Source organism: Streptomyces phaeofaciens, from assembly GCF_014648915.1.
GTDB classification, from domain to species: domain Bacteria; phylum Actinomycetota; class Actinomycetes; order Streptomycetales; family Streptomycetaceae; genus Streptomyces; species Streptomyces phaeofaciens.
In genome coordinates, this window is the sequence record NZ_BMSA01000044.1 from 1 (window position 1) to 45118 (window position 45118).

General features: G+C 71.3%; 43 protein-coding genes. 19 read left to right on the plus strand and 24 right to left on the minus strand.

The window, feature by feature from the left end:
* Positions 1–161 precede the first annotated feature (161 nt).
* From IE275_RS41815 to IE275_RS41825, 3 genes are all read right to left on the minus strand, one after another.
* On the minus strand, positions 162–2069 hold the full coding sequence (locus tag IE275_RS41815) for an SMI1/KNR4 family protein (protein WP_189717932.1): 1908 nt from the start codon (positions 2067–2069) through the stop codon (positions 162–164).
* Positions 2070–2217: 148 nt separating this feature from the next.
* Positions 2218–3102, minus strand: a complete 885-nt coding sequence (locus IE275_RS41820; RefSeq protein WP_189717933.1) for an oxygenase MpaB family protein — start codon at positions 3100–3102, stop codon at positions 2218–2220.
* A 133-nt stretch (positions 3103–3235) separates the two neighbouring features.
* The gene (locus tag IE275_RS41825) at positions 3236–6325 is read right to left on the minus strand and encodes an AfsR/SARP family transcriptional regulator (protein WP_189717934.1); all 3090 of its coding nucleotides are present in this window, start codon (positions 6323–6325) and stop codon (positions 3236–3238) included.
* A 335-nt stretch (positions 6326–6660) separates the two neighbouring features.
* Here IE275_RS41825 and IE275_RS41830 point away from each other — a divergent pair, with 335 nt between their 5' ends.
* From IE275_RS41830 to IE275_RS41845, 4 genes are all read left to right on the plus strand, one after another.
* Entirely contained in the window at positions 6661–7119 is a 459-nt protein-coding gene (locus IE275_RS41830; protein ID WP_189717935.1) for a hypothetical protein, read from the plus strand.
* 431 nt (positions 7120–7550) lie between these two features.
* Positions 7551–8012 carry an RNA polymerase sigma factor gene (locus IE275_RS41835; protein WP_229871202.1) on the plus strand — a complete coding sequence of 154 codons (462 nt, stop codon included), beginning with the start codon at positions 7551–7553 and terminating at the stop codon, positions 8010–8012.
* Positions 8013–8089: 77 nt separating this feature from the next.
* On the plus strand, positions 8090–8701 hold the full coding sequence (locus IE275_RS41840; RefSeq protein WP_189717937.1) for a hypothetical protein: 612 nt from the start codon (positions 8090–8092) through the stop codon (positions 8699–8701).
* Between the two features lie 98 nt (positions 8702–8799).
* A complete protein-coding gene (locus tag IE275_RS41845) occupies positions 8800–10353 on the plus strand; it encodes an ABC1 kinase family protein (protein ID WP_189717938.1) in 1554 nt (517 codons plus the stop codon).
* Between the two features lie 50 nt (positions 10354–10403).
* Here IE275_RS41845 and IE275_RS41850 read toward each other — a convergent pair whose 3' ends face one another.
* From IE275_RS41850 to IE275_RS41905, 12 genes are all read right to left on the minus strand, one after another.
* Complete coding sequence (locus IE275_RS41850) at positions 10404–10886, minus strand: SRPBCC family protein (protein ID WP_189717939.1); 483 nt, start codon at positions 10884–10886, stop codon at positions 10404–10406.
* A complete protein-coding gene (locus IE275_RS41855) occupies positions 10883–11896 on the minus strand; it encodes a hypothetical protein (protein WP_189717940.1) in 1014 nt (337 codons plus the stop codon). Before IE275_RS41855 ends, IE275_RS41850 begins: the two co-directional genes overlap by 4 nt.
* A gap of 83 nt (positions 11897–11979) precedes the next feature.
* Entirely contained in the window at positions 11980–13386 is a 1407-nt protein-coding gene (locus IE275_RS41860) for a cytochrome P450 (protein ID WP_189717941.1), read from the minus strand.
* 10 nt (positions 13387–13396) lie between these two features.
* Positions 13397–14077: a class I SAM-dependent methyltransferase gene (locus IE275_RS41865; RefSeq protein WP_189717942.1), complete on the minus strand. Its 681-nt coding sequence runs from the start codon at positions 14075–14077 to the stop codon at positions 13397–13399.
* Positions 14078–14245: 168 nt separating this feature from the next.
* Entirely contained in the window at positions 14246–15622 is a 1377-nt protein-coding gene (locus tag IE275_RS41870; RefSeq protein ID WP_189717943.1) for an NAD(P)/FAD-dependent oxidoreductase, read from the minus strand.
* Positions 15619–16191 (minus strand): flavin reductase family protein, encoded by a 573-nt coding sequence (locus IE275_RS41875; protein WP_189717944.1) that lies wholly within the window; start codon positions 16189–16191, stop codon positions 15619–15621. Before IE275_RS41875 ends, IE275_RS41870 begins: the two co-directional genes overlap by 4 nt.
* Positions 16184–16651 (minus strand): SRPBCC family protein, encoded by a 468-nt coding sequence (locus tag IE275_RS41880; protein WP_189717945.1) that lies wholly within the window; start codon positions 16649–16651, stop codon positions 16184–16186. The genes IE275_RS41875 and IE275_RS41880 overlap by 8 nt, the downstream gene beginning before the upstream one ends.
* Before the next feature lie 59 nt (positions 16652–16710).
* A complete protein-coding gene (locus IE275_RS41885) occupies positions 16711–17982 on the minus strand; it encodes an aspartate aminotransferase family protein (RefSeq protein ID WP_189717946.1) in 1272 nt (423 codons plus the stop codon).
* Complete coding sequence (locus IE275_RS41890; RefSeq protein ID WP_189717947.1) at positions 17979–19082, minus strand: SDR family oxidoreductase; 1104 nt, start codon at positions 19080–19082, stop codon at positions 17979–17981. The genes IE275_RS41885 and IE275_RS41890 overlap by 4 nt, the downstream gene beginning before the upstream one ends.
* A 134-nt stretch (positions 19083–19216) precedes the next feature.
* Entirely contained in the window at positions 19217–20347 is a 1131-nt protein-coding gene (locus IE275_RS41895) for an acyl-CoA dehydrogenase family protein (RefSeq protein ID WP_189717948.1), read from the minus strand.
* Positions 20348–20394: 47 nt separating this feature from the next.
* Positions 20395–21387, minus strand: coding sequence for a bifunctional lysylphosphatidylglycerol flippase/synthetase MprF (locus tag IE275_RS41900; RefSeq protein WP_189717949.1), 993 nt, complete (start codon positions 21385–21387; stop codon positions 20395–20397).
* Positions 21350–21844: a hypothetical protein gene (locus IE275_RS41905; RefSeq protein WP_189717950.1), complete on the minus strand. Its 495-nt coding sequence runs from the start codon at positions 21842–21844 to the stop codon at positions 21350–21352. Before IE275_RS41905 ends, IE275_RS41900 begins: the two co-directional genes overlap by 38 nt.
* 158 nt (positions 21845–22002) lie before the next feature.
* On the opposite strand from IE275_RS41905, the gene IE275_RS41910 reads away from it, so the two are divergent.
* Together IE275_RS41910 and IE275_RS41915 are read left to right on the plus strand one after the other, a co-directional pair.
* Positions 22003–22773 carry an SDR family NAD(P)-dependent oxidoreductase gene (locus IE275_RS41910; protein ID WP_189717951.1) on the plus strand — a complete coding sequence of 257 codons (771 nt, stop codon included), beginning with the start codon at positions 22003–22005 and terminating at the stop codon, positions 22771–22773.
* A gap of 29 nt (positions 22774–22802) precedes the next feature.
* Complete coding sequence (locus IE275_RS41915; RefSeq protein ID WP_189717952.1) at positions 22803–23180, plus strand: MerR family transcriptional regulator; 378 nt, start codon at positions 22803–22805, stop codon at positions 23178–23180.
* Between the two features lie 228 nt (positions 23181–23408).
* Here IE275_RS41915 and IE275_RS41920 read toward each other — a convergent pair whose 3' ends face one another.
* The gene (locus IE275_RS41920; protein WP_189717953.1) at positions 23409–24323 is read right to left on the minus strand and encodes a LysR family transcriptional regulator; all 915 of its coding nucleotides are present in this window, start codon (positions 24321–24323) and stop codon (positions 23409–23411) included.
* A 109-nt stretch (positions 24324–24432) separates the two neighbouring features.
* Here IE275_RS41920 and IE275_RS41925 point away from each other — a divergent pair, with 109 nt between their 5' ends.
* Positions 24433–25278, plus strand: a complete 846-nt coding sequence (locus IE275_RS41925; RefSeq protein WP_189717954.1) for an SDR family NAD(P)-dependent oxidoreductase — start codon at positions 24433–24435, stop codon at positions 25276–25278.
* A gap of 97 nt (positions 25279–25375) precedes the next feature.
* On the opposite strand, the gene IE275_RS41930 is transcribed toward IE275_RS41925, so the two are convergent.
* On the minus strand, positions 25376–26146 hold the full coding sequence (locus tag IE275_RS41930) for a crotonase/enoyl-CoA hydratase family protein (RefSeq protein ID WP_189717955.1): 771 nt from the start codon (positions 26144–26146) through the stop codon (positions 25376–25378).
* 147 nt (positions 26147–26293) lie between these two features.
* On the opposite strand from IE275_RS41930, the gene IE275_RS41935 reads away from it, so the two are divergent.
* A complete protein-coding gene (locus IE275_RS41935) occupies positions 26294–26887 on the plus strand; it encodes a TetR/AcrR family transcriptional regulator (RefSeq protein WP_189717956.1) in 594 nt (197 codons plus the stop codon).
* Between the two features lie 52 nt (positions 26888–26939).
* Here the strand turns inward: IE275_RS41935 and IE275_RS41940 are convergent, their stop codons facing one another.
* Positions 26940–27827, minus strand: coding sequence for a septum formation family protein (locus IE275_RS41940; protein WP_189717957.1), 888 nt, complete (start codon positions 27825–27827; stop codon positions 26940–26942).
* 376 nt (positions 27828–28203) lie between these two features.
* On the opposite strand from IE275_RS41940, the gene IE275_RS41945 reads away from it, so the two are divergent.
* Both IE275_RS41945 and IE275_RS41950 read left to right on the plus strand, forming a co-directional pair.
* Positions 28204–28500, plus strand: a complete 297-nt coding sequence (locus tag IE275_RS41945; protein WP_189717958.1) for a DUF485 domain-containing protein — start codon at positions 28204–28206, stop codon at positions 28498–28500.
* On the plus strand, positions 28497–30092 hold the full coding sequence (locus tag IE275_RS41950) for a sodium/solute symporter (RefSeq protein WP_229871204.1): 1596 nt from the start codon (positions 28497–28499) through the stop codon (positions 30090–30092). The genes IE275_RS41945 and IE275_RS41950 overlap by 4 nt, the downstream gene beginning before the upstream one ends.
* Before the next feature lie 85 nt (positions 30093–30177).
* Here the strand turns inward: IE275_RS41950 and IE275_RS41955 are convergent, their stop codons facing one another.
* The gene (locus tag IE275_RS41955; protein WP_189717959.1) at positions 30178–30849 is read right to left on the minus strand and encodes a DUF2278 family protein; all 672 of its coding nucleotides are present in this window, start codon (positions 30847–30849) and stop codon (positions 30178–30180) included.
* A 169-nt stretch (positions 30850–31018) separates the two neighbouring features.
* Between IE275_RS41955 and katG the strand changes: the two genes are divergently transcribed.
* From katG to IE275_RS41975, 4 genes are all read left to right on the plus strand, one after another.
* Complete coding sequence (katG, locus tag IE275_RS41960) at positions 31019–33235, plus strand: catalase/peroxidase HPI (protein WP_229871206.1); 2217 nt, start codon at positions 31019–31021, stop codon at positions 33233–33235.
* A gap of 524 nt (positions 33236–33759) precedes the next feature.
* Positions 33760–34815 (plus strand): LLM class flavin-dependent oxidoreductase, encoded by a 1056-nt coding sequence (locus IE275_RS41965; RefSeq protein WP_189717960.1) that lies wholly within the window; start codon positions 33760–33762, stop codon positions 34813–34815.
* Between the two features lie 120 nt (positions 34816–34935).
* On the plus strand, positions 34936–35604 hold the full coding sequence (locus IE275_RS41970; RefSeq protein ID WP_189717961.1) for a TetR/AcrR family transcriptional regulator: 669 nt from the start codon (positions 34936–34938) through the stop codon (positions 35602–35604).
* 324 nt (positions 35605–35928) lie between these two features.
* Positions 35929–36135 carry a peptidoglycan-binding domain-containing protein gene (locus IE275_RS41975; protein WP_189717962.1) on the plus strand — a complete coding sequence of 69 codons (207 nt, stop codon included), beginning with the start codon at positions 35929–35931 and terminating at the stop codon, positions 36133–36135.
* Between the two features lie 85 nt (positions 36136–36220).
* Here IE275_RS41975 and IE275_RS41980 read toward each other — a convergent pair whose 3' ends face one another.
* Entirely contained in the window at positions 36221–36835 is a 615-nt protein-coding gene (locus tag IE275_RS41980; RefSeq protein WP_189717963.1) for a GNAT family N-acetyltransferase, read from the minus strand.
* A 310-nt stretch (positions 36836–37145) separates the two neighbouring features.
* The gene (locus tag IE275_RS41985; protein WP_189717972.1) at positions 37146–37604 is read right to left on the minus strand and encodes a MarR family winged helix-turn-helix transcriptional regulator; all 459 of its coding nucleotides are present in this window, start codon (positions 37602–37604) and stop codon (positions 37146–37148) included.
* Positions 37605–37876: 272 nt separating this feature from the next.
* On the opposite strand from IE275_RS41985, the gene IE275_RS41990 reads away from it, so the two are divergent.
* The 3 genes from IE275_RS41990 to IE275_RS42000 all read left to right on the plus strand — a co-directional run bounded on the left by IE275_RS41990 (position 37877) and on the right by IE275_RS42000 (position 41432).
* Positions 37877–38950: an alkene reductase gene (locus tag IE275_RS41990; protein WP_189717964.1), complete on the plus strand. Its 1074-nt coding sequence runs from the start codon at positions 37877–37879 to the stop codon at positions 38948–38950.
* A gap of 288 nt (positions 38951–39238) precedes the next feature.
* Complete coding sequence (locus IE275_RS41995; protein WP_189717965.1) at positions 39239–40483, plus strand: SUKH-4 family immunity protein; 1245 nt, start codon at positions 39239–39241, stop codon at positions 40481–40483.
* A gap of 304 nt (positions 40484–40787) precedes the next feature.
* On the plus strand, positions 40788–41432 hold the full coding sequence (locus tag IE275_RS42000) for a GAP family protein (RefSeq protein ID WP_189717973.1): 645 nt from the start codon (positions 40788–40790) through the stop codon (positions 41430–41432).
* Positions 41433–41463: 31 nt separating this feature from the next.
* Here the strand turns inward: IE275_RS42000 and IE275_RS42005 are convergent, their stop codons facing one another.
* Entirely contained in the window at positions 41464–42240 is a 777-nt protein-coding gene (locus IE275_RS42005; RefSeq protein ID WP_189717966.1) for an SDR family oxidoreductase, read from the minus strand.
* A gap of 179 nt (positions 42241–42419) precedes the next feature.
* On the opposite strand from IE275_RS42005, the gene IE275_RS42010 reads away from it, so the two are divergent.
* The gene (locus IE275_RS42010; RefSeq protein WP_189717967.1) at positions 42420–43292 is read left to right on the plus strand and encodes a helix-turn-helix transcriptional regulator; all 873 of its coding nucleotides are present in this window, start codon (positions 42420–42422) and stop codon (positions 43290–43292) included.
* A gap of 88 nt (positions 43293–43380) precedes the next feature.
* On the opposite strand, the gene IE275_RS42015 is transcribed toward IE275_RS42010, so the two are convergent.
* On the minus strand, positions 43381–43551 hold the full coding sequence (locus IE275_RS42015) for a hypothetical protein (protein ID WP_189717974.1): 171 nt from the start codon (positions 43549–43551) through the stop codon (positions 43381–43383).
* Positions 43552–43569: 18 nt separating this feature from the next.
* Positions 43570–43926, minus strand: coding sequence for a PRC-barrel domain-containing protein (locus IE275_RS42020; RefSeq protein WP_189717968.1), 357 nt, complete (start codon positions 43924–43926; stop codon positions 43570–43572).
* Between the two features lie 247 nt (positions 43927–44173).
* On the opposite strand from IE275_RS42020, the gene IE275_RS42025 reads away from it, so the two are divergent.
* Positions 44174–44728, plus strand: coding sequence for a hypothetical protein (locus IE275_RS42025; RefSeq protein WP_189717969.1), 555 nt, complete (start codon positions 44174–44176; stop codon positions 44726–44728).
* The last annotated feature ends 390 nt before the right edge of the window (positions 44729–45118 follow it).

Consider the following 45118-nt stretch of genomic DNA (forward strand, 5'->3'; position numbering starts at 1 on the left):
GCCCCGTCGCCGCCTGGAACTTCTGGCAGGCCAACGGCTGGTACTGAGCCACCCACGCCGCACCACGCATGACAACGGCGGCCCCACACACCGGGCCCGCCGTTTCGGCGTATCCCCACCGGCGAACCCGCACAGGCCCTCGCCGACGCGCATACCCGTGTTCAGCGGCGATGCTGCCCGAAGCTGATGTAGGCGTAGGCGAAAGGCTCGTCCGCCTGGGGCGCCCGGGTCCAGGACCGGGTCGTGAAGGTATGGAGCCTGCCCTGGGTCAGCGCGAAGCGGGGCAGTGAAAGCCCGAGTTCGGTGTGCAGTGCCTCCAACACACCCAGCTCGCAGTCCAGTTCGGTGTCACCCGGACCGAACAGCCGTGCAGGGTCGAGGGCCTCGGGTATCTCGCCGGAGCGCCGAACCTCCGTGCCCCGCACGGTGAACGCGTAAAGTTCCTCGCCTTCTTCGGCCACCGACAGGTGGAACGCGGCCGGGTGGCTCCCTGGGGACGACGAGCTCCTCGGGTCGCGCCACACCACCACCGCGCGGCCGGACGAGGAGGCGGCCGGAGCAGGCGACCGGGACAGCTTGCTCAGGTGGCGGGGGTGGCCGTCGAAGGCGAAGGCCCATGCTTCGGCGGCGCGGCCGACGGCGACCACGGCCCGGTCCTCCCAGAGTTCCACGCCCTCCCGCTCGTGGGGCTGGGGTGCCCGCCAGGACGCCGTGCGCCAATCCGTGGGCGCGCTCAGCTCGGCACCTTCTTCTCCGATCAGTGCAGGTAGTCGGGCTGGGTCGAGCCCCTCGACCCAGACACAGCGGTATCCGTCGAGCGATCGACGGGTCGCCGCGGACTCCGTCAGCCAGACCAAGCCCGGCGGGTCGAGATCGGGCACCGGCTCGGGAGTGGGTCCCTTCTGGCCGGACCGTGGTGTCGCGAGGATTTCCCGTCCACGCTCCGGGGTGATCAGCGGCCCCAGGACCGGATCCGCGAGCAGGCCGATCGGGGCGATCAGCAAGGGCCCGGGCGCCTCCCACAGCGGGAGCGCCTCCCGCAGCACCCGCCACGCGGCGTCGGTCGCTCCCCAGCGGGCCGACTCCCGAGCCTCGGCGACCGCCCGGCCCCATGGACCGGAAGGGGCGTAGCAGTGGGTGCCGTCCCGCATCGTGCTCAGGACGGACTCGACGGTCCCGCGGGCGGCCCCGCGCGCGGTCATCATCCCGAGCCAGTGGTCGTCCCCGCCCAGCCGCCATTCGCCGCGTGCCGGCGTCATGGCCTCCACGGGGAGAATCTCGGGCAGGTAGCGCGGGTCGGCCACCAGGTCGCCGTACCCCTGGGAACCGTGCGGAGCCAGCAGATGCCGGATCTGGTTCAGCAGGACGGCGCTGTGCGGCCGCCCGAAGGACAGTGCCTCCTCGAGCAGGGGCAGTGCCTCCTCGTACTGTCCGCACAGGGCCAGCCGGCGGGCCTCCTCCGCCTGGGCGTCCTGGGCGCGGGTGGTCGCGTTCGCGAAGTCGGGCCGCTCCGCCCGGTCGGAGTGGAAGCCGCGGTACGTGGCCTCCATGTAGGCGCGGAACGACGGGTGGCGGTCGGGCAGTTCACCGCTCCAGCCCCGGTAGACGTAGAGCGCCCATTCGCCGTCCTGGTCGCTGTCACCCGGGTCGAGCAGGGCGTACGACATGTCGGAGTCGGTCTCCAGCTGTAGCGCCCGCTGCCACATCCCGGCCAGCAGCACGTCCTCCTCGCGCGGGTTGTCGTCCAGGTTCTGCTCGTACAGCGGGGTCATGTCGTACGGATCCCGGAACCAGTCGATGTCCGCGACGCCGCCGAGTTGACAGACCCCGGCGGTCTCGTCCACGTGCCACCCGTCGCTCACGGCCAGGAACTCCCGGTACGAGGGCGGAAGCCGCCGCCCCAGCCGCTCCTCGGCCGCGGCGATCGCCGCCTCGTCCGCCCCGGGCCTGCCCAGCGGGAAGGCGGTCTGTCCACCTTCCGCTCCCTCGTGCTCCTCGTCCTCACGCGGAACCCACTCCTCCTGCCAACGTCGCAGGAACTGCCGCCAGTTGAAAGACTCGCCAGTCATGGCCAGATGGTGCCATCCGGCACCGACAACGGCGTCCGTCGTCCCTCAAGCACTGACAGGGCCGCGACATGCAACCACTGGTCGCGTGGCTGTGCGGGTGTCGTCACGTCCGAGGAAAGTGGACACCGCTGTCGTCCATCGCTGCTGCTCAAGCGCGGGCGGCGCGGCGGGCCGCGCGCGCCACGGGCAGGAAGCGCAGGCGCTCGGGCAGGAGCGGGACGACGGTGCGTACGACGGCACCCAGGCGCCGCATTCCGCGCTCGTCCCGTGCCGTCCAGGTCAGCTCCAGGCGGTCGCGGGCGACGGGCGGCAGCAGACCGGTCGTGACGAAGACGTGAAGGCGAAGCAGGGGCGGGTGGAGCCGCGGCCAGAGCCTGCGCACGAGGGCGCCCGAGCCTTCGGGCGGCGGAATCGGGCGCCGTGGGTCGAGCAGTTCCCGCAGGACCGGCGTGTTCTCCAGCTCCTCTCGGACCATCCGTTCGAAGTACGGCCAGTACTCCTCCGGTGTGGCCGGCATGTCCTTTCGCCTGATGCCGAGGATGTCGCCGAGCCGGAGCAGTTCGTCGTACAGGGCGTGTTCCTCCCTGTCGTCGAGGGGACGGGACAGGTAACGGGCGGCCGACAGGAAGACCGGGTAGGCGGTGGCGTGCACCCAGGCGTAGTTGGCCGGGTCGAGCGCGTGGTAGGAGCGGCCGTGTGCGTCGATGCCGCTGATGTTCCTGTGCACGGTGCGCAGCCTGCGGCCTTCCTCGATCGCCCGTTGACCGCCGTAGATCCACAGTTGGAGGGAGTGCAGGGAGCGGTGTGCCCGGCCCCAGGGGTCGGTGCGGAACACGGAGTGCTCGTCGACTCCCGCACCGACCGCCGGATGGGCGACCTGGAGCGCGAAGGCGGCCGGCAGGGAGAGGAACAGCCGTACGTCACCGGCCAGGTCCCAGAGCATGCTGTCCGGGCCGAAGGGAGCCGGTTCGGAGCGGGGGTCGTCTCGTGCGGGCCGGGCGGCCGTGGTGCGGTGTCGGGGGTACGCGTTCATGTCACCACGCTCCCCGGATGCACGACCGCCGGTGGGATGAGCACACCATTCAGCCTGCCTCGATCCCGAGCCCGAGGCGAACCGCACCCGCAGCAGCACAGTGCGTCGGCGAGGACCCCCTCCACTCGCCGTACTACCCGGCCGTCATGGAGAGGAGGGTCATACGCGCCTCCTCCGCGCGGGGAGAGCCCAGCGCGGTGTACAGGGACAGTGCCTGGTGAAGGTGATCGACGGCTTGCGTCCGCTCTCCCCTGCCTTGTCGGACGAGCGCCGTACCGATGTGGGCGCGGGCCTGTTCCTCCTGTTCTCCGATTCCACGGGCCACTTCCAGCGCCGAGACGTGAGCTTCCAGGGCCTCGGTGAGGCGTCCGGTGCCGTGCAGAGCCTCGCCGAGGCCGTTGAGCGCACCCGCCTCCCCGTAGGGTTCCCCGGTCCGGCGGAAGTGGACCAAGGCCTGGCGCTGATGCTCGGCCGCCTCCTGGTACCGGCCCTGACGGCACAGCGCGTCTCCCAGGTTGGACAGCGCGTGAGCTTCTCCGCCGGTGTGTCCGAGCAGCCGGAAGAGTGCGAGCGCCTGCGCGAAGCGCCCGGCCGCGGCCGCGTGGTCGTCCAGCCGCGCCAGTACGATCCCCAGGTTGCCGAGGGCGCTGGCCTCCCCGAACGTATGGCCTGTCCGCCGGTACAGTGCCAGCGCCTGCTCATAGCGCTCGATCGACGCCTGGTAGTCCTCCAGCAGCTCCTGGACGATGCCGAGGTTGTTCAGCACGTCGGCTTCGCCGTGGGCGTCGCCGGCCGCGCGGAACAGGTCGACCGCCCTCTCGTGGTGCTCGGCGGCCTCCCGGTAGCGGCCCTGCAACTCGTGCAGCACGCCCACATTGGTGAGATGACGTGCCTCTCCGGCCGGGTGTCCGACGCGACGGCACAGCGACAGCGCGTCCGCGTGGTGGCGGTGGGCGCTCTCGTAGTCGCCGAGCCGCCGGTGGACCGCGCCGAGGCAGGCGAGGACATCGACCTCACCGCGGGCGTCTCCCACGGCACGGGCCGCCCGCACGGCGTGCGTGTGCACGGTCAGCGCGTCGGCGAAGTGCCCCGAGCGCTCGTAGTGGCGGTGGAGCGTGGTGGCGATCCGCACGGTGTGCCGGGACGGCCCGGGCTCCTCGGTCCGGGAACAGAGGGCCACCAGTGTGGGCTGCGCGGCGCGCAGCCACGCGCGGCACTCCTCGGCCGTGCGCAGCGGCGGCAGGCCGGTGTCGGGCACCTCGACAGCGGGGCGCAGATGCCGTTCGGCGGGATAGAGCACGTCCATGGCCGCCGACGACGCCGCCAGACAGTGGTCCAGCAGACGACTCAGGGCGGCGTCACGCTCCACGGCCTCGTCGTGCCGGTCCGCGAGCTCGGCGGCGTAGGCGCGCAGCAGGTCGTGCGTGCCCTGGCGGCCGGGCCCGCTCCGGTGCACCAGGTGTGCACGGGACAGGGCGTCCAGGGACCGTCGCGTCCGCTCCACGGTCTCGCCCGCCAGGGCGGCGGCCGCGTGCACGTCCGTGTCGGGCCCCGGGTGCAGGCCCAGCAGTCTGAACAGTCGCGCCTCATGCTCGGGGAGACGGTCGTAGGACCAGGAGAAGACGGCCCGAACGGCGGCCCGGGGATCTCCGTCGCCGGAGTCCAGCAGATCCAGACGCCGCCGATGATCTCGCAGTTCCTCCACCAGGCGGGCCAGGGGATCCCGGGGACGTGACAGCGCCAGTTCGGCCGCCACCCGCAGGGCCAGGGGCAGCCGCCCGCACTGCTCGGCCAGGGTGGCGGCCGCCGTGTGGTCCGTGTCGACGCGCGGCCCGATCAGGGCACGCAGCAGGGCGAGCGCCTCGTGCGGCGAGAGGATGTCGAGGACCACTCGGTGCGCCCCGTGCAGCGACACGAGGGACGACAGCGAGTCCCGGCTCGTGATCAGCACCTTGCACGTCGGGCTTCCGGGCAGCAACGGTCGCACCTGCGCGGCGGAGGCGGCGTTGTCGAGGAGGACGAGCAGACGCCGTCCGTCGACCGCTGTGCGGTAGCGGGCGGCCCGGTCGTTCAGCCGCGGCGGTATCTCCTGGCCGGGCACGCCCAGGGCGGTGAGGAATCCGGCGAGGGCTTGTGCGGCGGAGACCGGCTCGTCCGGATCGTAGCCTCGGAGGTCGACGTAGAGCTGTCCGTCGGGGAAGGCCTCACGCACCTGGTGCGCCCAGCGCACGGCCAGCGCGGTCTTGCCGACGCCCGCGATTCCGGAGACGGCCGAGACGACCGCTGCCGCCCCGCCGTCCGCCGCGGCCAGGCACCTTGTGAGCTCGGCGAGTTGCTCCTCCCTGCCACTGAAGTTGCCTACGGCCATGGGCAGCTGGGCGGGGATCGGAACGGGGGTCGGGGCGGGCGCATTCACCGTTACCAGGTCGGATCCCGCTCCCCGCGGCTCCTCCCGTCCGGCGTCGCGCAGCATCTCCTCGTACACCGACCGCAGTTCACGGCCCGGAGCCACACCCAGCTCGGAGCGGAGGTGCCGGTGGATCCCGGTGTACAGGTCCGCCGCCTCGGCCGTTCTTCCCGCGGCCGCCAGACTCCGGAGCAGCGGCACGGCGAGCGGCTCGCACAGCGGGTGCTCCGCCAGCAAGGGCCGCAGGACGGCCGGCACTTCCTCGGGCCGTTCCTGCCGCAGCAGGGTGCGGGCCCAGGCGAGCGCCGCCTCCACGCGCTCCTGCGTCCAGGCGGCCCTCGTACGCTCGGCCCACGCCCCCGGCAGCCCCGTCAACGGCACGCCGCGCCACAGTCGCAGCGCCTCCTCCAGCACGTGGGCGCGGCGTGCGTCGGAAAGGTGCGGCTCACGCCCCTGCGCGACGAGCGAGCGGAATCGGAGCAGGTCGACGGCGTGTTCCTCGGCCTCCAGAAGGTAGCCGCCGGAGGTCCGGCGGATACGGAGCGGTGGACTGGGCGTGTCCGCCTCGCCCCCGCCTGCCGTGCGGGTCGCGCCGTCGAGGAGCCGCCGCAGACGGCTGATGTGCGCATAGAGGGCCGACCTGGCCCCGTCGGGTGCGGCGGTGTCCCAGACCCGGTCCACCAACGTACTCACGGGGACCGGCCGACCGGTGTCGGCCGCGAGCGCCGCGAGGACGGCTCGACGACGTGGCTCCCCGACGTCGACCGCGCGCCCCGCGGCACGCAGTTCCAACGGTCCGAGCAGGTGCAGGTTCATCGTGCCTCACGCGGAACGGGCGAGGGAACGGCCGTCCGGCGGTGGGGTCTTCGTCCGCCGAGCAGCAGCCGGGTTCCCAACGGCCCTCCGTCATCGGTCCGGGGCCGTCGTAGAACAGCCGTCACAAGGATTTCGCAAGGTTCACCGTAGATCCTCACGTCACATGCCGTCAGGCGGATCGTGGCACGCGGTGCGTGCCGCGGCGAGCGTCGACGCGGGCTCGTGGAGCCTCCCCGGGGGAGACGTCGTCGCCCGCCCTGCCGGCAGTCGCGTCAGGCGTGACCGAGCCGACGCAACAACAGAATGGAATTGTCATGCGCAAGATAATGTCCCGAGTGAACCGGGCAGCCGTCGCTGTCGCCGCCACCGCCTTCATGGCGTCCGGCGTGGTCGTCGCGGGGGCGACGACCGCTTCCGCGGACGGCTGTGTGGGTCCGCTGTGCGGTGCCGTGAAGAACAGGACCGGCCAGACGATGCACTACACGATGAGTCTCGGCGCGGGCCCGCACTACTGCGACGTGTGGAACTGGGGCGGCGGCACCGGCAGCGAGTTCAAGCACGCCAAGTGCAAGCAGGAGTCGTTCGGCAACGGAACACGGGGCGGCAACGGCACCGGCAACGACGTCGACGCCTTCACGTTCGCCTCACACGGCTACCACGAGCGGTTCTCGCGGGTCGGCACCTGGCACTGGCGGACGGCGGGGGTCTGGACGAAGGTCCGCAGCGGGGAGATCGCCGACTGCGGCATCGGCGACAACAACGAGGTCTGGTGCACGGTGCTCGTGCAGGCCTGAGACAGTCCCGGGAGGCGGCGAGCGCGCGTGTGCTCGCCGCCTTCCGGCGTGACGACGTTCCCCGGCCCGCAGCCACGCGTAGTGGTTGCGGGCCGGCCGTATGGGGAGGGACGCCTGCCGCTCGGCCCACCGCCGCGACAGACGGCCAGAAGACCGATCCCCGCCGGGCAAGCCCCCCGCCCGCGACAATCGGCGCGATTAATTTAAGCCATGTAAGTTCAAGCCGAATTTAGTATTACTATCCCGGGGCGGGTTTGTCCGTCTCCTCTCGCGGCAAGAAAATTTTTGGCAACGCGACACGGGATTAGCGGAAAAAGTGGGGGCGCTTGGCGTGCGGAAGAGCGTGCGCGAATACCCTGGCCAGGCGCATTTTCAGTCATTCGATCATTGGTAATGGCATGCAATCAACTGGCAATTCTTCCTGGTGTGAGGTGATCCAGCATCGTGAGCGCCTTATCCGCCTGGTGCGCCGCCGGCTGCCCGACCTCCATGACGCCGAGGACTGCGTCCAAGAGGCCCTGCTGCGAGCGGCGGCCCACCGCGATCTGGACCCCGATCGGCTCGGGGCGTTCCTGACCACGGTCGCCATGCGGCTGTGCATCGACCATTACCGGGAACGTGATCGCTGGACACGCCTGTTGCAGCGCACCGCTGCCGAGCAAGAGGCGGAGGTGCTGGAGGAGGCCGTCTGCGACCGGGAGTTCGGCCGCTGGCTGCTCCGGCAGGCCCATCAGCTCAGCGGCCGGGAGCGGCAGGTCATACTCGCGCGGGCCGACGGGATCTCCGTCGCCGAATTCGCCCGCATCAACCAGATCTCCGTAAAGGCCGCCGAAGGCGCGTTCACACGTGGTAGGGCAAGGCTCCGGCACATGTGCAGCAAAACCCTTGGCTAGCCGTGCGGATACCGGAAAAAATGGTTCGGCATCCTGGTCGATTCCATGGTGCCCATTCAGGAAGGACGTCCCTCGGAGTGCCTGACAAGCCGAGCACGCAGGACACCATCAAGAACTTCCTCAGCGACATTGCCGACAGCTCCAACAGGGCTTTCAACGAATTCCTCGACCCGCCGAACAAGTCCAAGAAATCCGACCTCCCCGAGTGGTTCCCCTCCGGCCATCCACTGGCGGCTCTGGCCGGGACACCGGTCGGCGCGCTCCAGGCGCTGGCGGCGCTCGGCGGCACCGTGAACCCCGTGGCCGTGCTCGCGGGTGCCAACCCGCTCGCCGCCCTGGCCGACACCTCACACCACACCTCCGCCTCGGTGAACCCCTTGGCAGCCCTCACCGGGGCGGCCAACCCGCTCGCCGCCCTGGCGGGCGCCGTCAATCCCGTCGCGGCCCTCGGCGGGGCGTCCGCATCGGCCAATCCGCTCGCGGCCGTCGGTCAACTCGCCGGTGCGGCAGCGGCTCTGCCCGCTTCCGCCGGCGCGCTGGGCGGCCTGGCCGAGTCCCTGGCGACGCTGCCCCAGCAGATCGCCAGGCTGTCCGAACTGCTCTCCACGCTTGTCGACGCCTTGGACACCGTCCAAAGCGTCGCGGCGACCGCCGGAGTCCGTCCGTCGGCGTCGGCCAAGAAGGTGTGACCGCAGCCGTCCCGTAGCTCCGCCGTTGCCCCGCCGATCGTCGGCCGTGCCCGGTACGCCGGGCCGGCCGGTGCTGAACTCGAGGAGGAGCCCGCGTCGTGAGGGCCTTGGTCGGCGATCGGCTCCGGCTGGTCGTGAAGGTGCTGGGCAGTCTGATCGCCGATGAGGTCGGTCATACGGCGCGGGAGCGCGGCAGATCCAGACGGGACGGCAGATCCCCGGCGGAGGCTGAAAAAGCCTCCGCCGGGGACGCGCAGCGGCGGGCCCGAGCCGTACGGCACGCGCTGGAGAGCCTGGGACCGTTCTATGTGAAGCTCGGTCAGATCCTCTCCACACGGCCGGACATGGTCCCGCAATCGATGATCGCCGAGTTCCAGAACCTGCACGACCAGGTCGACGTGCAGCCGTTCTCCACGTTCGAGCCCGTGCTGGAGCGTGATCTCGGCGCCGACTGGAAGCTCAGGTTCGACGACATCGACACCGAGCGCCCGCTGGGAGCGGCCTCGCTCGCCCAGGTCTACCGGGTGACCCTCCCCGGGGGGCGGCCGGCGGTCGTGAAGATCCAGCGGCCCGCGATCCGCGAGGCCGTGCAGGCGGACATGGCTCTGCTGCGCAGGGCGGCCCGGATCGTGGCACGGGTGGCACCACGGTTCAACGAGGTCATCGACGTCGAGGCCATGCTGGGCTCGATCTTCGACGCCATGGAGCCCGAACTGGACTTCACCGGTGAGGCGCACAACATGGAGGAGGCCCGGGAGACGGTGCGGGACTTCCGCACGCTGGCGGTCCCCGAAGTGCTGTCGGCCACTCCCCGGGTACTGGTCCAGTCGATGGCGCCCGGCATGTCCGTACGACACCTGGACCGGAGCTCCTTCAGCGACAGCGAGCGCACCGGCATCGGCAAGGACCTGCTGCGGTTCATGTACCGCGGCTACTTCGTCCATCGGACGTTCCACGCGGACCCGCACGCGGGCAATGTCTTCGCCCTGCCCGGGGGCCAGGCGACGCTGATCGACTGGGGCATGGTGGGGCGCCTGGACAAGCGGACCAGCCTGCAACTGCTTCCGCTGCTGATGGCGCTGGCACAGAACGACGGACACGGCCTGGCCCGCGCCTGGGCCGACATGGGGAAACTCACGGCCTGGGCGAACCTTCCGGCGTTCGCCGCCGACATGGCGGCTCTGGTCCCCAAGATCGCCAATGCCTCGCTGGACGAGCTCAACTTCGGCGTGTCGCTGACCACGGTGCTGGAGAAGGCGACCAAACGGGGCATCGGCTCCGCGCCCGCGATCTCGTTGCTGGGGAAATCCTTCGCCAATCTCGAGGGCTCGGTCCGCTGTCTGGCGCCCGAACTGTCGCTGGCGGAGATCTTCAAGGGCGAGGTCCGGGGCATCGTGCTGTCCCTGCTCGGCGAATTCATCTCGATGGAGCAGCTGGCTCGTACGGCGATGGACCTGATGGTCACCGCCAGCACCAGCCCCGAGCAACTGCGGGGACTGCTGGCCGATACGGCCAACCGGCGGTTCGCGCTCCAGATCCACCAGCCGAGGACGCCGCCTTCCATGGGCGGCGACCGCAGGCCTCCTTACGGGGGCCTGCTCGCTCTGGGTGCCATGGCGGTGCTGCTGGATCACCGCCGCAGATCCCGATGAGACGCCGGGTCCGCTTCCGGTGTGTCCGCGGCACCCGGCCCGCACACGCCTCAGACGCCGTCCTCCAGAGCTGTCCGGAGGGCGGCGAGTGTCGTCCTCATCGTCGCGCGGTTGCGTTCTCGGCGCCGGACCACACCCGTGACCGCCGGCGCGGCCGCCGTGATCAGCCGTCCGGAGACTCCCGACCGCAGATCCAGCCACTCCTCCGTCACTTCGCATCCCCCGGGTACCTCGGTGAACCGGTACGTCCACCGGGAGAGGGCCACGCCGAGAAGGCCGACCTTGAAGGAGAAGCGGACTCCCGGCTCCGCGGACACCACGGTGCACAGGGTGGTCCAGGGCAGCCACGAAGCGCGGTTGATCCCCACGAAGCGTGTGCCCACGCGGGCGGGCCCGCGACCGCCCAGCACCCAGGCGCCGCGTGACTCCGGACTCCACCGTCCCATCCGGGTGACGTCGCTGACAGCGGTGTAGGCCGTCAGCGGCGCCACCCGGACCATGACGCTCTCGGTGAGCGGAGCCGAGCCGGTCACGCGCGGATCGTGACGCCGTGCTCACGGTCGTCCGTGAGGATCTCCATCAGAGCGCGGCTGTCGGTCCGCAGTTCGGTCCGGCTGCCGGTCACCCGGTTGACGACCTGCACGGTGCAGGAACCGATCTTCGTGTTGAGGCAGTGTTTGATCCCGCCGGGCGGGTTGTAGTAGTTCAGGCCGACGAAGCACTCCGCAGGGGCGGTCATCCGCCCGCGGATGTCGACGGTCTCGTCGGAACTGGCGAAGTCCCAGTAGAAGTAGCCGAAGTCCGCCTTGGCGGAGAGCGCCTGCCGCAGCGACACCAGCGAGTACTCGCGGTCCTGGTGGCGCAGGACGAGGAAGGTGGCCTGCGGGATGCGCACGGGACCGATCTTGGCGCGCGCGGTGACGACCTCCAGAAAACTGTCGGGTTCCCCGTCGAAGCCGGCGACCTGCCCGAAGGCGTAGTGGTCGGTGTGCCGGCTGCCCCAGTTGTGGTTCTGGCTGCCGGTCCAGCCGTCGAGCGCCACGGTCTCGCCGTTGACGCGCAGGCTGCCGCTGTACTGGGCGAGCGGTGTGCCGACCAGGCTCTTGGCCTTGGGGAACCCGCCCGCGTACAGCTTCGGCGGCAGCAGGAGAAGCGGCGGCTGGTCGCCGGTGTACGTCAGGTCCCAGCCGATGCTGCCGTCCGGCCCGCTCGCCTCGCCCTTGAGGCGGCCGGGCTCCAGGAGCCGGTCGCCGACCCGGGCGCCGAACGAGTCGGTGCTGAAGTGGCAGTCGGCGATGGGGTGTTCCTCCTTGGCCACCACATGCTGTCCGGTCACTCCGTCGAACCAGACGGCCCAGAGCTCGCCGATGGCGGCCTCGGGCATCTTCGCCGGGCTGAAGACGGTGTACCTGATCCAGAAGGCGCGGGGCTCCGTAGGGTGATTGCCGCGCTGGTAGAAGCTCTCGTAGTGGCCGGCCTGCTGGCCCGGCCGATAGCGGGTCCAGTTGATGTGGGGGTCGGAGATCCCGGGGTCGGTCTTCATGGGGGGGTCCGTTCTTCCGGATGCGGTGGGCTGCGGCAGGTCGTGCACCGCGGTGGCCTGCCCCGCTCGTCCGCTCGGTCGGTCTAGCGGGCTTGCGCGGGGCGGGCGGCCGAGGTCGTCCGCTGATGCATCGTCATCAGCATCCCGTACCGCGGCCTCAGAGTGATGGTGGCGTGGTTGACCACCCGGTGCGAGGGGACATGCCGGAACTCCCAGCGGCGCACCAGGGCGGTCAGCAGCAGATGCGCCTCCATGAGGGCGAAGTGCTTCCCGATGCACAGATGCGGCCCCGCGCCGAAGGGCAGGTAGGCGAATCGGTGGCGCCCCTTCGTGACGTCCGGCAGGAAGCGGTCCGGGTCGAAGCGCTCGGGGTCCGGCCAGTGCCGCGGGTGGCGGTGGATGCCGTAGAGGTTGACCAGGATCCGTGACCCGGCCGGTACCCGGTAGCCCCCCAGTTCGGTGTCCCGCAGTACCAGCCGGGGGACGATCGGCGCCGACGGGTACAGCCGCAGGGCCTCCTCGAAGACCCGCAGGGCGTACGGCATCGCCGCCAGGTTCTCGGGGGTGGGCAGCTCGTCGCCCAGGACGTCGTCCACTTCCCGCTGGACTCTCCGCAGCACCTCGCGGTGTCGGGAGAGCAGGTAGAAGGCCCAGGTGAGGGTGATCGCGGTGGTCTCGTGCCCGGCGGCGAACGTGGTGATCACCTCGTCACGCAGCTCCCGGTCGGTCATCCCCTTGCCGGTATCGGCGTCGCGGGCCGCCAGCAGCATGTCCAGCAGATCCCCGTCGCCGGTGGGCCCCGGGGACTGCCGGCGCTCCGCGATGATCCGGTAGATGAGGTCGTCCAGTCCCCGCATGACCTGGTGGAAGCGCCGGTTGCGCGGGGTCGGCCAGTGCGTGGGCGGGCTGAACGGGTTCTGCAGCCGGTCGAAGGCGTAGTTGATGGCGACGTCCACGGCGTCCGGTCCGAGCCCGGCCAGGGTCCGGCTCACATCGGTGCTGAACATGCAGCGGCTGACGATGTCGAGGGTGACCCGCATCATCTCCTGGTGCAGGTCCAGGGCCGCGCCCGTCCGGTAGCGGGCGGACATGTGCGAGATCTGTTCGGCCGCCGAGACACCCATCGTGGCGAACATGCCGGCGAGGGACTGCTTGGTGTAGATCGGCTGCATCATCCGGCGGTTGCGCAGCCAGCTCTTGTGGTCGTCGCTGGTCAGCAGGCCCTCGCCGAGGACCAGCCGCAGCGGGTTGTCCGGCCCGAGTTTGCCGAACCGGTCGGTGTCGGTCAGTACGGCGGCGGCCAGCTCCGGGCTGGACACGCCGTGCACCGTCACCGGGCCGAGCCGGTAGCGCACCAGGTCGCCGTGGGCGGCGTGCCCACGGTGCATGGCCTTGAGGATGTCGCGGCGGAAGTCCAGGACGTTGCCCAGCACCGGGATGCCCGCCGCACCGGGGGCGGGCAGCGCCGCGTACGTGCGTTCCTCGGTCATCGGCCCGCCCTCACTTGTGGGCCAGCGCGCAGACCCAGCCCAGCGACCGGCGCGGCTGGGACACGAACCGGGCGTCCCGGAAGCCGGCCTTGGTGAGGCTGTCCACCAGGTCGTCGCCGGAGAGGATGTGCAGCCCCGCACGCTCCGAACGCTCTGTGAAGCGCCGGCCGAAGACCCGCTGCACCAGGGACGGGTCGTCACCGGCCTCCCGGCTCATCTCCAGCGTGATCGACACCTGGCCGCCCGGTTTGAGCACACGGTGCGCCTCGGCGAGGCCGCGCTGGGGATCCGGCCAGAAGTAGAAGGTCTCGATCGCGCAGACCTGGTCGAAGGAGGAGTCCTCGTACGGCAGGGCCGCACAGTCTCCGTGCCGGACCTCGACGCGGCTCCGCGCGATCCCCGCCCGGTTGCGCCGTACGGCCTGCTCGACCATCTCCATCGAGTAGTCCACCCCGGCGGTGAATCCCTGGCCGGTGCGCCGGGACAGCAGGTTCACCGCCATGCCTCCGCCGCAGCCGACGTCCAGTACCCGCTGGCGGCTGCGCACGTCCATGTGCTCGATCGCCCACAGGGTGAGGCTCCGGTGCTGTACGGCCATGAGGTTGCCGAAGAACCGGCCGGCCCGCCCGGCCGGCCGGCGGAGGTTGTCCTCCATGAGTTCCAGCGGCTTCGCCAGCAGCGTGCCGATCATCCGGTGCCCCTTTCTCGATCAGTCCTGCGTCTGTGCTGTTTCTCGGTCCTGCGTCCGTGGTGCTTCTCGGTCCTGCTTCTCTGTCCTGCGTCCGTGGTGCTTCTCGGTCCTGCTTCTCGGTCCTGCGTCCGTGCTGCTCGGGGAGTCGGCCGGATGGTCTGCGGCTCCCTACCTCCGCGGGCCGAGCTCGGGCCAGGTCGCACGGCGTGCGGTCCGGTCCGTCCAGGCCAGACAGGCCCGCAGCACTGGCCGGGTGACCCCGGACACCGGCAGTCGCGGCGCCCGGGAGCGGTGCCAGGGCAGCGGTTCCGGCGTGTCCGCGGCGCCCAGCAGGGCCGCGGAGAGGTAGGCGCCGTGCGCCACCGACATCGCGAGTCCGTGCCCGTTGCAGCCGCCCGCGTACCAGACGCCGGCCCGGCCCCGGACCGGCCCCACCACGGGAAGGCCGTCCGCCGTCACCCCGATCCGGCCCGCCCAGCGGTGCGTGATCTCCACGCCTGCCAGGGCCGGGTGCAGCGTCCGCAGCCACTGTTCCAGCCGGTTCCAGGCGAAGGTGCGCAGCACCGCGATGCGGCGGGGGGCGGCCCCGTCCGGAAGGAGTGCGGTGCCGCCCCCCACCACCAGTCGGCCGTCCTCGGTGAGGCTGAAGAAGGGGGCCAGCGGAACGGCGTCGATCACCGCCGGGCCGCCGCCCGCGCCGAGGAGCGCACGCGCCTCGGGGTCCAGCGGCCCGGTCGCCACCGCGTGCACCTCCACCCCGAGCACCGTGCCCACCGGCACCCCGAGTCCGGCCACCCCGGCGTTCACCGCCAGCACCGCCTGTGGTGCCCGTACCGTGCCGTGCGGGAACACCAGCTCGGGCATCCGTCCTTCCCCGGCTTCCCCGCCCTCCCCGCCGCGGACCTCCCGCAGCGGGCTGCCGCCGTACAGCCGTACGCCCTTGGCCGCGCACGCACGCGCCAGAGCCGCCGTCAGCGCGGCCGGGTCGAGGGTCGCGGTGTGCCGGTGGAGCAGACCCGCCTGGTACGGCACGTCCACCCGCTGCCGGATGTCCGCGGCGGAGAGCACCGGCACGTCCAGGTTCAGGGCGCGGTAGGCGGCGGCCTGCCGCGCCAGCGACGCGAGCCCGGTCCGGGAACGTGCGGCGACGATCTGCTCGCCGTCCGCGCAGGGCACGCCGAGCCGGGCGCACAGGTCCACGGCGTGCCGTACGGCCTCGACGCTGGCCTGGTGCATCCGGCGGGCGGCGGCCGGGCCGTGGCGGCGCGCCGCCTGGTCGACCGGCGGGCCCACCCGCGGGCCCAGCAGCCCGGTGCCGCGCCCGCTGGCACCCGCCGCCGGCCGCTCCGCGTCCACCACGGCGATGTCCAGCGAAGGCCGGCGCTCCGCCAGGTGGTACGCCGTGGACAGCCCCACCAGCCCGGCACCCACCACCACGACATCGGCGCCGAGCCTGCCGTGCACCAAAGACGGCACGTCCACGCCGCCCCGCGCCGCCGGACCGTCTGGCGCCCAGCAGGGCGTGCCCCCCGCGAACAGGCTCACCGGGGCGCTCCTTCCCCGGCCGTCTGCTCACCCGGCCCGGACAGGGCGCGGAACCCCCGGTCGTGCCAGAGCAGTGGCCGTCCCGACGCCACCTGCACCGCGGCCACCCGCCCCACCACCGCGCAGTGGTCGCCGTACCGGCGGATGTCCTCGACCAGGCAGACCGACCACCCCAGCGCATCACCGAACACCGGGGCCCCGAGGACGGAACGGAACGGGACCTCGCGGAACCGCTCGGCCGGCGAGAGCGCCGGATCCGCGAAGCGGGCCGCCCGCGGTCGCTGCTGCTGCCGCAGCAGGTTCACCGCGAACGCCCCCTGCGCCCGGACCGCCGACAGGGTGCGCGAACCCTCGCGCAGGCAGGCGAGCAGCAGTGGGGGTCTGGCCGACAGCGAGGTGACGGAGGAGACCGTCATGCCGGTGGGTGCGCCCGCGCCCTGTGCGGTGACCACGGTGACGCCGGAGGCGAGTTTCGCGTACAGACGCAGGCAGTGCGCGGTGTCCGGGCCCGGTTCGTCGTGCAGCTGCCTTCCCGGGAACAGCGGCTGCGCGAGGGCCAGGTCAGCCATGCGCGGCGTCCGCGGCTTCGGCCGGTGCCACCGTGCCGAGCAGGCCTTGGAGGATCTGGTGGATGTTGGTGCGCAGGGTCGACTCGGCCACCGGGTCGAGGATCTCCGCCAGTGTGGGGATCCCCAGGTCGAACGAGGCCCGGAAGGTCACGGCGGTGCCGTCCTGGTGGGCCTCGCAGCTCCAGCTGCCCTCGAAGGTCTCGAAGTCGCCGCTGAGCTGTTCGAAGGTGATGGACAGGGTGGGCGGCGAGAAGGCGTCACGTTCCGTCCAGCACATCAGCCCGTTGCGGAAGGAGACCGTCCAGTCGGACACCACGGAGCCGTCGGGTCGGGGAGGGTGCACGGTGACCTCGCGCACGGTTCTGGTGAGTTCGGGATACCGGCGGAAGTCGCTGATCCTGCGGTAGGCACTTTCGGGGTCGATGCCCTGAGCCGTCATCCGTACCGTCACTTGGCGCATGGGGTTCGTCCGTCCTCTCGGGTGGGTGATGTCGGTGTCGTGACAGGGCACGAAGACGGTCAGCCGAGGCGTGCCTGCACCGCCCGCAGGGATTCGGCCAGGGCGGCCAGGAAGTGCTGGGCCTCGTCGGCGCCGGCGATCGCCGGGGGCGTCAACCGGAGCACTCGCGTGGCGTTCAGCGAGTGGTTGACCAGGACGCCCCGAGCCACGAGCTCCAGCAGCATCTCGCCGACGGCCTGCGCCCGCGTGAACTCGATACCGATCAGCAGTCCGCGGCCGCGGACCTCGTGCACGAGACGACCCTGGTGGGGGCCGCAGGCCTCGGCGACGCCGGTGAGCAGACGCCGGCCGAGCAGGGCGGCCCGGCCCACGATGTCCTCGCGGCTCATCGTCTCCACCGCCGCCAGGGCCGCGGCGCAGGCGATCGGCGAGGCACCGAAGGTGGAGGTGTGGAGGTAGGGGTCGCGGGAGAAGGGACCGTAGGCGTTCTTCGTGGCCACCATCGCGGCCACCGGTACGACACCGCCGCTCAGCCCCTTGCCGACGAGCAGGACGTCCGGCACCACGCCCTCGGTGTCCACTCCCCACCAGGTGCCGAGTCGGCCCAGACCGGTCTGCACCTCGTCCACGATGAGGAAGGCCCCGTACGCGCGGCACAGCCGGGCCGCTTCCGCCAGGTAGCCGGGAGGCGGAATGCGCACTCCTCCCTCGCCCTGCACCGGCTCCAGGATCACGCACGCGCGGTCGCGGCGGTCGGCGAGCGCGGCCTCCAGCTCGGCCGGGTTCCCGTGGGCGACCCGGGTGGTGTCCGGGAGCAGCGGCGCGAAGGGCGCCTGGTACGTGGTGTTGGCGGTGGCGCTGAGTGCCCCCAGCGTCTTCCCGTGGTAGCCGGACACGGTGGTCACCAGGGCGTTGCGGCCGTGGGCGCGGGCCAGTTTCAGACCCGCCTCGGTGGCCTCGGCACCGGAGTTGACGAAGTGGACGTGGTCCAGCCCGGCGGGGGTGCGGGAGGCGAGCGCGGCGGCGGCCCGGGCGGCGACGGGTTCCAGGAACACCCGGGTGGCCAGTGGATGTGCGTCCAGCTGCCGGTGGACCGCCTCGACCACCGCGGGGTGGCGGTGGCCCAGGATGAAGACGCCGTAGCCCCCGAAGTCCAGGTAGCGGCGTCCGTCGTCGGTGTGCACCCAGGCGCCTTCGGAGGAGGTCTCGACCATGCCGCCGAGCACCGCGCCCATGACGGCCCGGCCGGCGCCCAGATGACGTCGGTAGAGCTCGGCGGTGTCCTGCGACGACCCCGCGACGACGTGCCCGGCCACCGGTACGGCGGTCATGACGCCAGTTCCGTCGGAGCCTGCGCCGACTGCAGACGGCGCAGTTGGCGCAGGCCTCCGCGGCCGGCCGCCCAGCACTCCACGTTGCGCACCAGCGCCGATCGGATCGCGGCGCGCGTGGGGGCCGTACCGCAGTGCGGCGCCCCCAGATGGGAGGCGAAGGGCAACTCCCGCTGGAAGACCAGCAGCAGCTCCGCGTAGTCCTGGAGCCGACGCCGTACCGACTCCGGGAAGGACGGTCCCTCGAGAAGCGGGAGCAGCAGCCGGTGCACCGCCTCCAGGGCGATCAGCCGCGGCGGGTGCGGGCGCTGACCGTGGCGTTCGGCGAACTCCAGGCAGATGTCGACGACTTCCCGTTGCAGGACGGCGGCGGATCCCGCGGTCAGCCAGTACACGCCCTCGGTGACGCCGGCCCTGACCAGGTCGCCGACCGCGCGGGCCACCACGTCCTGCGGCACCATGTCGATCCTCGTGCCGGTCGAGCCCGGGAGTACCGGGACCTGTCCCTTGACGATCCCTCCCAGTGCCCGGGTCAGGCCCTGTGACCGGGCGATCCGGCCGGTGGTGGAGTCGCCCATGACCACGGAGGGGCGCAGGACGATCCCGGGAGTCGGAGCCGACTGCACGGCTTCCTCGGCCGCCGTCTTGGACGCGAGGTAGGCCGCTGCCCCGGGGAACCGCTTCCGTTCCTCGGCCGCGAGCGGGTTCGCCACGAAGGCGGTGCTCAGGTAGTAGAGGGGAGCGTCGGCCTGGGCGGCCAGGTCGGCCATCGCCCGGGTGCCGTCCAGGTTGGTGCGCCAGATGTCGGCCGGGGCCGCCCGCCAGTTGGTGGCCGCGGCGGAGTGCACCACCACGTCCACCTCGGCGGCGAGGCTGGACCGCTCGGCGGCCGGGAGTCCCAGGCCGGGAGCGTTCAGGTCCGCCGTCACCTCCCGTACCCGGGGGTCGTCCAGCGGTGTCCGGTGGCGCAGGCAGACCACGTCGTAGTCGTCGCAGAGCTCTTCGACCAAGGCCTGGCCGAGTACCCCTGCGGCTCCGGTGAGCAGCAGGGTCGGGCGTTGATGGCGTGGACGGGACCGGGCGGAGGGGGCTGGCGGCATGGCTGAGGAACTCCCCTTGGGTGCGGTTGGATACGGTGCGGCGTCCGGGCGCGGTACCGGGACCGGGTCGGGCGATGCGCGGTACCGGACCGGGACCGGGACGGGCGATGCGCGGTACCGGGACCGGGACCGGGTCACGCGATGGTGAGCGGCCCGTCGGCCAGGTGGGCCGCCAGCGCGCTGGTCATTCGGGACCGTGAAGGCGGGTGCAGGGACAGCCCGTTGGTGCACGCCGCGAGATATCCCACCTCGTCCGAGCTCATGAAGTTGAGGCCGCCGAGCAGTTCCACGGCCCGCGGGACGATCCGTGCGAGGGTGTCCTGCACGCAGTACCGGACGCACAGCGAGTCGGCGAGGGTGGACTCGTCCGGGCATCCCTCGTCGATGCGGCGGGCGATGCCCTCCGCGGCGGACATCGCGCCCTCGGCCTCGATCAGGAGCCGGACCCGCTCGGACTCGGGCACCCGCTCATTGCACAGCACCCGCTCCACCAGCGTGCTGGCGGCGCCCAGATAGCTTCCCGTCATCAGCAGCTCGAACCAGACGAAGCCCGCGGTCTGCAGTTCGTCCAGCCGGCCGGCCGAGGAGGAAGTGCGCAGCAGCAGCTCCGGCGGTACCAGGACGTCCGTGAGAGTGACCTGGTCGCTCTCCGCCCCCGACAGGAACGAACTGGACCAGAATCCGCTGACGCTCAGGCCCTCGCTCTCGGCCGGCACCAGCGCCACGGCCAGTTCCTCGCCCGCCCCGTCCGCACGGGGCACCATGACGCTCGCGGTGAGCAGGTCCATCGACCGGGCCAGACTGCAGGGGCGCTTCACCCCGCTGATCCGTACGCCGTCGGGCCCCACCGTGGCGGTCATCGACGGGGAGAGGATGCCGGCGCCGGGGCGCCCCTCGGCGAAGCCGGAGGCCACCAGGCGGTTGGCGGAGGCCACGCCCTCGGCGAGCATCCACTCCAGGCCCTCGCCGCCGTCGATCAGGCCGACCAGAGTGGCCATGGAGAAGTGGTGCATGGTGGTGGCCACCGCCAGGGACGGCGATCTGCTGCCCAGGGCGCGTTGCACACGCAGGGCGTCCAGGGCGGTGGCGCCCTTGCCCCGGCAGGACAGCGGGACCACCAGCCCGGGGCCGCCGCTGTCGCGGAAGAGCCCGATGCCGGGGCTGCCCGGGCCCTCCAGCTCCATGAGGGGCACCGCCCGCAGGCTCTCGTCCAGACCCGGCAGCAGTTTCGTCAGAATGGCGCGTTCGCGCTCCAGGAACCTCATGTCCTCCCCTGCTCCAGAACAACCCAGTCGACGGCCCGTGGGCCGGCTCACAGCGCCCGGGTGGCGCGCAGCAGTTGCCACACCGCCTTCGGACCCGGCCGCCCGTGAAAGGCGATGTACTCGGGCAGCACCACGTGGGGCGCCCATTTCTGCTTGTAGTCGAGCTGCGCGGCGGCCGGGTAGACGCGTTCGCCGTGCTCCGCGAGCAGGCGCACGCAGCGCGCGAAGGCACGGCTCGCGGACGGCAGTTCATGCTCGTCGGACAGTCCGGTGAAGGGAGTGAAGCCGAAGTGCAGCCAACCCTCGCCGTCGGCCGACATCCGCTCCATCGCGGTGGCGTTGAGCGCCTCCATCACTCCCGGCGGAGCGTCCGGGGAGCGTCGGCTGAGGTCGTGCAGCCACCCCGGCCGGCCACCGAACACGGGCGAGTAGCTGATGTAGCCGACGGCCGCCCCGTCGATCCGTCCCACGAAGAGCCGCCGGTGCCGCTGAGCCGCTCCGGTCCGCTCACCCACCAGGAACCGCAGCTCCTTGGCACCGCGGCCCTTTCCGCGCAGCCAGGCCCGGTCGATCAGGTCCAGCTCCGCCTCGGTGTCGGGGTCGACGGGGCCGGTCTCGACCACCTCCAGTCCCGCGCGGCGGGCCCTGGACATCTTGTTGCGCAGCCGTACGAACCGTGAGCCGCGCAGAGTGAACCGGGCCAGTTCGACCGCGTACGACGCCCCCAGCTGGTTCACCGTGAAACCGCGCGCCGCGTACAGCTCGGCGTCCGACCGCTGCAACTGCACCGCGACCACCCGGCGTGGACGGGCCTTCGCCACGAAGGCGTCCAGCAGATCCGCGCGGTGCCCGGCCACCGCGAAGGGACCGGCGAACTGAAGGAGGTGGCGTCCGGACCGGCGGAAGACACAGACCCCGTCGAAACGCGGATCCTGAAAGTATTCATTGCCCTGGTTGAGGGCGAGAAAAGAGCTCGGATTGTCACTGTGACGGACGAGGGCATCAAAGACGGACGGCGTCTGCACCCGTTCGAGAGACATCGGATTTCCCTTCACGTGAAATGGAATACTTCCTCTCGAAATCCACATACGCCGGATGCGGGGCCGGTTCGAAACGTACGCCGAACGGTTTGAGTGAGTTGCCGAACAGAGCGCGGTCCCCCAGCAGGTGCACGGGAAGCGCGAGCAGCGCCCATTCCGGCTTCACCAGCACCGCCCACAGTCCGGCGACGACACCTGCGGTCACCAGGCTGTGCATGGTGTTGTACGCCACGAAGTACCAGTGCGAGATGCGCCCGTCGCGGCTCCTGCGGAATGCCACGGCCCCTGGGACGTAGCCGACGACGTCGATGACGGCGAACAGCCCGACAAAGACCGCCCAACGTATCTCCGAGAAATGCTGCACGGTGAGCACGGCACAGGCAACCAGACCGCCCAGCCATTCCATTCGCAGCATGAGGAAGGTGGTCCTGGTTTCGAACCTGTTCTTTGCATCCATGTGCCCCTCCGCCCTTCACCCTTGTTTACGGGGGAAGCGGGGGAAACCCTCGCGGGAAAACCAGGTGTCCGAAAGTACCCGGGCGGCGGGCCGACGTCCGCGGCCGCGCCCGGCCACGGCCCGGCCCTTGACCTTGCCGCAGGCGGCAGGGTCGGACGATGACCGGCATGAACAGCAGCACCGCACCTCAGCCCGGCAGGGTCGTCCTCGTCACGGGGGCCGGCACCGGGATCGGCCGTGCCACCGCCCGCGCGTTCGCCGCCGACGGCGCCCATGTCGTCGCCGTCGGCCGACGGTCCGAACCGCTCCACGAGACCGCCTGCGGCCACGCGCGGATCGTCCCGCTGGCCGCCGACATCGTCGCGGCCGGTGGGCCCGAGCGGATCATCGACACCGTCATGGAGAGCCATGGCCGGCTGGACGTACTGGTCAACAACGCCGGCGTCGTCCAGAGCGGTGCCCTCGGCATGCTCACCGCGGAGATGATCGAGCCTCAGTCGGCCACCAACCTGATCGCCCCCATCCTGCTCGCGCAGGCCGCGCTGCCCGCTCTGGAAGCCTCCGGCGGAACGATCGTCAACGTCAGCACCTCGGTGGGGCAACGGGGGTGGCCGGGCAACTCGGTCTACGCGGCGACCAAGGCCGCGCTGGATTCACTGACCCGCAGCTGGGCCGTCGAGCTGGCACCTCGCGGGGTCCGAGTGGTGGCGGTCGCGCCCGGTGCGATCGACACCCCGATCGGCGAGCATCAGGGGCTGACGCCGCAGCGGAGGGCCGCGGTGCGGAAGTGGCAGCTGGCACACACCCCGCTCGGCCGGATCGGCCGCCCGGAGGAAGTGGCCTCGGTGATCACGCAACTCGCCGCACCAGCCTCGTCGTTCGTCACCGGAGTCGTGCTCCCGGTCGACGGCGGGGCGGTCGTGGCGTGAGGAATGCGGCCCCTGGAAGAGTGAACCGCATGCGAATCGGTGAGCTGGCCAGGACGACCGGAACGACACCCCGCGCGCTGCGGCACTACGAGCAGGCGGGACTGATCTCGTCCGAGCGGGCCGCCAACGGCTACCGCGTCTACGACGGTCGGGCCGCCGTGCGGGTCCGCAACATCCGCTCGCTGCTGGCGGCCGGGCTCACCCTGGACGACGTGCGGACCTTCCTGCCGTGCCTGGACGGAGACGTGACGGCGGTGCCGCCGTCCGACAAGGGCCTGCGGGTCGCGTCGCGGCGACTGGCCGTCCTCGACGAACGCATCGCCGCCCAGACCGCGATCCGGGACCGCCTGGATCGCGCGCTGCGCCGAGCGTCCGGGGCCGTCGAAGAAGCGCCGTCGTCCGGATGAGGGGAAGCCCGCCTCGATCGTCGTGCGACGACGGGTCCAGGCACCGGCGTGAGGCCGGTCGCGCAGGCGGGCGCGCCGCGGATGCGCCCCGCCGTCGGTGCTGAGGTCGACCCGGGCGACGGCGCCCGACCACAACCGTCCGCGCAGTACGTGCCTGCGGCCACGATCTCTCGGCCACGCCGCGCGATTCAGGTGCCGGCATCCGGGCGCCAACAGCCGGCCGGGGGGTCAGGAGGTACCGGCTCCCGCCTTCGCCGCCGCGGCCAGGTACGCCAGCACCAGGGGCCGCTCGTCGTTCCGCCTGGCGGCCACGGCCAGGCGAGACGGGGAGACACCGCGGACCGGCACGGCGATCACCTCGTCCCGGACGACCAGCGGGGCGTTGCCCACGGCCAGGAGTGCCACCCCCTGGCCGTTGGCGACCGCCTCGTGGGTCTCCTCGGCACTGGCCACCACCCCACCTATCCGTGGCGCGCGATCGCCCCGTGCGTCCAGGGCCAGCCAGTACTCCCGGAGGGGACCCGCCTGCGGGGGAAGGGCGAGGAACGGCTCGTCCAGGAGATCGACGAAGTCCACAGCCCCCTCCGGATCGGCTGCGGCCCGTGCCGCCAGGGGATGCCCCCGCGGCAACGCGACGAGGCGCGGTTCCTGTGCCACGACGGCGTACTGATAGCGGTCGCCGTCCGGGAGGGGCAGCCAGACGAAGGCGACATCGCTGGATCCGTCGGCCAACCCGGCACTGGGATCGGCCCAGTTGACCTGCCGCAGGACGGGAGTCGCGTCCGGGTGGCGGGACACCAGCCGGGTGCGCAGGGCGGGCAGCAGCCCGCGGCCCGGGCTGGTGGACATGCCGATGACCAGGGTGTGCCGCGCGGCGGCACTCGCCTTCTCCACCGCCGCCTCGGCGGCCTCCCAGGCGGCCAGTGTCCCGCGGGCGTGCGGCAGCAGGGCCTCCCCCACCTCGGTCAGCCGCACCGCGCGCCGGTCCCGGTGGAACAGACACGCACCCAACTGCTTCTCCAGCATCCGTATCTGCTTGCTGAGGGTGGGCTGGGAGACGAACAGCCGTTCGGCGGCGCGCGTGAAGTTCAACTCCTCGGCGACTACGGCGAAGTAGCGCAGATCGCGCCCGTGGACGTCCATAGCCCATGGCTATCACAACAGGTCTTGGACATGGCTCCGGATACGGGCGAAGGATGGGAGCCGCCGGCGGGGAGATCCCGAACGGCAGCCGACGAGGGAGACGAAGAGAATGACCGAGAACGGCAAGGTCTGGCTGGTCACCGGTGCGAGCAGCGGTTTCGGGCGGGCCATCGCCGAGGCCGCGGTCGCCGCAGGCGACACGGTGATCGGAACGGCCCGACGGACCGGGGCCCTGGACGACCTGATCGCCGCGTACCCCGACCGGGTGGAAGCGATCGGCCTGGACGTCACCGACGGCGGACGGATCGACGCGGTGGCCGCCGACGTCCTGAGCCGCTACGGGCGGGTGGACGTGCTGGTGAACAACGCCGGGCGCACGCAGGTCGGCGCGTTCGAGGAAACCACCGACCGGGAGCTGCGCGACCTGTTCGAGCTGCATGTGTTCGGCCCCGCGCGGCTGACCCGTGCGCTGCTGCCGCAGATGCGGGAGCGGGGCGGCGGATCGATCGTGAACATCAGCAGCTTCGGCGGACAACTGTCCTTCGCCGGGTTCTCCGCGTACAGCGCGACCAAGGCGGCGCTGGAACAGCTGTCGGAGGGCCTGGCCGACGAAGTGGCGCCGTTCGGCATCAAGGTGCTGATCGTGGAACCCGGCGCGTTCCGCACCGGCCTCTTCGCCAAGGGCGCGGCCTACTTCTCCGAGGAACACCCCGCGTACGCGGAGAAGGTCGGCGCCACCCGCAGGCTGGTGGAGAACGGCGAGGGCACCCAGCCCGGAGACCCGGCGAAGGCCGCGGCGGCGATCCGGCTGGCCCTGGCCGCCGAGAACACCCCGCTCAGGCTCGCCCTCGGCGGCGACGCGGTGGACTTCCTCACCGGGCACCTGGACTCCGTACGAGCCGAACTCGCCGCGTGGGAACACGTCTCCAGGGGAACGGACTTCGACACGCCGTGACAGTCCACGGCGCACGGGGTCGAGTCATCCGGCGGCATCGTCCCGTGCCGCGGCCGGCCCGCATCGGCGTCACGCGAGGGCGTCTGCCCGTCCTGGTTCACGGCGGGTCGAACGAGCCGTGCCGCCCCGCGCCCGCGGTGAAGCGGGCCGCGCCGTCGCCCGCCTCGGCGCGCAGGGCCGCGACCCCGTGCTCCCATTCGACGGCCAGGGCGTCCGGCAGGGGCAGGCCGAACTGTTCGTGGGCGGACGCCAGGTCGGCGCGGAGGCAGGTCTGAGGGAAGCCGGCCAGTTGGTGGGCCAGTTCGAGGGCCTCGGCCAGCGCCCGGCCGGGGCCGCTGACGCGGTTGGCGAGGTGGATCCGCAGGGCCTCGTCCGCACCGACCGGGCGTCCGGTGAGGATCATGTCCAGTGCCGCGCTCAGCCCGACGAGGCGGGGCAGGCGGACCGTGCCGCCGTCGATCAGCGGCACCCCCCAGCGCCGGCAGAACACCCCGAAGACGGCCTCCGGGTCCACGACGCGCAGATCGCACCACAGCGCGAGTTCCAGACCGCCGGCAACCGCGTAGCCCTCGACGGCGGCGATCACCGGCTTGCTGAGCCGCAGGCGCGTCGGCCCCATCCCGGGCGGACCTTCACCGGGTGCCTCGGCGCGCATCCGGCCCGCGGCGACGGCTTTGAGATCGGCGCCGGCGCAGAAGTGTCCGCCGGCACCCCACAGGACCGCGACGGCCGCTCGAGGGTCGGCGTCGAACGCCTCGAACGCGTTCAGCAGTGCCTGCGCGTGGTCGGTGTCGACGGCGTTGCGCACCTCGGGCCGGTCCAGGACGACCGTCCAGACTCGGTCCGCCTTCTCGATCCGGACGCTCATGACGGGGTGTCCCTTCCCTCATGCGGTCCCGGTGGCGGCCGCCGACGGGACCGGACCGGGCTGCACGCAACGAAACGGTACGACCGTACTGTTTCACTCGACGGGGAGACGCTACTGACGGTGAGGTGATCGTGCAAGATGGCTGCCGTGACCGTGAGCGAAGCCCGCCGAAGAAGCGACGAGGACCGCAGCCACCGCACCAGGGAACGCATCCTGCACGCCGCGGTGGAGGTGCTGACCGAGCGGGGGTACGCCGCGACGAGCATCGCCGCCGTGCAGGCGCGAGCCGGTGTGTCCCGGGGGGCGCTGCTGCATCAGTACGCCGGCAAGGCACACCTGCTGGTCGACGCCGTCCGCCACCTCGCCGAGCGGCAGGGCGAGCAACTCGCCGCGGAGGCCCCGGCAGCCCCGGCCCGCTCGCCGGCCACCGACTGGCTGACGCCGCTCTGGGACAGTTTCTCCAGCCCGTTGTTCGGCGCTGTCCTCGAACTGTGGATCGCGGCCCGTACGGACGACGAGCTGCGCCGCGTTCTCCTGGACTACGAACGCCGTCTGCGCGTCGACCTCCACCGCATCGCCGCCGCCCGCATCCCCGGAGGGCCGCCGCCGGCCTTCGACATGGCGTTCGACATGACGCTCACCTACTACCGCGGCCTCGCCCTGACCGCGATCATCAGCGACCGGCACCAGGAAAAGCTGCTGTCGGACTGGCGGACGACGGTGAGCGCCCTCCTGCGATGACGAACGGGGCCATGCCCTGGAGCGGACACGGCCCCGTTGATCCGACGGAGCGTCAGCTCGCCCAGACCTCGGCCTCGTCGGCCGGGACGGTGGTGGCCAGGCCCAGCTCCTTGCGGGCGGCGACCGACTTGCTCGGGTCGATGCCGGTGAACGCCGGGTCGTAGGCGATGTAGAACGCGTCTGCGTCGGCGGCGTTCGCGGCCTTCTTCCAGTTGCCGGCCGCCTTCGTCAGCGTCGCGCGGAGCTTGCCGACCTCGGCGCCCTTGACGCCGTCCAGACCCTTGACGTGTGCGTCGAGGGCGGCGGCGACAGCCTTGGCCTGCGCCTTGTAGCCGGCCAGGTCGTCCTCGACGGCGTCCTTCTCGGGCTGGTTCCCCCACAGGGCGTCGTAGACCGCGTTCGAACCCTTGAGGTACGTGATCTGCTCGGGCTTGAGGGCCTTCGCGGTGTCCAGCGAGCCGGTGAAGGTGCCCTTCTCCACGGTGTAGGTGCAGCTGACCGCGCGGTCACCCGTCGCCCAGCTCTCCTTGGTCGGCGTGTAGTAGAAGAGGGCGACGCCCTTGGGGAGCGCCCAGGTGTCCGGGGCGTACTTCTGCGCCTCGACCGGGCAGCGGCCGTCCGCGATCACCGAGACCTCGTCGTCGCCGGGGTACGCCTTGCCCTCGTCGATGGCGAACTCGCCGACGACCTGACCCTCGTGCGCCTCGTCGCAGGGCACGATCTCGACGAAGTACACGGTCCCCTCGGCCTTGCTGTTCGGGTTGTAGCACTCGCCGATGTCCAGCGAGGACACCGAGCGCTGGCGGGCCGCGCTCTTCGCGCCGTCCTTGGCGCTGTCGACGGCGTCGGAGACGTCCGAGCATCCCACCGCGCCGATCGCGAGCAGGGCGACAACGGCGGATATGCCGCGAAGGGAACGATACGGGGCGCGGATTGCCATGACGTGCACTTCCTCTTACATGATCTTTACGGTGTTCGGGCGCATCGTATGCCATTCCTATGGCACAGCTGTACGAAGGACCTCACCTCATCACGGCGTCTCCGACTCGCGACGGGCCCCGAAGGTTGTACGGCGAACGACGCGCTGAACAGCAGTACTCCGACATCCGCCTCCGTGCCGCGGCGCGCCGTCTCGGCCAACCGGGCCTACGCCGAAGCGACTTCACTGCCCCGCGCTCCGCCGTTGTGCGCCCGCACAGATCGTCGCGCCGAACTCTGTTCCGACGGCACGCGCGCCCCCGTTGTCCGGTCCGCCGCACCCTCCGTGACCACAGAATCGCCACCGGTCCCCGTACGACGTGACGAGAGAGTCGAGCATGGTCTGGAGAGCGGCGCGCGCAAGTCGGTACACCGATACGGAGGAGGGACGCGAAGCGTTACGGCGGGACGCCTGTCGTGGGCCCCGTCGAGCGGCGGCCCTCGTCACCGGGGGGATCTTCGCCGTCTTCCTCCTGCTGTCGGCCTTCGCCCCCGGCGCGATGACCGCGCCCCTCCCCGGAGGCGGGGTGCCCGCGGGCGTCATGGCCGGCCTGCTGCACCCGCCGTTCACCGTGGCCGTCCTGTGGTGGTACGAACGCACGGCGGGCCGCCGCGAGCGGGAGGTGGCGCGGTGAACGCCGGCGACTCAGCCCAGGGCTTCGCGCTCGTGGCGTTCACCGCGATCGTCACCGTCACGCTCATGCTGTGCGTGGTCTCGGGCCCGGACAGCGAGAACCTCGAGGAGTTCTACACCGGTTACGCAAGGTTCTCCCCGCTGCGCAACGGCCTGGCGATCGCCGGTGACTACATCTCGGCGGCCACCGTCCTCGGCACCGGCGGAGTCGTCGCGCTGGCCGGCTACGACGGCATCGTCCTGGCCGTGGCGACCTCGCTCTCGCTGGCCCTGCTGATGGCCGTCCTGGCGGAGCCCCTGCGCGGCAGCGGGCGCTTCACCCTGGGGGACGTCCTCGCGCGCGGGACGCCGGAACGGTCCGTGCGTCTGGCCACGGCCGCCGTCACCCTCGTCGCGCTACTGCCCCTGATGCTGGTTCAACTGGCCTCCTGCGGAGACCTGGTGGCCTTCGTCCTCGGCTTCGACGACTCCGTGGCCAGGACCGTCTGCATCGTCGCGCTCGGTCTGCTGATGATGGGCTACGCGGCCATGGGAGGCATGCAGGGCACCGCGTCCGTGCAGATCCTCAAAATGATCGTGCTGATCGTCTCCGGTCTCGCCGTGAGCGCCCTGGTGCTGCGCCGCTTCGACTACGACGTCGGCACCCTGCTGCGCGCCGCGGCGGACCGTTCGCTCGCACCCGGCCTGTATCTGCGGCCCGGCCTTCAGTTCGGCACCGGCTCTTACCCGCGGCTGGACATGATCGGCACCACCGTCACACTCGTACTCGGTGCCGCCTGTCTGCCCCACATCACCATGCGGCTGTACGGGGCCCGCAGCGCGCCGCAGGTCCGCCGGGCCATGGCGTGGGCGGTGTCCCTGGTCGCGGTGTCCGTGCTGATCGTCGTCGTGTGCGCGGTCGGCGCCGCGGCGCTCCTGGGCGGCCGGGCGATCCGGGCGGTCGATCCACAGGGCGACAGCGCCTTTCTGCTGGCCGCCCGCGCGGCGGTGGAACCCGGCCCCGGCCTCGCCGGGAACCTGCTGCTGACCGGAGTGACGACCGCGCTGTTCCTGACCCTGCTCGCCTCGGTCGCCGGGATGATCCTGGCCTGCGCGGGCACGCTGGCGCACGACGTCTTCGCCCCGCGCACTTCCGCCGCTCCCCCGCCGCGGCAGGAGATACGGATCGCCCGCGCCGCCGCGCTGGGCGTGGGATGCGCGGCGGTCGCCCTGGCCGTCCCCGTCCAGCACCGCAATCTGCACGCGCTGAGCATGCTGTCCATGTCGGTGGGCGCGTCCGTCATCGCCCCGGCGCTGCTCTACTCGCTCCTGTGGCGGCGCTTCGACCGGACGGGGCTGCTGTGGACCCTGGTCGGCGGCACGGCGAGCGTCCTGATCTGTTTCCCCGCCACCAGTCTCGTCTCGGGCACGCCGCAGGCCGCGCTGCCCGGTGTCGACGTCAACTGGCTCCCCCTGGCCACCACCGGGGCGATCACCGTCCCTCTCGGGTTCGCTCTCGGCTGGCTCGGGAGTGTGCTCCCGCGACGTCACGACCGGGTGCCGGAGCCGGCGGGCAGGGCGCCGGCGGTGGCCGGGGCGCGTATCGAGTCGTGATGCCTCCCGCGCGACTCGCCCTCGCTGCGGGTCCGGATCGGTGGGCGGCGGCCGGTCGCCGGTGGCCGGCGGTCGGCGGCGGCGGTCACCCCACGGGGTGCCCCGAGTTGTCCGTGTGGGCCGCCTGGCTGGAGAACTTGTTGAGGAAGACGTCGTAGCGCCCGTCGGGCCGCTCGGTGAGCGTGGCGCCGTCCTGCCAGATCCCGTTCTCCTCCCACCACTGCGAACCGCGCGGATCGCCCTGGTTCTGGTGGACGTTGTGCATGCCCTGACGGCCCGCGTGATCGTCGGTGAACGGCTCGCCGAAGACGAGGATGCGCCGGCCTTCGAGCAGGATCGGTTCCAGGGCGGCGGTGGCCTCCGCGTAGGAACCGACCTGCCAGGGGCGCGAACCCAGCAGGTCGAGGAGGTCCTGGAGCCAGGACGGCGGGCGGCGCTCGAAGAGCACCCCCGAGTGGTCGACGAGGGAGGGCCGACGCAGGTAGTCCATGGCCCCGGAGTCCGGCGTGGCCGCCAGGTCGTGGTAGCCGGGGTCCAGCGCCGCCGCCGGTCCGACGTCCAGGGGGCTCAGGGTGAACACCTTCCACTGCACGCCCACGTTGGACTTGTGGCTGTCGACGTCCACGGCGCAGTGGAAACGCCCGGAGGGCGCGTCCACCTCCAGGTTGACGTGGAACCAGCGGCCCTGATGGTCGGGGTCGTCGCGGAAGTGGTGGTGGAGCTGTCCCGCGAGCACGCCGTAGCGAGGGAAAGGCATACGGCCAGTGAAGCACTCCCGGCCACACCAAGCGATGAAGAGGTGACTTTCCGTAGGCGTGTGGTGGGCTGCCCGCACCGACATGTGCGGGCGCCCTGCGTGTTCTCTCCGTCGCGCGCGGGCCGGTGCGCGACGATACGGACACTGATGAGGAAACGCTGACAAACCAATGCATAAGCAGGGAGAAGAGGCGGACGTGTCCGGCAGCGAGAGCGAGAACCCAGTAATCCCCTCCCCGACCCCCACGTCGACCCGGCCCCGGTCGAACCGCGACTGGTGGCCGCAGCAACTGGATCTCCAGGTCCTCCACCAGCACTCGCCCCGGGCCGATCCGATGGGCGGGGACTTCGACTACGCGAAGGAGTTCGCGACCCTCGACGTCGACGCCCTGAAGCGGGACGTCTTCGAGGTGATGACGGCGTCCCAGGACTGGTGGCCCGCCGACTACGGCCACTACGGGCCGCTGTTCATCCGGATGAGCTGGCACGCCGCCGGGACGTACCGCGTCGCCGACGGCCGGGGCGGCGGCGGTTCCGGCGCGCAGCGCTTCGCCCCCCTCAACAGCTGGCCGGACAACGCGAGTCTCGACAAGGCCCGCCGTCTGCTCTGGCCGGTCAAACAGAAGTACGGCCGGAAGATCTCCTGGGCCGACCTCCTGGTGTTCGCCGGCAACTGCGCCATGGAGTCGATGGGCTTCGAGACGTTCGGGTTCGGTTTCGGACGCGAGGACATCTGGGAGCCCGAGGAGGTCTTCTGGGGGCCCGAGGACACCTGGCTCGGGGACGAGCGCTACAGCGGCGACAGGGATCTCGGCGGCCCTCTGGGCGCCGTACAGATGGGCCTGATCTACGTCAACCCGGAGGGACCCAACGGCAATCCGGATCCGCTGGCGGCCGCCAGGGACATCCGTGAGACGTTCGGGCGTATGGCGATGAACGACGAGGAGACGGTGGCGCTCATCGTCGGCGGCCACACGTTCGGCAAGTGTCACGGCGCGGTCGATCCCTCGTACCTGGGCCCGGAGCCCGAGGCCGCGCCGCTGGAGCAGCAGGGCCTCGGCTGGCGCAACACCCACGGCAGCGGGGCGGGCTCCGACACGCTCACCAGCGGGCTGGAGGGCGCGTGGACCACGGAGCCCACGCGCTGGGACAACGGATACCTGGACAACCTGTTCCGGTACGACTGGGAACTGACGACCAGTCCCGCCGGCGCACAGCAGTGGACTCCCACGGACGCCTCGGCCCAGGGCACCGTGCCCGACGCGCACGATCCGTCGAAGCGGCACGCCCCGATGATGCTGACCACGGACCTCGCGCTGAAGGCGGACCCGGTCTACGGACCGATCGCCAGACGGTTCCACGAGAATCCGGACGACATGGCCGTGGCGTTCGCCAAGGCCTGGTACAAGCTGCTGCACCGCGACATGGGACCCCTGTCCCGCTACCTCGGCCCATGGGTCCCCGAGCCTCAGCTGTGGCAGGACCCGGTCCCCGCCGTCGACCACGAGCTGGTCGCCGACGCGGACGTCGCCGCCCTGAAGGGCGTGATCCTCGCCTCGGGCCTGTCCCTGCCCCAGCTGGTCACCACCGCCTGGGCGGCGGCCGCGAGCTTCCGCGGCACCGACAAGCGGGGCGGGGCCAACGGGGCCCGGATCCGGCTCGCACCGGAGAAGGACTGGGAGGTCAACGACCTGCCCGAGGTGACCGAGGTGCTGCGGACCCTGGAGCGGATCCAGCAGGACTTCAACGGCTCGCAGACCGGCGGCAAGAAGATCTCGCTCGCCGACCTGATCGTCCTGGGCGGGTGCGCCGCGGTCGAGCGGGCCGCGAAGAACGCCGGGCACACCGTCACGGTCCCGTTCGCACCGGGCCGCACGGACGCCTCGCAGGAGCAGACCGACACGGAGACGTTCGCCGTGCTCGAACCCCGGGCGGACGGGTTCCGCAACTACGTCCGGGCGGGAGAGAAGCTGTCCCCGGAGACCCTCCTGCTGGACCGCGCCAATCTGCTGACGCTGACCGCTCCCGAGATGACCGTTCTGGTCGGCGGCATGCGGGTCCTGAACACCGGCTTCGGCGGGGCCCCGCACGGCGTCCTCACCGGACGGCCGGAGTCGCTGACCAACGACTTCTTCGTCCATCTCCTCGGCATGGACACGGAGTGGAAGGCCTCGACCTCGGCCGAGAACGTGTTCGAGGGCCGGGACCGCGCCACCGGCGAGGTCCGGTGGACCGCCACCGCCGTGGACATCGTCTTCGGCGCACATTCCCAACTGCGCGCCCTGGCCGAGGTCTACGCGTCCGCGGACGCGGGCGAGAAGTTCGTACGGGACTTCGTGGCGGCGTGGGACAAGGTGATGAACCTCGACCGGTTCGACCTGCGCTGATCCGGGCCGGCGCGGCCGGCACGCCGTCCTCCACCTCTTCGAGCACCTGCCGGGTGATCAGGTCCGGACACCCGGTGCGCAGCCGGCGGGTGACGGGGGACGGCGGGCCGGGATCGGGGGCGATGCCCGCCCCCGCCGCCAGCGGCTCCTTCCCCTGATCGCCGGTCCGATCTGTACCTCCGGGGTCGTGAAGCCGCAGCACGGAGGACTCGCCGGTGCCGGTGAGCGCCCCTGCTCAAGGTTGAAGCCCGCGCGGGGATTTCCTCTATTCGGTACACCCACTCCATTTAAGTGGTGCGCCCACTCCATTTCGGGTTAGTGTGGGGCCGGATCGGGGAGGCGGACGACCCTGTTCAAGTGCGGCACACCGAACGGCGCCACCGTCCCCCCAAGTGACCCCGTCACCTATCAGCACATGGGCGAGATCGACCTCGGCCGGGGCTCGATCCCCGTGGACGAGGAGACGGCGACCGGGCTCGTCCCGTCGACGTCCTGACCATGGCAAACCCCAGGAAGGACAGGCCATGAGCGCGCACGACCCGGACCTGGACGTCGGTATCGCCTCACTCACCGACGTCCAGCCCCGCACCGTCGACGGTCGCACCCGGACCGCGGAGGACCGCCACCACCAGCTCATCGCCCTCGGCATGACCGCCGACCGGCTGGGGCTGGACCACATAGGCATCGGCGAGCACCACAGCCCGGACTTCGCCGTCTCCTCACCGGCCGTGATGCTGGCCGCGATCGCCGCCCGAACCTCGCGCATCAGGCTCACCAGCTCGGTCAGCACCCTCAGCACTCTCGACCCGGTCAGGCTCTACGAGGACTTCGCCACCCTCGACCTCATCAGCAAGGGCCGGGCGGAGATCACGGTGGGCCGCAGCGCGTACCCGGAGCCGTTCGAACTGTTCGGTGTCCCCTTGAGCCTCTACGACCAGGTCTTCGCCGAGAAGCTCGACCTCCTGCTCCGCGTGCGCGGCGAGGAACAGGTGACCTGGCGCGGACAGTTCCGGCCCCCGCTGAAGAAGGCAGCCGTCGTTCCCCGAGCCCGGCAGGACGCCCTGCCGATATGGATCGGCGTCGGGGGCACTCCGGCGAGCGCCGAACGCGCCGGACGGCTCGGCCTGCCCATGATGCTCGGTTACATAGGCGGCCCCGTGGAGCGTCTGGCCCACCTCGCCGACCTCTACCGGGCGGCCGGGAAGAAGGCGGGACACAGCGATCGGCTCCGCCTCGGCCTCGGGGTGCACTTCTTCGGTGCCGACGACGCCGCCACCGCCCGCGACACCTATCCGCACTACCGGGACTTCCTGCGGCCCAAGCAGCCGGGAGGAGGTGGCTTCACCGTCTCGCCGGAACAGTTCCGAGCGGGCCTGGAACCCTCCGGACATCTCCTGATCGGCACACCCGAAGTCATCACGGAGAAGGCGATCGCGCTGCACAGTGCGGTGCGTTTCGACCGCCTTCAGGCCCTGGTCGACTGGGGCGGCCTGCCCGAGGACGCGGTCACCGCGTCCGTGGAGCACCTGGCCGCCACGGTCGCTCCCGCACTGCGCGAGCTCGCGGCCACCCCGGCCTAGCCGGCCACAGCCACCTCGACCCGGCCGCGGCCCCGGCCGGCGGGAGACCGCCGCCGGGAAGACGGACCGGCCAGATCAGGCTCATCGCCCGCAGCCGCGACAACCGTAAGCTGTCCGATCGTGCCACCCACCGAAAACACCGCCCCGCTCCGGCAGCGTCGCGCCGACGCCCAGGCCAACCGTGCCAAGATCCTCACCGCCGCGGCCGAGCTGTACACGACTCGCGGCCTGGACGTCTCGCTCAACGAGGTCGCGCGACGGGCCGGAGTGGGCATCGCAACGCTGCAACGCAACTTCACGGGCCGCGAGGAGCTCGTCGCCGCGGTGTTCACACCCCGGGTCCGCGCGTACGCCGACGCCGCCGACAGCGCCCTCGAAGAGCCGGAGCCATGGGCGGCCTTCCGCAGTTACATCGAGCACGTCGCCCGTCTGCAATGCGACGACCACGGTCTGGCCGCTGTCCTCAGTACGGCGTTCCCCGCCTCGGCCGAGCTCGAGGCCCATCGGCGCCGGGCCATGCGCGGTTTCACGCGGCTGGTCCGGCGGGCCAAGGAGGCCGGGGTTCTGCGCGGTGACTTCTCCCCCCACGATCTTCCGCTGTTCCTGCTCGCCAACGCAGGCGTCGTCATCGGCAGCGGGGCCAATGCCGAGAAGGCGTCCCGGCGTCTGATCGCGTTCATCCTGCGCGCCTGCGCCGTGACCGACGACGAGCCCTTGCCTTCGGGCCCACCCGCCCGCAGCCTGCTGCGCACCCTTGATCCGCCCATGCCGCAGCCTCCCTCGCACTGACGTCCCGGCCGGCCGGACATCATCACGGACCGGTCCCGTGGGGCCGTTGCCGCGGCCATGCCACTCGCGACTCGCGGGCGTCGTCGACTGTGGGGACAATGGAGACCATCCATGGCCCCCAGACGCCGAGCCGCTCCAGCAAGTGGCCGGACCGGAAGGAGCGGCATGAGGGCGCGCAGACTGGTCCCCTTGGGCGCGGCACTGTGTACGGCCGCGGCGCTGAGCCTGGCTGTGCCACAGGTCGCCGCTGCCGATTCCCCTCAGTGTTCCCACGTCTCGTCGGTGTCTCGGCCGACGCTCACATTCGGTGACACCGGTGCGGCGGTGAAGCAGGCGCAGTGCCTGAGCAACGCGTGGGGAGGCGAGCCGCCCAAGCTCATCGTCGACGGGGTCTTCGACTCGGTCATGCTGAAGAAGATCGAGTGGATCCAGGCCTGCCACGGGCTGCCGACGAGCGGTGTCATCGACGGACACACCTGGCGCGTGCTCTACCACCCGGCCCTGGACTGCTATCTCCCCTATCCGGATTGAGCAGCCGACCGTTCTCCCGGCCCCGGAAGGCCGAGCACCTCGCGAGCCGGGCCTCGACGCCCCGCGGATCAGGTGCCGCACCACACTATCCGTCGTGGGCGAGCTCTCCCAGGCGGGCGGCCAGGCGTTCCTTGATCGCAGGCCACTCCGGGGCAAGGATCGAGAAGTACACCGTGTCACGCCAGGTCCCGTCCGGTCGCCGGCGATGGCGGCGCAGGACCCCTTCACGCTGCGCGCCGAGACGCGCGATGGCCGCCTGCGAACGGTGATTGAGGTGATCGGTCTTCAACTGCACACGCCCCATCCCCAGGTCTTCGAACGCATGGGTGAGCAGAAGCAGCTTCGACTCGGTGTTGACCGCGCTGCGCCAGTACGCGCGCCCGTACCACGTCCAGCCGATCTCCAGCCGTTCGTCGGCCACGTCGATGTCCATGTACGTGGTCCAGCCGATGGCCTGGCCGCTCACGCGGTGGATGACCGCGAAGGGAACGCACGCACCGTGCCCGGCCTCCTCCAGGAGCGTGGAGAGCGTGCCGCCCAGCTCCTCCTGAGTCCGTGGCGCCGGCCCGCCCTGCCACCTCCAGACCTCTTCGTCGCGCCCTCCCGCGGCGAACAGCTCACCGAGATGTGTCTGCGCCAACGGCTCCAGACGTACATGGCGACCGGTGAGTGTGACGGGCGAGGGAATCGAGGCAGGCATGACGGGGAAAGTACCGAGTGGTCGCACTAGATGCAAACGGATTATGCACTAGTGCAATCCGTCCGGTGCTGGATCTCGGCGAGCGGCAACGCCAACGGCGATCTCGCCGCCCCCGCCGCGCGCCAAGGCGCCGGCCGTGACCGAGCCCGCACCCAACTCGCCGACCACGTAGGCATGGACGACGACGGGGCCGCGCCCGTCACCCCGTTTCGCCTCGCGTCGAGCGAGTTCGTCAGCAGCGTCAGGGGTGTCCTGCCGGGGCTTCCCCACCGTCACCGACCGGGCGGGCCGGCAGGCCGCCGGCACCGTCTCAGGCCAACGGGGCGTGGCGTTCGGCTGCCTGGCAGAGGCTGTCTTCGATGCGGGCCAGGACGCGGATGGCCTCGTCCTGTTCGTCGGCGGTGAGAGCGCCGGCCGCGCCGTCCTCGAGCTCTGCCCAGATCTGTTCGACTTCCTTGCGCAGGGCAAGGCTGGCGGTGGTGGCTTCGATGATGGTGGCGCGTTTGTCGGTGGCGCTGGGGCGGCGACGGACGAAGCCGGCGTTCTCCAGCCGTTTGACCGTGCGGGTCATGGTGGCGGCGTCGGAGCCGAGGAGGCGTACCAGGTCGGTCTGACGCTGCGGGCCGAGGTCCCACAGCTGCATCATGACGAGTTCCTGACCGGGGTGCAGGCCGACGCGGCGCAGGAGCTGGCCGGCGAGCATGCGGTGCAGTCGGGCGACCCGGAAGATCGCGTGTGTCATCGCGCCCGCCTGGACCGACGGCGGCATCTGCGGGCGCGCCACCCCGCCGGACGGGTTCGCGGCCGGTGCCGCGCCTGAGTCTTCCCGCATCCGCTCCCACCTTCCTCCACCACATACTGGCCGAGCAGGTAAATGCTACCCGCACCAGGTCAGCGCTCGGACGCGCATGGCCGCTACCCCAGCATAAGAGCATGTGACGCACATCACCATACCGAAGGAATGCGAGCAAGGCATTTACTTGTTCGGACAGGTAAATGCGCCCCTGAGGCGCTGAGTATCGAGCCGAACAGGAATTGATCATGACTACCGCCTTCGCTCCCTACGACCTCGGGCGTGTCCGCCTGGCGAACCGCATCGTGATGGCTCCGATGACACGCAGCCGCGCCTACGGCCCCGGGCAGAGCCCGACGGACCTCACGGCCACGTACTACGCGCAGCGGGCGAGTGCCGGGCTGATCGTCACCGAGGGCACGCAGCCGTCGGCGATCGGCCAGGGCTATCCCGACACTCCCGGCATCCACTCCGCCGAGCAGATCGCCTCCTGGCGCAAGGTCACCGACGCGGTGCACGCCGAGGGCGGCGCGATCTTCTTGCAGCTCATGCACACCGGCCGAATCGGCCACCCGAGCCTGACGGGCCTCACCCCGGTCGCCCCCTCCGCCGTGAAGGCCGCCGGACAGGTCTACACGCAGGACGGGCCGCAGGAGTTCGTCACCCCCCGCGAGCTGACCCAGGCCGAGGTCGCCGAGACGATCGCGGACTTCGCCGCCGCGGCACGCAACGCGATCGAGGCCGGCTTCGACGGTGTGGAACTGCACGGCGCCAACGGCTACCTGATCCACCAGTTCCTCGCCCCGAACTCCAACCAGCGCACCGACGCCTGGGGCGGCAGCCCGGAGCGACGGATCCGTTTCGCGGTCGAGACCGCGAAGGCGGTCGCCGAGGCCATCGGCCCGGACCGGGTCGGGTTCCTCATGTCGCCCGGCAACCCCTACAACGACATCGACGAGAGCGACCGCCCGGACGTCGAGGCCACCTACACCGCCCTCGTCGACGCCCTCGCCCCACTCGGCCTGGCCTACCTGCATCAGATGGAGGCTGCCGGGGTCCGCGACCTGCTCGTGCGGCTGCGCAAGGCGTGGCCGACCACCTTCGTCCTCAACCCGTTCACCGGCACGGAGCCCACCGGCCCCGACGCGCTGGACCTCATCGAGGACGGCACCGCCGACCTGATCGCCTACGGCGCCCTCTTCATCGCCAACCCCGACCTGCCCGCCCGCCTCGCCACCGGCGTCCCCTTCAACACCCCCGACCGCGCCACCTCCTTCGGCGGCGACCACCGCGGGTACACCGACTACCCCACCCTGGGCTGACCGGGCCACAGGTGCGGGCGGTCGCCTGGACGACGGCCGCCCGCACCTGAGCCGCACAGCAGGCTTGCCCCTGCGCGGCCAACCCACATCGCGCTTCCCCGTCACCCGCACGGGCCCGCGCCTGCGCCTGCGCCCGGCGGGAAACCCGGACGGAAGGCCGACGGCACGACCGACCACACCGAAAAAGCGGACCCGTCGCTGCCGCGCGAGGCAGGCGCCCGGCCGCCCGAGCGACCGGCACCGCCCCCTGCGGGCGGCACTGTCAGTGGTGGCTGCCAGCATGTCCGGATGACTCGCGACGATCTTGACACGCTGTTCGCCTCCCCCGCAGCCCTGCTCGCAGCCGGCCCCGAGGTCCTTGCGGACCTGCCCGTCGTGGGTGGTGGAGCGGGCCGCGAGGCCTGTGCCCAGGCCGTCGCGATCCTCGACGGGGCCGAGGTGCCGCGGGCGGAGTTCGCCTCGTGGCTGCATTTCGGCGCGAAGGTCCTGGGCCACGACGCCTACGCCGACCTGGTCGCCGAAGCGGAGCCTGGCATGCCGTGGCGCACCGTCTGGGCCTGGTGGCGGCCGGTCCGTGTCTACCGGGCCAAGCCGAACCTGAGCGGGGACGCCAACGTCGAGGTCCACGAGGCGCCGGACGGCCGCCTCCTGCTGAAGCTCTGGTCGCAGTGGACCCGGGAGCGCTGGCTCGACCCGGCCACCGGCGAACAGGTCCCCGCCCCTGTCGACGGCGAGTTCGCCGAGCGGCCGTACGACGCCCCCGTCGAGGGGCCCGTCCTCTTCGACCCGGACGACGCCCACGGCCTGTACCAGCCCGACGCCTGGGAGGAGCCCGTACCCCTCGGAGGCGGCCGCGTCATGCTCTTCGAGCCGCGCGGCGTCGTGGTCCTGGAGCGCAACAGCGCGGCGGCCGACGGACCGACGGGCTCCGAAGCCGTCTCCTGGGGAACGGGCGGACCGTGGTTCACAGGGCCGACGGCAGCCGAAGCGCCCCTGGACGCCGCCCGCATGGAGGAGGCGTTCGACGCGGACGGGACGGTGCGGCTGACGCAGGACCGGCTGCCGGCCGCGCTGACACACGCGCCCACACGGGAACTGGCCGTCACAGCGGGGCTGCCGACGTGGTTCGCCGCAGGAGTCGCCACGTTCACCCTGGCCTGGAACGACGGGAAGGCGCACGGGCTGGAGCCCGACGAGAACGGCCTGCTGCACCTGGGCACCTTCGAGCTGGCGTACGCCGACACCGGCCGGGTGCTCGTCCACCCCGAGACGGGCGCCGTGTCGATGGTCCGCAACGGCCAGGGGCCGTTCCCCTTCGCCCGGGACACCGAGACCTTCGTACGGCTGCTGGAGGCCGTGTACCGGTTCATGAGCGCCTGCTGGAACCCCTACCCGGGCGAGTGCGCCGAGCGGGACTTCCTGAGCGAGGTCGCCGCCCTCGAACCGCTCTCGGTGAACGAGGAATCGCCCGCGCAGGACGTCTGGGAGCACCTGTTCGCAGCCATCACCGAACTCAGCCCGTGGGGCTTCTGACACCGGACGACCCGGCACCGAACGGCCGGGCGGGCGGGGGCGCCGGCCCGGGCGCAGGGCCATCGGGCACCCAGGTGCCGCGGGCCGGGCTCATGGGGCATGAGTTCCCCGCCTGTCGTTGGGCGTAGCAGGGCAGAGGCGTTCCGGCGTCAGCGTGGCCGCTTGACCTGTCGGGCCGGGGATCGCAGAGTCGGACCGCCGCACCGCACGGGCACCCGGCATCCCGGCCCGCCGGACGCACCCACGCACGACGCCCGTCCGGGGACACCGGGCGGCCCTGACCTCCGGGAGAGCGACTGTGCCGATGGTCGTCGACCTGATCGTGATCGGCACCGCCATCACCCTCGGACCACTGCACAACACCGCCTTCATCCTGCTCCTCGCCTCACGCCGCGGCGTGCGCAAAGGCCTCGCCTTCCTCCTGTCCTGGCTGGCCAACATCGTCGCGGTGGTCGCCTGCGTGGTGCTGCTGACCGGCGGGACGCCGCCCGTCCACCACAGCTCGCCCTCGACCACCGCCATCGCGGCCAAGCTCGCCATCGGCGTCGGCCTCGTGCTGTTCGGCGGCCACCGCTACCGGCATCTGCCCCGCCCCTACCGGCCACCGGGCTGGACGGGCCGCATCGACAACGCCTCCCTGGGCACCGCCGCCGCGCTCGCCTGGCTCCTGCAGCCCTGGGCCCTGGTCGGCGCCGGCGCCGCCACCGTCGTCGACGCCGACCTCTCCACCCTCACCGACTGGCTCACCCTCACCGGCTACTGCCTGCTTGCCACCCTCAGCCTCCTGGTCATGGAGCTGTACACCGTCTGGGCACCGCAGACCGCCCAAGCCCGGCTGGACGCCCTCCGGGCCTGGCTCGAACACCACCTGGAACAGCTGATCATCGCCCTCTCGCTCCTGGCGGGAATCTGGCTGATCATCAGCAGCGTCTACGCACTCGTCACGTGAACGCCGACCGGAACAGCTCCCCTTCGGTCGGTCAGGAGGCCTGGGCGGTCGGCATGATCGTGACCTGCTGGAGGTTCACCCGCGGCGGCAGCGTGGCCAGGAAGCCGATCGTCTCGGCGACGTCCTGCGGCGTGAGCCACTCCATGGTCTCCTTGGAGCCCTCCAGCCAGTCCAGCGCCCCCCGGTCGGTGACATGGCTCTGCAGTTCGGTGCCGACGATGCCCGGCTCGATCGCCGCCACCCGCACGTTCTTCGGACCCAGCTCCGCACGGAGATGGCGGGAGAGGTGCGTGACGTACGCCTTCGTGGCGGAGTAGACCGCGAAGTTCGGGAAGATGTTCTGCGCCGCGATCGACGAGGTGTTGATCAGGTCTGCCACGCCCCGCACACCGGCGGCCTCGACCAGTTGGGGCGTGAAGGCGCCGATGGTGTTCATCAGGCCGGTGATGTTCAGGTCGATCTGCTGCTGCCACTGGTCGGCGGCCAGTTCCTCGACCGGAGCCGGGAGCATGACGCCTGCGTTGTTGAACAGCAGGTCGGCCCCGCCCAGTTCGGCGGCGACGCGGTCGGCCGCCTCCTGGAGAGCCGCCTTGTCGGTGACGTCGGCGGCGATCGCCGTGGCGCTGCCGCCGTCCTTCTCGATCCGGGCGACCAGGTCGGTCAGCCGCTCGGCCCGGCGGGCCAGGACGACGACGTGTGCGCCGAGGGCGGCCAGCTTCTCGGCGGACGCCTCACCGATGCCGCTGGAGGCACCGGTGACGACCGCGACGCGGCCCCGGAGCGGCTTGGCGATGGTCTGCGTGGACATGGTGTGCACCTTCCGAACGAGGATTGCGGGGGGGGTGTGCTGCCGGGTGATCCCGGCACACATCCAGCAGACCAGCCCCGCGGCCGTCGCACGGAGCCATAACTGGCCCGGCTCAGGCAGGTACTGCCAGGGCTACTTTTGCGAGGGACAGGCCCCCTGGGCGGCTTCACACTGGGTGTATGGAGCGCAGTAGAGAGATCGCCGGCTTCCTCCGGTCCCGCCGTGCCGCGATCACCCCCGAGCGGGCGGGGCTCGAGTCGGACGGGCGGGTGCGTCGTGTGCCGGGCCTTCGCCGCGACGAGGTGGCACGCCTCGCCGGCGTGAGCACCGAGTACTACACGCGCCTGGAGCAGGGGCGGGCCGGGAACCCGTCCGCCGAGGTCGTGGAAGCCCTGTGCCGCGCTCTACGGCTGGACACGTCCGAGCGCGAGCATCTCACCGACCTGCTGATGCCCGACCCCAACGCCGCGCGGCGCGCGCCCACCCGGCCCCAGCGGGTACGGCCCGGCCTGTATCTGATGCTGGACACCCTGAGCCACGTCCCCGCTTTCATCGTCGGTCGTCGTACCGACGTGCTGGCGGCCAACCGGCTCGCCAGGGCCGTCCTCACCGACTTCGACGCCCTGCCGGCGAACCGGCGCAACCTGGCCCGCTACTACCTGCTGGATCCGCGGGCTCGGGAGACGGTCGGCGACTGGGAGAAGATCGCCGCGGAGACGGTGGCCATGCTGCGCCTCGAAGCGGGCCGCCATCCGAACGACCGTCAACTGGCCGACCTGGTAGGCGAACTCACGCTTCTGTCACCCGAGTTCTCGGGATGGTGGAACGACCACAGAGTGCTGCGGCGCACACACGGCGCCAAGCACTACGTCCATCCGGTCGTGGGCGAGATGCACTTCTCCTACGAGTCCTTCCAGGTCCCGGGGGACACGGACCAGACACTGTGCGTCTACAACGTCGAACCGGAATCGGACAGCGCCAAGGCCCTTCAGTTGCTGAGCAGTTGGACTGCGCCGGAGTTCACCGCACCCGAAGCGCCGCGGACGCGGTGACGGCGGACAGTACGCGAGCCCGGCGGGGGATTCCCGGGCGCGCGAGCGTGCGGCCGCGGCGTCGTACTTCTCCTGTCCCGGCCGTCCGTCAGCGCACCGGGCGCCGCACGCGGCGGGACCCCGCCATCGCGGCGAACGCCACATCGGCCACGAAGACCACCACGCCGACGGCCAGCAGCCAGCCCAGACCCTCCGCGGCGGCGCCGATGATCCCCAGCACGACGGCCACGAGCAGGAACAGCAGGAAGGTCGCCAGCACAGGGACCAACTCCTCGGATCAGCGGCGCGCAAGCCGGCGTTCGCCGTGCACACCCGGCTGGTACACCATGTCGTAGTACTGGAAGATCGTCTCTTCGTGCTCGGCGGGCAGGATGTCGTCCGTGCCGATCGACGGTGCCTTGCGCACCTCTCCCTTGGAATACGGGACCATGACGTAGTCCGGCCCCAGCACCGCGTCGTCGAGCGGGACGAAGACGAGGCGCTGACGGGTGGGTATCCCCGTGCGAACCGTGGCCATGGCCGGTTCGTCCGTGGCCGTGTCGACATAGACGGCTTCCAGGGTGCCGATCTTCCGTCCCTTGGCGTCGACGACGTGATGGTCCCGCCATTCCCGGACATCGGCCGCGCTGATCACGCCGACTCCGGGACATGAGTGCCGGCTGCGCTCGATGGACGGGGATTCGTCCCGCACGAAGACGCCAGAACGTTCATCTCCGCCGCGTACCCCGGTACGGCCACCGTATTCGGTGCCGGCACGCCTCGATTCTCCGCAGGGAACCGGAACGATCACTCGCGTCGTCTTCGCCTCCAGTCGCGTCCGCCTCGGGCCCTCGACGTGTACCAGGCGTCGAGCGGCTTCCGGGCGGCACTAAGGGGAGTACATGAACCCAGGTCAGCAGGTCGAGTTCCACGCTTCGTGCGGGCACGTGATCTCGGCATCGGCCGAGCGCGCGGGCATGGACGTCCGATGCCCTCATTGCCACCAGGTGGTACGGGTCCCGCCGCCGGACGTTCCGTACGCCTCGCCGATTCCGGTGCCGTCCGGTGCCCCCGAACCGATCGCCTTGACCGCGCTGTACGTGACGGCTCTGATCGGCGGCGTCATGGCGGCCGGCTTGATCTACGGGGTCATGTTCGACGAGTTCTCGGAGTCCGAGCTGGTCTCCTGCACGCCGCTGTGGTTCTTCCCCATCGTTTTCGGCCTGTACGGCTTCATCTCCCAGCGGCTGATTCGACGCATGGTGTCCGGACGCGCACAGAGCCTCCACGAAGCCGCCCGCATATCCATCGACGTGGCCGGTCACTGGGCGGCCCTGTTCCTCTTCCCCTTCCTGGTGCTCAGGTGGCGCAGTTCCCTGCTCGTGTCGATCGCGGCGGCGGTCTTCTGGGCCGCGTTGCTGTGGCTCTTCTTCGTCCTCGTCTTCCCGACCCTCTGAAGCCTGGTTCCCCTTGCGCCGCCTCCTCCGGTCGGCCGGACCGGCGACAGGGTGAGCCCGTGCGTCACCGATGCGTCACGGTGTGCGAGCCGCCCGCCGCAGGGGAGAGCCTTCGCCTCGGCGGGCCAGGTCCGTGGTGGAGGCCGCGGTCACATTCGACGCGCCCACAGGGTGAGTCCGCGTGCGCGCTGCGCGACATCACTGTCCCCGGCCGGTGAAGCACCGCACATGACCCACCTCACCTACTACCTGCCCTCGTAGGGCATATCGGACGCCATGCCCATGCCATAACCACCCCTGACCTGCACATTGAGAGCCAGCTCACACAGACGGTACCGCCCGCGAATACGACCACAACTAGCAAAAGGGGTCTTTGCGGACGCCGTCCCG

Bases quoted from the DNA above. Each gene is read 5' to 3' on its own strand.
- IE275_RS41865 (WP_189717942.1), bottom strand. From the start codon at position 14,077: ATGATCGGCACGCTGCTGGCGAAGCCGCTGGAACTCATGGAGGACAAC.
- IE275_RS41860 (WP_189717941.1), bottom strand. From the start codon at position 13,386: ATGACCGAGGAACGCACGTACGCGGCGCTGCCCGCCCCCGGTGCGGCG.
- IE275_RS41910 (WP_189717951.1), top strand. From the start codon at position 22,003: ATGACCGGCATGAACAGCAGCACCGCACCTCAGCCCGGCAGGGTCGTC.
- IE275_RS41880 (WP_189717945.1), bottom strand. From the start codon at position 16,651: ATGCGCCAAGTGACGGTACGGATGACGGCTCAGGGCATCGACCCCGAA.
- IE275_RS42025 (WP_189717969.1), top strand. From the start codon at position 44,174: ATGAACCCAGGTCAGCAGGTCGAGTTCCACGCTTCGTGCGGGCACGTG.
- IE275_RS41905 (WP_189717950.1), bottom strand. From the start codon at position 21,844: ATGGATGCAAAGAACAGGTTCGAAACCAGGACCACCTTCCTCATGCTG.
- IE275_RS41930 (WP_189717955.1), bottom strand. From the start codon at position 26,146: ATGAGCGTCCGGATCGAGAAGGCGGACCGAGTCTGGACGGTCGTCCTG.
- IE275_RS41895 (WP_189717948.1), bottom strand. From the start codon at position 20,347: ATGAGGTTCCTGGAGCGCGAACGCGCCATTCTGACGAAACTGCTGCCG.
- IE275_RS42005 (WP_189717966.1), bottom strand. From the start codon at position 42,240: ATGTCCACGCAGACCATCGCCAAGCCGCTCCGGGGCCGCGTCGCGGTC.
- IE275_RS41920 (WP_189717953.1), bottom strand. From the start codon at position 24,323: ATGGACGTCCACGGGCGCGATCTGCGCTACTTCGCCGTAGTCGCCGAG.
- IE275_RS41900 (WP_189717949.1), bottom strand. From the start codon at position 21,387: ATGTCTCTCGAACGGGTGCAGACGCCGTCCGTCTTTGATGCCCTCGTC.
- IE275_RS41915 (WP_189717952.1), top strand. From the start codon at position 22,803: ATGCGAATCGGTGAGCTGGCCAGGACGACCGGAACGACACCCCGCGCG.
- IE275_RS41855 (WP_189717940.1), bottom strand. From the start codon at position 11,896: ATGAAGACCGACCCCGGGATCTCCGACCCCCACATCAACTGGACCCGC.
- IE275_RS41990 (WP_189717964.1), top strand. From the start codon at position 37,877: ATGACTACCGCCTTCGCTCCCTACGACCTCGGGCGTGTCCGCCTGGCG.
- katG (WP_229871206.1), top strand. From the start codon at position 31,019: ATGCATAAGCAGGGAGAAGAGGCGGACGTGTCCGGCAGCGAGAGCGAG.
- IE275_RS41925 (WP_189717954.1), top strand. From the start codon at position 24,433: ATGACCGAGAACGGCAAGGTCTGGCTGGTCACCGGTGCGAGCAGCGGT.
- IE275_RS41940 (WP_189717957.1), bottom strand. From the start codon at position 27,827: ATGGCAATCCGCGCCCCGTATCGTTCCCTTCGCGGCATATCCGCCGTT.
- IE275_RS42000 (WP_189717973.1), top strand. From the start codon at position 40,788: ATGGTCGTCGACCTGATCGTGATCGGCACCGCCATCACCCTCGGACCA.
- IE275_RS41965 (WP_189717960.1), top strand. From the start codon at position 33,760: ATGAGCGCGCACGACCCGGACCTGGACGTCGGTATCGCCTCACTCACC.
- IE275_RS41885 (WP_189717946.1), bottom strand. From the start codon at position 17,982: ATGACCGCCGTACCGGTGGCCGGGCACGTCGTCGCGGGGTCGTCGCAG.
- IE275_RS41980 (WP_189717963.1), bottom strand. From the start codon at position 36,835: ATGCCTGCCTCGATTCCCTCGCCCGTCACACTCACCGGTCGCCATGTA.
- IE275_RS41875 (WP_189717944.1), bottom strand. From the start codon at position 16,191: ATGGCTGACCTGGCCCTCGCGCAGCCGCTGTTCCCGGGAAGGCAGCTG.
- IE275_RS41985 (WP_189717972.1), bottom strand. From the start codon at position 37,604: ATGCCGCCGTCGGTCCAGGCGGGCGCGATGACACACGCGATCTTCCGG.
- IE275_RS41825 (WP_189717934.1), bottom strand. From the start codon at position 6,325: ATGAACCTGCACCTGCTCGGACCGTTGGAACTGCGTGCCGCGGGGCGC.
- IE275_RS41820 (WP_189717933.1), bottom strand. From the start codon at position 3,102: ATGAACGCGTACCCCCGACACCGCACCACGGCCGCCCGGCCCGCACGA.
- IE275_RS41955 (WP_189717959.1), bottom strand. From the start codon at position 30,849: ATGCCTTTCCCTCGCTACGGCGTGCTCGCGGGACAGCTCCACCACCAC.
- IE275_RS41890 (WP_189717947.1), bottom strand. From the start codon at position 19,082: ATGCCGCCAGCCCCCTCCGCCCGGTCCCGTCCACGCCATCAACGCCCG.
- IE275_RS41945 (WP_189717958.1), top strand. From the start codon at position 28,204: ATGGTCTGGAGAGCGGCGCGCGCAAGTCGGTACACCGATACGGAGGAG.
- IE275_RS41995 (WP_189717965.1), top strand. From the start codon at position 39,239: ATGACTCGCGACGATCTTGACACGCTGTTCGCCTCCCCCGCAGCCCTG.
- IE275_RS42010 (WP_189717967.1), top strand. From the start codon at position 42,420: ATGGAGCGCAGTAGAGAGATCGCCGGCTTCCTCCGGTCCCGCCGTGCC.
- IE275_RS41815 (WP_189717932.1), bottom strand. From the start codon at position 2,069: ATGACTGGCGAGTCTTTCAACTGGCGGCAGTTCCTGCGACGTTGGCAG.